Source organism: Pseudarthrobacter phenanthrenivorans Sphe3, assembly GCF_000189535.1.
GTDB classification, from domain to species: Bacteria; Actinomycetota; Actinomycetes; order Actinomycetales; family Micrococcaceae; genus Arthrobacter; species Arthrobacter phenanthrenivorans.
In genome coordinates this window covers 2,268,637-2,323,640 of sequence record NC_015145.1, presented here as the reverse complement: position 1 = coordinate 2,323,640, position 55,004 = coordinate 2,268,637, and the positions used below count along the sequence as shown (strand labels likewise).

At 65.3% G+C, this 55,004-nt stretch carries 56 protein-coding genes and 1 tRNA gene (2 of these 57 only partly in view); 31 read left to right on the top strand and 26 right to left on the bottom strand.

Annotated features, from left to right (window positions below; all coding sequences use genetic code 11):
- A protein-coding gene (locus ASPHE3_RS21460; protein WP_081459839.1) for an ImmA/IrrE family metallo-endopeptidase crosses the window boundary here: on the top strand, positions 1-275 show its 3' end. Its footprint begins 277 nt before the window's first position; only the last 275 of its 552 coding nucleotides appear in the window; the start codon falls outside the window, past its left edge; its stop codon occupies positions 273-275.
- On the opposite strand, the gene ASPHE3_RS10695 is transcribed toward ASPHE3_RS21460, so the two are convergent.
- The gene (locus ASPHE3_RS10695; protein WP_013601247.1) at positions 233-1,264 is read right to left on the bottom strand and encodes a DNA-processing protein DprA; all 1,032 of its coding nucleotides are present in this window, start codon (positions 1,262-1,264) and stop codon (positions 233-235) included. The genes ASPHE3_RS21460 and ASPHE3_RS10695 overlap by 43 nt on opposite strands.
- 202 nt (positions 1,265-1,466) lie before the next feature.
- Between ASPHE3_RS10695 and ASPHE3_RS10690 the strand changes: the two genes are divergently transcribed.
- Complete coding sequence (locus ASPHE3_RS10690) at positions 1,467-1,838, top strand: hypothetical protein (RefSeq protein WP_013601246.1); 372 nt, start codon at positions 1,467-1,469, stop codon at positions 1,836-1,838.
- A gap of 2 nt (positions 1,839-1,840) precedes the next feature.
- Here ASPHE3_RS10690 and ASPHE3_RS10685 read toward each other — a convergent pair whose 3' ends face one another.
- Positions 1,841-2,188 (bottom strand): hypothetical protein, encoded by a 348-nt coding sequence (locus ASPHE3_RS10685; protein ID WP_236021813.1) that lies wholly within the window; start codon positions 2,186-2,188, stop codon positions 1,841-1,843.
- 334 nt (positions 2,189-2,522) lie between these two features.
- Between ASPHE3_RS10685 and ASPHE3_RS10680 the strand changes: the two genes are divergently transcribed.
- Positions 2,523-2,595 (top strand) — tRNA-Ala (locus ASPHE3_RS10680).
- Between the two features lie 106 nt (positions 2,596-2,701).
- Here ASPHE3_RS10680 and ASPHE3_RS10675 read toward each other — a convergent pair.
- On the bottom strand, positions 2,702-4,018 hold the full coding sequence (locus ASPHE3_RS10675) for a class I SAM-dependent methyltransferase (protein ID WP_013601244.1): 1,317 nt from the start codon (positions 4,016-4,018) through the stop codon (positions 2,702-2,704).
- 66 nt (positions 4,019-4,084) lie between these two features.
- On the opposite strand from ASPHE3_RS10675, the gene ASPHE3_RS10670 reads away from it, so the two are divergent.
- The 6 genes from ASPHE3_RS10670 (at position 4,085) to ASPHE3_RS10645 (ending at position 11,063) form a co-directional block, all read left to right on the top strand.
- Positions 4,085-5,170 carry an FAD-dependent oxidoreductase gene (locus ASPHE3_RS10670; protein ID WP_013601243.1) on the top strand — a complete coding sequence of 362 codons (1,086 nt, stop codon included), beginning with the start codon at positions 4,085-4,087 and terminating at the stop codon, positions 5,168-5,170.
- A gap of 64 nt (positions 5,171-5,234) precedes the next feature.
- The gene (locus tag ASPHE3_RS10665) at positions 5,235-6,437 is read left to right on the top strand and encodes a class I SAM-dependent methyltransferase (RefSeq protein ID WP_041652095.1); all 1,203 of its coding nucleotides are present in this window, start codon (positions 5,235-5,237) and stop codon (positions 6,435-6,437) included.
- A 194-nt stretch (positions 6,438-6,631) separates the two neighbouring features.
- Positions 6,632-7,834: an ROK family transcriptional regulator gene (locus ASPHE3_RS10660; protein WP_013601241.1), complete on the top strand. Its 1,203-nt coding sequence runs from the start codon at positions 6,632-6,634 to the stop codon at positions 7,832-7,834.
- A gap of 119 nt (positions 7,835-7,953) precedes the next feature.
- Positions 7,954-9,306, top strand: a complete 1,353-nt coding sequence (locus tag ASPHE3_RS10655) for an extracellular solute-binding protein (RefSeq protein ID WP_041652094.1) — start codon at positions 7,954-7,956, stop codon at positions 9,304-9,306.
- Positions 9,307-9,309: 3 nt separating this feature from the next.
- Positions 9,310-10,191, top strand: coding sequence for a carbohydrate ABC transporter permease (locus ASPHE3_RS10650; RefSeq protein WP_013601239.1), 882 nt, complete (start codon positions 9,310-9,312; stop codon positions 10,189-10,191).
- Positions 10,188-11,063 carry a carbohydrate ABC transporter permease gene (locus ASPHE3_RS10645; protein ID WP_013601238.1) on the top strand — a complete coding sequence of 292 codons (876 nt, stop codon included), beginning with the start codon at positions 10,188-10,190 and terminating at the stop codon, positions 11,061-11,063. The genes ASPHE3_RS10650 and ASPHE3_RS10645 overlap by 4 nt, the downstream gene beginning before the upstream one ends.
- A 34-nt stretch (positions 11,064-11,097) precedes the next feature.
- Here the strand turns inward: ASPHE3_RS10645 and ASPHE3_RS10640 are convergent, their stop codons facing one another.
- Together ASPHE3_RS10640 and ASPHE3_RS10635 are read right to left on the bottom strand one after the other, a co-directional pair.
- Positions 11,098-12,189, bottom strand: coding sequence for a metallophosphoesterase (locus tag ASPHE3_RS10640; protein WP_013601237.1), 1,092 nt, complete (start codon positions 12,187-12,189; stop codon positions 11,098-11,100).
- A 33-nt stretch (positions 12,190-12,222) separates the two neighbouring features.
- Positions 12,223-12,426 carry a hypothetical protein gene (locus tag ASPHE3_RS10635; RefSeq protein ID WP_120692344.1) on the bottom strand — a complete coding sequence of 68 codons (204 nt, stop codon included), beginning with the start codon at positions 12,424-12,426 and terminating at the stop codon, positions 12,223-12,225.
- A 139-nt stretch (positions 12,427-12,565) separates the two neighbouring features.
- Here ASPHE3_RS10635 and ASPHE3_RS10630 point away from each other — a divergent pair, with 139 nt between their 5' ends.
- From ASPHE3_RS10630 to metE, 8 genes are all read left to right on the top strand, one after another.
- A complete protein-coding gene (locus ASPHE3_RS10630; RefSeq protein WP_041652820.1) occupies positions 12,566-13,573 on the top strand; it encodes an AAA family ATPase in 1,008 nt (335 codons plus the stop codon).
- 7 nt (positions 13,574-13,580) lie between these two features.
- Entirely contained in the window at positions 13,581-14,480 is a 900-nt protein-coding gene (locus ASPHE3_RS10625) for a DUF58 domain-containing protein (protein ID WP_013601234.1), read from the top strand.
- A complete protein-coding gene (locus ASPHE3_RS10620) occupies positions 14,470-14,940 on the top strand; it encodes a hypothetical protein (RefSeq protein ID WP_013601233.1) in 471 nt (156 codons plus the stop codon). The genes ASPHE3_RS10625 and ASPHE3_RS10620 overlap by 11 nt, the downstream gene beginning before the upstream one ends.
- A complete protein-coding gene (locus ASPHE3_RS10615) occupies positions 14,931-15,974 on the top strand; it encodes a vWA domain-containing protein (protein ID WP_013601232.1) in 1,044 nt (347 codons plus the stop codon). Before ASPHE3_RS10620 ends, ASPHE3_RS10615 begins: the two co-directional genes overlap by 10 nt.
- Positions 15,971-17,077 (top strand): vWA domain-containing protein, encoded by a 1,107-nt coding sequence (locus tag ASPHE3_RS10610; protein ID WP_254362846.1) that lies wholly within the window; start codon positions 15,971-15,973, stop codon positions 17,075-17,077. Before ASPHE3_RS10615 ends, ASPHE3_RS10610 begins: the two co-directional genes overlap by 4 nt.
- Positions 17,074-17,820, top strand: a complete 747-nt coding sequence (locus ASPHE3_RS10605) for a hypothetical protein (protein ID WP_049786059.1) — start codon at positions 17,074-17,076, stop codon at positions 17,818-17,820. The genes ASPHE3_RS10610 and ASPHE3_RS10605 overlap by 4 nt, the downstream gene beginning before the upstream one ends.
- A 324-nt stretch (positions 17,821-18,144) precedes the next feature.
- On the top strand, positions 18,145-19,107 hold the full coding sequence (locus tag ASPHE3_RS10600) for a methylenetetrahydrofolate reductase (protein ID WP_013601229.1): 963 nt from the start codon (positions 18,145-18,147) through the stop codon (positions 19,105-19,107).
- A 65-nt stretch (positions 19,108-19,172) separates the two neighbouring features.
- Positions 19,173-21,515, top strand: coding sequence for a 5-methyltetrahydropteroyltriglutamate--homocysteine S-methyltransferase (metE, locus tag ASPHE3_RS10595; RefSeq protein WP_013601228.1), 2,343 nt, complete (start codon positions 19,173-19,175; stop codon positions 21,513-21,515).
- A gap of 69 nt (positions 21,516-21,584) precedes the next feature.
- On the opposite strand, the gene ASPHE3_RS10590 is transcribed toward metE, so the two are convergent.
- Together ASPHE3_RS10590 and ASPHE3_RS10585 are read right to left on the bottom strand one after the other, a co-directional pair.
- Positions 21,585-22,091, bottom strand: coding sequence for a DUF2004 domain-containing protein (locus tag ASPHE3_RS10590; RefSeq protein WP_013601227.1), 507 nt, complete (start codon positions 22,089-22,091; stop codon positions 21,585-21,587).
- 39 nt (positions 22,092-22,130) lie between these two features.
- Positions 22,131-23,054 (bottom strand): LysR family transcriptional regulator, encoded by a 924-nt coding sequence (locus tag ASPHE3_RS10585; RefSeq protein ID WP_013601226.1) that lies wholly within the window; start codon positions 23,052-23,054, stop codon positions 22,131-22,133.
- A 129-nt stretch (positions 23,055-23,183) separates the two neighbouring features.
- On the opposite strand from ASPHE3_RS10585, the gene ASPHE3_RS10580 reads away from it, so the two are divergent.
- The 7 genes from ASPHE3_RS10580 (at position 23,184) to nrdF (ending at position 31,046) form a co-directional block, all read left to right on the top strand.
- On the top strand, positions 23,184-24,584 hold the full coding sequence (locus ASPHE3_RS10580) for an NAD(P)/FAD-dependent oxidoreductase (protein WP_254362844.1): 1,401 nt from the start codon (positions 23,184-23,186) through the stop codon (positions 24,582-24,584).
- Positions 24,581-25,312, top strand: a complete 732-nt coding sequence (locus tag ASPHE3_RS10575) for a DUF1365 domain-containing protein (RefSeq protein ID WP_013601224.1) — start codon at positions 24,581-24,583, stop codon at positions 25,310-25,312. The genes ASPHE3_RS10580 and ASPHE3_RS10575 overlap by 4 nt, the downstream gene beginning before the upstream one ends.
- The gene (locus ASPHE3_RS10570) at positions 25,309-26,697 is read left to right on the top strand and encodes a class I SAM-dependent methyltransferase (protein ID WP_013601223.1); all 1,389 of its coding nucleotides are present in this window, start codon (positions 25,309-25,311) and stop codon (positions 26,695-26,697) included. Before ASPHE3_RS10575 ends, ASPHE3_RS10570 begins: the two co-directional genes overlap by 4 nt.
- Positions 26,698-27,042: 345 nt before the next feature.
- Positions 27,043-27,288 (top strand): glutaredoxin-like protein NrdH, encoded by a 246-nt coding sequence (gene nrdH, locus ASPHE3_RS10565; RefSeq protein ID WP_013601222.1) that lies wholly within the window; start codon positions 27,043-27,045, stop codon positions 27,286-27,288.
- A gap of 92 nt (positions 27,289-27,380) precedes the next feature.
- Complete coding sequence (nrdI, locus tag ASPHE3_RS10560) at positions 27,381-27,833, top strand: class Ib ribonucleoside-diphosphate reductase assembly flavoprotein NrdI (RefSeq protein ID WP_013601221.1); 453 nt, start codon at positions 27,381-27,383, stop codon at positions 27,831-27,833.
- A 20-nt stretch (positions 27,834-27,853) separates the two neighbouring features.
- The gene (gene nrdE, locus ASPHE3_RS10555) at positions 27,854-29,974 is read left to right on the top strand and encodes a class 1b ribonucleoside-diphosphate reductase subunit alpha (protein ID WP_013601220.1); all 2,121 of its coding nucleotides are present in this window, start codon (positions 27,854-27,856) and stop codon (positions 29,972-29,974) included.
- 97 nt (positions 29,975-30,071) lie between these two features.
- Positions 30,072-31,046 carry a class 1b ribonucleoside-diphosphate reductase subunit beta gene (nrdF, locus tag ASPHE3_RS10550; RefSeq protein WP_013601219.1) on the top strand — a complete coding sequence of 325 codons (975 nt, stop codon included), beginning with the start codon at positions 30,072-30,074 and terminating at the stop codon, positions 31,044-31,046.
- 137 nt (positions 31,047-31,183) lie between these two features.
- On the opposite strand, the gene ASPHE3_RS10545 is transcribed toward nrdF, so the two are convergent.
- The 4 genes from ASPHE3_RS10545 to ASPHE3_RS10530 all read right to left on the bottom strand — a co-directional run bounded on the left by ASPHE3_RS10545 (position 31,184) and on the right by ASPHE3_RS10530 (position 33,992).
- Positions 31,184-31,738 (bottom strand): DUF3090 domain-containing protein, encoded by a 555-nt coding sequence (locus ASPHE3_RS10545; RefSeq protein ID WP_013601218.1) that lies wholly within the window; start codon positions 31,736-31,738, stop codon positions 31,184-31,186.
- 103 nt (positions 31,739-31,841) lie between these two features.
- Positions 31,842-32,882 carry an AAA family ATPase gene (locus tag ASPHE3_RS10540; protein WP_013601217.1) on the bottom strand — a complete coding sequence of 347 codons (1,041 nt, stop codon included), beginning with the start codon at positions 32,880-32,882 and terminating at the stop codon, positions 31,842-31,844.
- 141 nt (positions 32,883-33,023) lie between these two features.
- The gene (locus ASPHE3_RS10535; protein WP_013601216.1) at positions 33,024-33,440 is read right to left on the bottom strand and encodes a CBS domain-containing protein; all 417 of its coding nucleotides are present in this window, start codon (positions 33,438-33,440) and stop codon (positions 33,024-33,026) included.
- Positions 33,441-33,629: 189 nt separating this feature from the next.
- On the bottom strand, positions 33,630-33,992 hold the full coding sequence (locus ASPHE3_RS10530; RefSeq protein WP_013601215.1) for a UBP-type zinc finger domain-containing protein: 363 nt from the start codon (positions 33,990-33,992) through the stop codon (positions 33,630-33,632).
- A gap of 197 nt (positions 33,993-34,189) precedes the next feature.
- On the opposite strand from ASPHE3_RS10530, the gene ASPHE3_RS10525 reads away from it, so the two are divergent.
- Together ASPHE3_RS10525 and ASPHE3_RS10520 are read left to right on the top strand one after the other, a co-directional pair.
- Complete coding sequence (locus ASPHE3_RS10525) at positions 34,190-35,956, top strand: NAD(P)/FAD-dependent oxidoreductase (RefSeq protein WP_013601214.1); 1,767 nt, start codon at positions 34,190-34,192, stop codon at positions 35,954-35,956.
- Positions 35,940-36,803: a hypothetical protein gene (locus ASPHE3_RS10520; protein ID WP_041652093.1), complete on the top strand. Its 864-nt coding sequence runs from the start codon at positions 35,940-35,942 to the stop codon at positions 36,801-36,803. Before ASPHE3_RS10525 ends, ASPHE3_RS10520 begins: the two co-directional genes overlap by 17 nt.
- Before the next feature lie 34 nt (positions 36,804-36,837).
- Here ASPHE3_RS10520 and ASPHE3_RS10515 read toward each other — a convergent pair whose 3' ends face one another.
- Positions 36,838-37,362, bottom strand: a complete 525-nt coding sequence (locus ASPHE3_RS10515; RefSeq protein ID WP_013601212.1) for a hypothetical protein — start codon at positions 37,360-37,362, stop codon at positions 36,838-36,840.
- A 128-nt stretch (positions 37,363-37,490) separates the two neighbouring features.
- Between ASPHE3_RS10515 and ASPHE3_RS10510 the strand changes: the two genes are divergently transcribed.
- Positions 37,491-37,769 carry a putative quinol monooxygenase gene (locus ASPHE3_RS10510; protein ID WP_013601211.1) on the top strand — a complete coding sequence of 93 codons (279 nt, stop codon included), beginning with the start codon at positions 37,491-37,493 and terminating at the stop codon, positions 37,767-37,769.
- An 82-nt stretch (positions 37,770-37,851) separates the two neighbouring features.
- Positions 37,852-38,745, top strand: coding sequence for a hypothetical protein (locus ASPHE3_RS10505; protein WP_013601210.1), 894 nt, complete (start codon positions 37,852-37,854; stop codon positions 38,743-38,745).
- A gap of 9 nt (positions 38,746-38,754) precedes the next feature.
- Here ASPHE3_RS10505 and ASPHE3_RS10500 read toward each other — a convergent pair whose 3' ends face one another.
- Entirely contained in the window at positions 38,755-40,623 is a 1,869-nt protein-coding gene (locus ASPHE3_RS10500) for a vWA domain-containing protein (protein WP_013601209.1), read from the bottom strand.
- A gap of 303 nt (positions 40,624-40,926) precedes the next feature.
- On the opposite strand from ASPHE3_RS10500, the gene ASPHE3_RS10495 reads away from it, so the two are divergent.
- Positions 40,927-41,349, top strand: coding sequence for a hypothetical protein (locus ASPHE3_RS10495; protein WP_013601208.1), 423 nt, complete (start codon positions 40,927-40,929; stop codon positions 41,347-41,349).
- Between the two features lie 57 nt (positions 41,350-41,406).
- Here ASPHE3_RS10495 and ASPHE3_RS10490 read toward each other — a convergent pair whose 3' ends face one another.
- Positions 41,407-43,098 (bottom strand): HNH endonuclease signature motif containing protein, encoded by a 1,692-nt coding sequence (locus tag ASPHE3_RS10490; RefSeq protein ID WP_081459838.1) that lies wholly within the window; start codon positions 43,096-43,098, stop codon positions 41,407-41,409.
- Positions 43,099-43,180: 82 nt separating this feature from the next.
- On the opposite strand from ASPHE3_RS10490, the gene ASPHE3_RS10485 reads away from it, so the two are divergent.
- Positions 43,181-43,963, top strand: coding sequence for a hypothetical protein (locus ASPHE3_RS10485; protein ID WP_148258096.1), 783 nt, complete (start codon positions 43,181-43,183; stop codon positions 43,961-43,963).
- Between the two features lie 18 nt (positions 43,964-43,981).
- On the opposite strand, the gene ASPHE3_RS10480 is transcribed toward ASPHE3_RS10485, so the two are convergent.
- From ASPHE3_RS10480 to ASPHE3_RS10430, 11 genes are all read right to left on the bottom strand, one after another.
- On the bottom strand, positions 43,982-45,514 hold the full coding sequence (locus tag ASPHE3_RS10480) for a glycoside hydrolase family 32 protein (protein WP_013601205.1): 1,533 nt from the start codon (positions 45,512-45,514) through the stop codon (positions 43,982-43,984).
- Between the two features lie 2 nt (positions 45,515-45,516).
- Complete coding sequence (locus tag ASPHE3_RS10475) at positions 45,517-46,395, bottom strand: carbohydrate ABC transporter permease (RefSeq protein ID WP_013601204.1); 879 nt, start codon at positions 46,393-46,395, stop codon at positions 45,517-45,519.
- A gap of 1 nt (position 46,396) precedes the next feature.
- The gene (locus tag ASPHE3_RS10470) at positions 46,397-47,368 is read right to left on the bottom strand and encodes a carbohydrate ABC transporter permease (protein WP_013601203.1); all 972 of its coding nucleotides are present in this window, start codon (positions 47,366-47,368) and stop codon (positions 46,397-46,399) included.
- A 71-nt stretch (positions 47,369-47,439) separates the two neighbouring features.
- Entirely contained in the window at positions 47,440-48,732 is a 1,293-nt protein-coding gene (locus ASPHE3_RS10465; protein ID WP_013601202.1) for an ABC transporter substrate-binding protein, read from the bottom strand.
- A 149-nt stretch (positions 48,733-48,881) separates the two neighbouring features.
- On the bottom strand, positions 48,882-49,904 hold the full coding sequence (locus ASPHE3_RS10460; protein ID WP_013601201.1) for a LacI family DNA-binding transcriptional regulator: 1,023 nt from the start codon (positions 49,902-49,904) through the stop codon (positions 48,882-48,884).
- Positions 49,905-50,009: 105 nt separating this feature from the next.
- The gene (locus ASPHE3_RS10455) at positions 50,010-50,531 is read right to left on the bottom strand and encodes a DUF2087 domain-containing protein (protein WP_013601200.1); all 522 of its coding nucleotides are present in this window, start codon (positions 50,529-50,531) and stop codon (positions 50,010-50,012) included.
- A 31-nt stretch (positions 50,532-50,562) separates the two neighbouring features.
- On the bottom strand, positions 50,563-51,267 hold the full coding sequence (locus ASPHE3_RS10450; RefSeq protein ID WP_013601199.1) for a hypothetical protein: 705 nt from the start codon (positions 51,265-51,267) through the stop codon (positions 50,563-50,565).
- Positions 51,268-51,450: 183 nt separating this feature from the next.
- Positions 51,451-52,317, bottom strand: a complete 867-nt coding sequence (locus ASPHE3_RS10445; RefSeq protein ID WP_041652090.1) for an HNH endonuclease — start codon at positions 52,315-52,317, stop codon at positions 51,451-51,453.
- 22 nt (positions 52,318-52,339) lie between these two features.
- Positions 52,340-52,534, bottom strand: a complete 195-nt coding sequence (locus ASPHE3_RS10440; RefSeq protein ID WP_013601197.1) for a hypothetical protein — start codon at positions 52,532-52,534, stop codon at positions 52,340-52,342.
- Positions 52,531-53,079, bottom strand: coding sequence for a hypothetical protein (locus ASPHE3_RS10435; protein ID WP_041652088.1), 549 nt, complete (start codon positions 53,077-53,079; stop codon positions 52,531-52,533). The genes ASPHE3_RS10440 and ASPHE3_RS10435 overlap by 4 nt, the downstream gene beginning before the upstream one ends.
- A gap of 60 nt (positions 53,080-53,139) precedes the next feature.
- Positions 53,140-54,195: a zinc-dependent alcohol dehydrogenase family protein gene (locus ASPHE3_RS10430; RefSeq protein ID WP_013601195.1), complete on the bottom strand. Its 1,056-nt coding sequence runs from the start codon at positions 54,193-54,195 to the stop codon at positions 53,140-53,142.
- A gap of 215 nt (positions 54,196-54,410) precedes the next feature.
- Between ASPHE3_RS10430 and ASPHE3_RS10425 the strand changes: the two genes are divergently transcribed.
- Positions 54,411-54,701: a hypothetical protein gene (locus tag ASPHE3_RS10425; RefSeq protein WP_013601194.1), complete on the top strand. Its 291-nt coding sequence runs from the start codon at positions 54,411-54,413 to the stop codon at positions 54,699-54,701.
- A 22-nt stretch (positions 54,702-54,723) separates the two neighbouring features.
- On the opposite strand, the gene ASPHE3_RS10420 is transcribed toward ASPHE3_RS10425, so the two are convergent.
- Positions 54,724-55,004, bottom strand: the 3' portion of a protein-coding gene (locus tag ASPHE3_RS10420) for a universal stress protein (RefSeq protein WP_013601193.1). The gene runs 568 nt beyond the window's last position; only the last 281 of its 849 coding nucleotides appear in the window; its start codon lies off the right edge, out of view — the gene reads right to left on this strand; it ends in the stop codon at positions 54,724-54,726.

Sequence of the window (55,004 nt, the reverse complement as noted above, 5' to 3'; positions counted from 1 at the left end):
ATATTGCGCACGAACTGGCGCACATCATGCTGAAACACGACCTTGCTGAGATTCGTGAACTCAACGGGATGCCCTTCCGGACCTGCAAACCAGAGGAAGAGGAGGAGGCCACGGCCTTCGGGGGCACACTTCTTCTCCCGCGCCCACTGCTTCTCAGTGCAGCGCGTCGACGAACGCCCGTTGACCAAATTGCCGGCCAGTACGACGTGACGGTCGAGATGGCGCGCTTCCGTTACAACACCACCGGTGTCGCCAAGCAGGCTGTGTCCCGATAGGCGGGTCGAGAACGGTCCGCGGTTGGTTGCCGCTGTGAATCTCGGCGACCGATCGCTTGACCTGGGTCGGGACCGTTCTTGTGCGCGACCAACGACTCGATATCGCCGGTGCCGGTGACCAGCCTCGCGAGGCCATCCTGAAGGAGGAGGTGTGGGCCTGCGCTCGTCGCGCTGGTCACTGGACCGGGAACAGCTCCGACGGCGCGGCCGAGTTCGTGCGCGCGCCGGGCGACGGTCATTGATCCAGAGCGAACGCCGGCCTCAACCACGACGGTCACTGCGGAGAATGTGGCCATCAGCCGCGCCCGCGCGAGGAAGCGGTGGCGCGTCGGCACTGCGCCCGGTGGAACCTCGCTGACCATGAGGCCGAGGTCGGCCACTCGCTCAAGCAGTTCACGGTGGCCCATCGGGTAGGGGCGATCAACGCCGTTCGCCATGACCGCGATCGTGTCGCCACCGGATGCAAGGGCTGCTCGGTGGGCCGCTCCTTCGATGCCGTACGTACCGCCGGTCACGACTATCCGTTCAGCGTTGGCGAGGTCGGAGGCCAGCTGCCCGGCCACATGCTCGCCGTAGGAGGTCGCGGCCCTCGCTCCGGTGATCGTGACGAGATCGCCGAGTGGGCGCATGAGGAAGGATGTCGTGCCACGAGTCCACAGGACGTATGGCCGTCGGTCGCCAAGATCGTCGAGTGCGGATGGCCACTCCTTGTCGTCGGGTATCAGCGTGCCGATACCAGCGCGCTCGGCTTCGACGATGTGCTGCGCAAGTGTCCGAGCATCTGAGCGCTCGAACTGGGCACGCCAGACCTGAGCGTCAACGGTGCTGAGGCCCGGCACCACGTCATCACCCTCGGCGAGTCGAAACAGCTCACGCACCCCCAAGTCGCCCAGGAGGCGGCCTGTCACGGCGTCGTCTGGTTCGACGATCATCGACAGCACCATCCGTGCTGTGCGCTCGTCCTGGACTGCCTGGCTCAGGTTCGTCATCCTCGGGTCCTCTCGCTCCTACAGGAGGTGTGCACCGCGAGCCCGAACCCGAAGGGCGAAGGGTTCCGTGAACGCCGACCCCGGCGTACAGTGGGTGGTGAGGCAGGTTCTCCTCATATTGCGGGTCCTTCGGGACGGCCCTCGGGCACTAACACACGTTCTGCCTCCTCGACGGAGTAACACGTGTGACGAGAGGCCCGTCATGTTCCGCCTTATCTGGACGCTCAGCGTTCGCACCCGCGACTATCTGCACCGCTACATGCCGAGCAACCGACTGCTCGCTGCCATCCGCACCCGACGCGGACTCAAGTGGGGGATACCCGCGATGCTGGTCGCGCTTCCGTACATCCTGATCGCCAGCATCTGCTCTGGCGCGGCAGCCGACGACGGCCCCGGCTGGCTCCACCTCATCGTCCTGTGGGCATGCTGGAACGCACTCAAGTTCATCATCATGGGACCCGTGAGCGTCGTTCTGCTCACTCGCGCACGCCTGCGCGAAGCGACGATCCGTCGTCACCAGCGCCACGAAGCGCTCGCGGAGGCGAACACTCGGGTGCCGGTCCTTCGTGCCTAGGCTCAACCGGCGGCGGACGAGGACGCGGTGATCCGCGAACGACGGCCCCCGTCAGGCCGAATCACGACACCGTGCGAAGCGAGCGCTTGCCGGACCGCCTGAGGCCCCGCCCCGACCTTCATGCCGACCTCTACCAGCGTCAACCCGCTGAGGTAGAGGTCGGCTGCTTCATGGATGCGGGAAGGATCGAACCGTCCACGGCGAATCGTCACCTCCCGACGGGCGAGGTGGGTGGCGACCGTGCGGCGGTTCACTCCGAACACGGATGCCAGCTCCACTAGCGTTGCGCCCTCGCGGTACTGCGCCACCAGATCGTCCACCTGCTCCGGTCGAAGGAGGGTTTGAGCCATCCCAAGTGATCGCACCACTCGCCCCCTGGAGTCGGAAACGGTAGGCTCGGAGGAGCGCTGGTTGTGGTTGTAGAAGCCCCGTGACCTGCGCAAGGACAGGGTTTTCAGGTGTGGGCAGGGGTTCTCAAACTCTCTACGGAGGTCCACCGGACAATCCGCCGGAATCACTTTGATTCCGGCGGATTTTTTTGTCTCCGGAGAAACCGGCGGCAAGAGGACATGGCGGACGCCGGCCCGCAGCCACGAGCGATTCGGGCCCGATTGGCGTGCCGGGCAAAAGTGCATTAAGCTGGTCAGGTTGCTCCGGGGGATTTCACCGGTAGCAGCACAGTCCGGGGCTGTGGCGCAGCTGGTAGCGCACCTGCATGGCATGCAGGGGGTCAGGGGTTCGAGTCCCCTCAGCTCCACCGGAGGCACCCTGGGGGTGCAAAAGGGACGGTCCCCACTTGGGGAACGTCCCTTTTTTCGTCCCGCACGATCCCTCTTCGTCCGGTCATATTCCGTGGCGGCCAGCTAAAGCCATTCCGTCCGCCGCAGCGGCGGTTCCCCGCCGCCGGGCCTCTGGACCAGGACCTGGTTGACGCCCGTCAGCCCGTTCTCAAAACCCAGGGCACTGGATGCCATGTACAGCCGCCAGACCCGAGCGCGCCCCAGACCGGCAAGCTTCACCGCATCGTCCCAGTTCGCTTCAAGCCGGTTCACCCAGGCCCGCAAGGTCAACGCATAGTGGCGGCGCAACGCCTCAACGTCCAGGATCTCGAACCCGGCGCCCTCGAGTGCGGTGGCCATCTCGCCCAGGCTGATCATCTCGCCGTCGGGAAAAACGTAGCGGGGAATGAAGGAATCCGGGTCGGGATCGGTCGGGCCTGCATTCCAGGAAATGGCATGGTTCAGCAGCCGCCCGCCAGGCCGGAGGAGGCTGAACAGGGCGGCCGCGTATCCCGGTGTCTGTTCCCGCCCCACATGCTCGGACATCCCGATTGAGCTGATGGCATCGAAAGGACCGTCCCGGACATCCCGGTAATCCTGCACCCGGATGTCCACACGTTCCGTCAGGCCTGCATCCGCAGCGCGCTTTCGCGCAAGGATGGCCTGCTCAGTGGAGAGGGTAACGCCTACAACGCTGGCCCCGTACTTTCCGGCGGCGTGCAGGGCAAAACTTCCCCATCCGCAGCCCACATCAAGGACGCGCATCCCCGGTTTCAGTCCCAGCTTGCGGCAGACGAGGTCAAGCTTGGCTTCCTGCGCGGCGTCCAGTCCGGCGGTAAGCTGCCCCCCGTCGCTCATCCGGGCGTCCGATCCTTCCGGCCATACCGCACACGAATACACCATGGACGGCCCCAGGACCAGGGCATAAAAATCGTTGCCCACGTCGTAGTGGTGGGAGATGGCTGCCGAGTCACGGCGGCGCGAATGCAGCCGCCCCTTCCGCACCACCCTGGCCTCTTCCGGGGGAGGGGCAGGGTTTGGACCCAGGGCTCCCAACCGGACAGCGGTGCGCAGCAGGATCCAGATCTCGCCCGCCGTGAGCGGCCGGAACGGGCCGGGCTCCGCGAACTTCCCTGCCGAGCTGAGGGCCGTGAACGCTGCGAAGATATCCCCGGGGGAGTCAATGTCGCCGGCCACATAGGCCCTGCTGAGTCCAAGTTGGCCGGGGGACCACAGGATCCTCCGCAATGCCCGGCGGGACCGGAACTCCAAAACGGGAGCCCCTTCCGGCCCCGCCTCCGAGCCGTCCCATGCGCGCAGGCGCAGCGGCAGTTCTTCCGTGCCCAGTACAACCGCCAGGGCTTTGGCCAGCCTTCCTGCATTTCCAGTGCTTGTGGTCATGATGCTCCTCCCGTCTCCATGGGCCAAGACTAAGGCCGCAGCCCCCCGCACGACTATCATGGGTGGGTGAGTCCTGCCCAAGCCGACGTCGTTGTCATTGGCGCGGGACAGGCAGGGCTTTCCGCCGCCTACCATCTCCAGCGCCGCGGCGTGGACTACGTGGTGCTCGACGGCGAGGACGGTCCCGGAGGCGCGTGGCGGCACCGGTGGAAGAGCCTGAGGATGGAGACTGTCAACGGCATCAGCGATCTTCCCGGCATCGCCAAGCCCGCGGTGGATCCCCGCGAACCCAGCTCGGAGTTCCTGACCCGCTACTTCGCCGGCTATGAGGAAGAACTGGGCCTGGTTGTCCGGCGGCCGGTGAAGGTGCGTTCTGTCAGCAGGGAAGATTCAAACCCCGTCGGCCGGCTGGGAATCAGCACCACAGCCGCCGGCGAGTGGACAGCGAGGGCTGTCATCAACGCCACGGGCACCTGGACCCGTCCCTTCTGGCCCATCTACCCCGGGCAGTCGTCCTTCCGGGGACGGCAGCTGCACGTGGCGGACTACGTGTCTGCGGAGGAGTTCACCGGCCTCCACGTGATAGTCGTGGGCGGAGGCATCTCGGCCGTGGGGCTCCTTGACGAAATTTCGCGCGTGACCACCACCAGCTGGTTCACCCGCAGGAGCCCTGTATGGCGGGACCAGGAGTTCAACGCCAAGGCAGGGCATGATGCCGTGGCCCTGGTGGAAGAACGCGTCCGCAAGGGCCTGCCCTCGCAAAGCGTAGTATCAGTAACGGGACTGATCTGGACGCCGTCCCTGCGGGCAGCGGAAAAACGGGGCGCCCTTGACCGGTTGCCCATGTTCACCGCCATCCAGCCCAGCGGTGTCCGGCTAGCGGATGGCGGCTTCCTGGAGGCGGACGTCATTCTGTGGGCCACCGGGTTCCGGGCGGAACTTGAACACCTCGCCCCGCTGCACCTCCGGGGACCGGGCGGCGGAATCGTGATGGAAGGAACCCAGGTGGCAGCCGAACCCCGGGTGCACCTGGTGGGCTATGGCCCGTCGTCGTCCACCATTGGCGCCAACCGGGCAGGACGGGCAGCGGTGGCGGCCATTCTCAAACTGCCCGGAATGCAGGTAGCGGCGTCACCCGCACCATGGGGCTGAGTGCCGCTTCCATCCGGCCCGATACGGGCCCCAAGAACAACGCACAGGAAAGCGGCAGGAACCATTGGCATTGAACACTCTTGACGATCTCTTCGGCGCGCTCCGGCGGCGTCCGGACGTGGAGGCACCCAACCTCCAGGCATGGGACGCCACGGACCGGCTCCTGCTGGAAACCGCTGCCGGGATCATGGCCGGCCCAAGCGGTGTGGCCATCATCGGAGACAGGTACGGCGCCCTCACCCTCGGTGCACTCGCTGCCCTTACGCCCGGCCCAGTCCGCGTGCACCAGGACCTGATCACCGGAGAACGCGCCCTGCAGCTCAATGCGGCCGCGCTGCGGCCGGCCGCTGTGCTGCCAGACACCGCGGCCGAAAGTGGCGGCAGCACAACAAGCGGCCAGGGCTTCACCCAGCTTCCCCTGGGTTCCGCCCTCCTGGCCGGCGCGAAGACGGTACTCCTGCAGCTGCCAAAAACGTTGGCTGAACTGGACGAGATCGCGGCGGCGGTGGCAAGGTATGCGGCTGCGGACGTGGTGCTCCTGGCCGGCGGCCGGATCAAGCACATGACGCTCGGCATGAACGCCGTGCTTGAGCGCCACTTCGGTTCAGTCCAGCCCCAGCTCGCCCGGCAGAAATCCCGTGTCATCGTGGCCACGGGGCCGCGGCGGGACGGTGAGCGGGAACAGTACCCGGTGGTGGAGCACCTCGCGGAACTGGACCTTGACGTGGCCGCCCACGGTGCCGTCTTCGCGGGTACCAAACTGGACATTGGCACGCGGTTCCTGCTGACCTTCCTGCCGCAGATGAAGGCAGCCCGGCATGCCGTCGACCTGGGTTGTGGCACCGGGATCCTGGCTGCCATGTATGCCCGCCAGCATCCGGGCTCGGCGGTGACCGCCACGGACCAGTCCGCCGCCGCTGTGGCCTCCGCGCGGGCCACAGCCGGGGCAAACGGGTTATCCGAAAGGATCACGGTGCTCCAGGACGATGCATTGGGCACCATGGCCGCAGCCAGCGCTGACCTGGTCCTGCTTAATCCGCCGTTCCACACGGGTGCGGGAGTGCACGCGGGTGCCGGATTGAAACTGATTGAGGCGGCAGGCCGGGTCCTCACCCCGCACGGTGAACTGTGGACGGTCTTCAACCGCCACCTGCCCTACCTGCCCGCGCTGGAGCGCCATGTGGGGCCCACCGTCGTCAAGGGCCGGAACCCCAAGTTCACCGTGACCGTCAGTACCCGTCGGAGCAGCGGACCGGCGGACGCATAACCACCAAACGCCCGCCTGCAGCCCCGCCGGGGGCCAAGGCAGCCACGCCGCGCCGTCGTCCGGGCGTATGGGTCTGCGCCCACGCGTAACGTACGATTCATGCATCACCATAAGTACGTGGCCGAAGACGTTTAGGGGACGCTGTGACTGAGATCCGCCAATCCTCACCGAGGCGCGGAACCAACCTGCCAAGGATGGGGGACTTCAACCTCACGGTGATCCTCGATGCCATCCGCAGGTCCACCGGAGGGCTGAGCCGGGTGGAGCTCGCCCAGATCGTGGGCCTCTCGCCGCAGACCATCTCCAACATTTCCCGGCGCCTCCTGGACCAGAACCTGATTGTGGAGGCCGGCAAGGAAGGCAGCGGGCCGGGAAAGCCCCGCACCATCCTGCGGCTCAACCCCGGCGGCGTCTTCGCACTCGGAGTCCATCTTGACCCCGCCGTCACCACGTTCGTGGTCCTGGACCTCGTGGGGGCTGTTGTCCGGCATTCGCGGATCAAGACCCCCGGGGGCAACGATCCTTCGGCTGTCATCACCACCATCGCCGATGAGATCGCCCAGCTGGTGGCGGACTCGGGGGTGGACCGGGAAAGGATTGCCGGCCTGGGGCTCGCCGCGCCCGGTCCCATCGACCTGGACAACGGCACCGTGGTGGATCCGCCGCTGCTCCCCGGCTGGGACCGGGTGGAGCTGCGCAGTGCGCTGTCCGAAGCCACGGGATACTCCGTGCTGGTGGACAAGGATGTCACCAGCGCAGCGGTCGCCGAAACATGGGCGGGCGGGCCCAGCGGCTCGGGCAGCTTCATCTTCATGTACATGGGCACCGGCATAGGCTGCGGCATCGTGCTCAATGACGAAGTGATCCGGGGGACGTCCGGCAATGCAGGCGAAATCGGGCACATCGTGGTGGATCCGGACGGTCCGCAGTGCGACTGCGGGCTGCGCGGGTGCGTGAAAGTCACGTGCATTCCCCAGGTACTGGTGGCCGAGGCGGAAGCTGCAGGCATCCTGGACGGTTCACGGTCGGGCAACAGCGGCGCGGAGATCCAGCAGAGCTTTTCCCGGTTGTGCGATCTCGCCGACGAGGGAAACGAACAGGCGCTGGCCATCATCGACAAGTCCGCCGTGCGGGTGGCAAGGGCGGCAGCCGTGGTCACCAACACCCTGGACGTTGAGCGGGTGGTATTCGGCGGGCCGTTCTGGAGCCGCCTCGCTGAACGCTACCTGGAAAAAGTTCCGGCACTCCTGGAAGCCCACAGTGACACCCGGCTGATCCATCCCATCGAGGTGGTAGGCACGGGTGTAGGGGACGACGTCGGCGCCATCGGCGCGGCCTCCCTGGTCCTGGAACACACGCTGGCCCCGCGGGCCCAGCGGCTCCTCCTGGAGAGCTGAAGGTTGCGCGCGGCAGGGGTGCCTTGCCTGCAGCAGGACGCCCATCTAGCATGTGCATAAATGCCGCGGCTGGGGGCCCGCTGCCATAGGGGTCCCAGCCATCAACTGAATGGAGCGCCATGCGTCGCAGGACCCTGAAGGCCATGTCCCTCATTGCTGCGGCGGTGGTCGTCCTTACGGCGTGCAGTCCTGGCGAACCGGGTGATTCTTCAGAAACCCTCAAAGTCGCTTACCAGAAGACGGATTCTTTCACCGCCCTGGACACCATGATGCAAGCCGCCAAGCAGGATTTCGAGGCGGCCCACCAGGGCGTCACGGTGGAGCTGCAGCCCATCCAGGCGAATGACGACGACTACGGGACCAAACTGGCCCTTGCCTTGAGATCACCGTCCACGGCGCCTGACGTCTTCTACGAGGACACGTTCAAGGTCCGCTCCGACGTTGATGCCGGGTACCTGCTGAAGCTTGACAGCCACCTTGAAGGCTGGGAGGAATGGGACAATTTCGACGACGGCGCCAAGGCAGCAGGGCGGGCGGACGACGGCGGTACGTACGCGGTGCCGCTGGGCACCGACACACGCGCCATCTGGTACAACAGGAAGGTCCTTGAGGCCGCCGGCGTCACCCTCCCTTGGGAGCCGCGGAGCTGGCAGGACATCCTGGACACGGCCAGGAAGATCAAAGCCAACGATCCCGCGGTCATCCCGTTCAACCTGTACGCCGGCAAGGGGACCGGTGAAGGCACTGTCATGCAGGGCTTCTACGAACTTCTCTACGGAACCGGATCCAGCCTTTATGACGAAGACGCGGGGAAATGGGTGGTGGGCTCTGCCGGGTTCACGGATTCCCTGGCCTTCCTGAAAACCCTGTACGACGAACAGTTGGCCGTCTCTCCCGCAGAGGCCCTGGATGCCAATGTGTGGAAAAAGGTCTTCGGCGAATGGTTCCCCAACGCCAAGCTGGGCGCCACCGTGGAAGGCTCCTACGCGCCGTCGTTCTGGCAGGACGGCGGAAGCTACGAGTGGCCCGGTTACGAGCAGGAGATGGGCGTTGCCCCGTTTCCCACCCAGAACGGCCAGGCTCCCGGAGCCGTGAGCATGTCCGGCGGCTGGACGCTGGCACTCGGGGCGGGAACCAAGGAGCCTGAGCTGGCCTTCAGTTTCCTCACCACCGCCCTCAATAAGGAAAACTCCCTCGCCTTTACGGTGGAAAGTTCGCAGATTGCCGTGCGCAAGGACGTTGCTGCCGACCAGGGATACCTGGACGCCAACCCGTTCGTGAGGGACGTTTCGGAGCTTGTTTCGGTGACCCGGTACCGCCCCGCCACGTCCGACTACCCGCGGATCTCCGCTGCTGTGCAGGAAGCAACGGAAGCCGTGATCACCGGTACCCGGACCCCTGAACAGGCGGCGGCGGATTACGACGCCGCAGTGACGGACATCGTGGGTGGCGGGAAGACCGTCCGGAAGTAGACCGTGCAGCTTTCCTCCGCGGCCCGGCAGTGGCTTCGCTACTTACCGGTCCTCCCGGCCGTCCTGCTCCTGGTGGTTTTTCTTGCCGGCCCGGTGCTGTGGGCGTTCCAGGCCTCACTCACCAATGCCGGACTGACCGGCCGCAGTGCCCGCAACCCGTCGTGGGTGGGCCTGGAGAACTACCAGCGGCTGCTGGCGGATCCCGTGTTCCCGCTCTCCCTCCTGCTCACCGTGCTGTTCGTGGGCGGTTCGGCGGTGCTGGGGCAGAACCTGCTGGGGCTCGCCCTGGCTGTCCTGATGCAGCGGGCCCGGCCTGTGGTCGCGGCTGCGGTTGGCACCACCGTGGTTGCCGCCTGGGTGCTTCCCGAAATCGTGGCCGCCTTCGCCGCCTACGCCTACTTCAGCGCCGACGGGACCTTGAACCAGCTGCTCGGCGCTGTGGGGCTGGGCCGGACTGACTGGCTCTACGCCTTCCCCATGGTGGCTGTGATGCTGGCCAACGTGTGGCGGGGCACGGCGTTTTCCATGCTGGTGTACCGTGCTGCGCTCAACGAGGTCCCTTCCGAGGTCAGCGAAGCGGCCCAGATGGACGGCGCGCACGGCTGGCAGCGGCTCTTCTTCATCACACTGCCCATGATCCGCGGAAGCATTGCCACCAACCTGATGCTGATAACCCTGCAGACACTTGCCGTGTTCACCCTCGTCTGGGTGATGACTGCGGGCGGGCCGGCCAACGGCAGCACCACCCTGCCGGTCCTCGCGTACCTCGAGGCGTTCAAGTTCGGGGACATCGGATACGGGACGGCTGTGGCATCCGTGCTCATCCTCATCGGTGCCGTGTTTGGCGTGGCCTATATCCGGCTGCTCAGGGATCCCAAGCCATGACGGCCCCCGCCAGGACCTCGCGCAGGCTTCCGGCCGGCACGCACGTGTCCACCCCGCGGCGCAGGAGGAGTACGCCGGCTGACGTGGTGCTGCTCCTGATCGGTGCCTGCTTCCTGCTGCCCCTGCTCTGGCTCATCGTGGCATCCCTCGACGCCGAAGCCGGACACGAGCTTAAGCTTCCGGAAACGGTCGGCCTGGCGAACTTCGCCGCCGTCGCCACACCGGAGCTGCTGCTGCGGCCCCTGTGGAACAGCATGGTGCTCTCCGGGGGGACCGGCGCTGTGACGTTGGCGGCAGCGGTGCTTGCTGCGTACCCGTTGTCGCGCTACCAGTCCAGGTTCAACCGCCCGTTCCTGTACACGGTCCTCTTTGGGACGTGCCTGCCCATCACCGCCATCATGGTGCCGGTGTACGGGCTGTTCGTCCAGTTCGAACTGCTGGACTCGATGCCTGCCACTATCTTCTTCATGGCCACCACCACGTTGCCCATGGCCATTTGGATGACCAAGAATTTCATGGACGGTGTCCCCGTGTCCATGGAGGAAGCCGCGTGGGTGGACGGCGCCACCAGGATGACTGCCCTTCGCACCATCGTGCTGCCGTTGATGAGGCAGGGCCTCGGGGTGGTGTTCATCTTCGTGTTCATCCAGGCATGGGGGAACTTCTTCGTCCCCTTCGTGCTGCTCCTGTCGGAGGCGCGCCAGCCTGCCGCGGTGTCCATTTTCAGCTTCTTCGGGCAGCATGGGGCAGTGGCCTACGGCCAGCTGGCGGCATTCTCTATCCTGTATTCACTACCGGTGCTGGCTCTGTACGTCATCGTTGCCAGGGGCGCAGGCAGTTCCTTCGCACTCTCCGGAGCTGTGCGGGGCTGACGTCCGGTGGGCGTGGGGCGCAGCGGATACCGGCCTAGTTGCCGGAACCGATCTGGAACTGGTCCTGGAAGGCTCCGGTGGTAGCTATGAAACGGGCAGTGAGTGACGTTTCGGTGAGCCGAAGGTCCAGCAGCCCGTGGCTTGGGCTGGCGTTGCGGCCCGAGTACGCAGCGAAGTATGCCGCCTCTGGATCGCCGGTATTTACGTCCCTCAGGTCAGTGCCGCCCGTGCCAACCGTTGCGAACACGGTTCCCGAGCCCTTTTCCAGGGTGTTGTCGCCGTCATTCACGCAGTCTGCGGTGAAGATCCCTGGTTGGATTCCTGGGCAGCCGGGCCCGACGGACAATTGCTTACTGCGCTGGTACAGGTGTTCATGGGCGTTGAGGACCAGATCGACTTTCTTGGTGAGCATCATGGTAGTGATCGCAGTTCCCGCCGGGCAGTCGTAGACGCCCATGGACAGGCACGGAGTGTGCATTCCCACCACAACCCATGGGATGCCGGCGGTCCTGGCATCGTCGATTGCGGCCGCCGTCCATTCATAGTTGGGGCTCCCGGGAGTGTAGTCCCACGTTCCGTCGGCAAAGGGAATGCCGGGCGATACCATGATGAACCTGGCCAGTGGCTCCTGCAGCGGGACGTCCGCGTAATACTGGCGGCCATAGGAGCCCACCAGCCCGGGCAACCGGTTGGGGAGGCATGCGGCAAAGTCGTCGATGTTGCCGTTCAGGCCATTGCTTTCATGGTTGCCGGACACAAGTTCGAACGGCAACCCGGTCCCGGCGTTTGAAGTCACCAGATCGCACCAGCTTTGCTCGCTGCCCTGTACCCCATATGACAGGTCACCCAGGGCGAAATGCAGGTCGGGCTTGATGGCGCCAATCCGTGCCAGGACTGCAGCTGCTGCTGGACGGGCGGAGTAGTCGCCGGCGGCGGTCACGTGCAGTTCGCGGCCGGGAAGGGGGACGGACGTGGGCGGTTCTCCCGGGGCCGCAAACGGCGCGCCCGCGGAAGGCAAAGGCTCCTGCCGGGGAAGCGTGGGGGCCTGCCAAGCTATGAGTCCCAATACGGCCGCGGCGGCGAGAACCACGCCTGCAACGGCGGGCATGGTTCTGCGACCGCGCATTGCGGCTCCCTTCGCCCTGCTTCGCGGGCCGCTTTAGTCGATGTCCTCCATGACCACCCCGAACGGGAGTGTCTCGTCGATGTGGGCCTGGTGGCCGGTGGCTCCGGGGTTGTAGGTGACCCGGACGCCGTGCAGTTTGTCCGCCGCCGATTGCTGCAGGACGGGCTTGACGGTGCTGACGAACATCTCGCTCTTGTCGGCGAGAAACTCCTTGTAACTGGCTGGAAGCTCGCTCATGTCAAAAGAATAGACCTCGCACCCCTTCATGGGGAGGGGTCCCCATTGCCCGGATCACGGCATTGTTCTTGGATAGGATGGCGGCGGAGTGCAGCCGGCCGGCAGCCATGCCCAGTACAGCCACCAGGGGGAACGTCCAGTGCTTTCGACCAGCGCGTCCGCAAGAATCGAGCCGGCGGAACTGGCCCGGGCACAACAGCTGGCGGCCGGCATCGGCCGGAGCTTCGACACGAAGGTGGTAGGCCAGTCCAGGCTGCGGGAATCGCTGCTGGTGGGCCTGCTGACGGGCGGGCACATCCTGCTCGAGAGCGTCCCGGGGCTGGCAAAGACCACGGCGGCGCAAACGCTTGCGGACGCCGTCAGTGGAGATTTCCGGCGCATCCAGTGCACTCCGGACCTGCTGCCCAGCGACATTGTGGGCACCCAGATCTACGATGCCGCCAAAGGCACCTTCGTCACCCAGCTGGGACCGGTCCACGCCAACATCGTGCTCCTGGATGAGATCAACCGTTCCAGCGCCAAGACCCAGAGCGCCATGCTCGAAGCCATGCAGGAACGCCAGACCTCCATCGGGGGGCAGGAATACCGGCTGCCTTCGCCCTTCATGGTGCTCGCCACGCAGAACCCCATCGAGCAGGAGGGCACCTACCAGCTGCCCGAAGCCCAGATGGACCGGTTCATGCTCAAGGACGTGCTGGACTACCCGTCCCCGGCGGAGGAGGCAGAAATCATCCGCCGCATCGACGCCGGGGTGTACACCGCGGACCAGGCGCCCGCTGCCGCTGCCTCCCTGGATGCCCTCACGGCAGTCCAGGAGCTGGTCCGGCGCATCTACCTTGACCCCGCCGTCATCAACTACATCGTGGGACTGGTGTTCGTCACCAGGAATGCGGGCCAGTACATTGATCCGCGGCTGGCCGGATTCATTGAATTCGGCGCCAGCCCCCGGGCAAGCATTGCCTTCAGCCAGGCAGCACGGGCGGTGGCCCTCCTCAACGGCAGGGACCACGTCATCCCGGAGGACGTGAAGTCCCTGGCCCACCGGGTCCTGCGCCACCGCCTGATCCTGAACTTCGACGCCGTGGCTGAGCAGGTCCGGGTGGAAACGGTGATTGACGCCGTCGTCGCTGCGGTCCAAACCCCCTGAGGGCGGCATGACCAGTCTCCTGACCCGGGTGAAGTCGGACATGGCCATCTTCGCGCACCGCAAAGCCCGCGGCATGCTGGACGGCGAATACGGTTCTGTGTTCCGCGGCCGCAGCCTGGACTTTGATGACCTGCGGGCCTATGTGCCGGGGGACGAGGTCCGCGATATCGACTGGAAAGCCACCGCGCGCCACGGGTCGCCGCTCATCCGGCGCTACGTGGCCGTCCGCCGGCAGACTGTCCTGCTGGTCACGGACACCGGCCGCAACATGGCAGCTGTCTCCCGCACCGGGGAGTCCAAGAAGGACGTGGCCGTGATGGCCCTGGGGGTCATGGCATACCTCGCGCACCGGCACGGCGACCTCGTGGGGCTGGTCTGCGGCGATTCCGAACGGACGACGGCGCTGCCCGCCAAAGGCGGTGAGGCGCACCTGGAGCGCCTCCTGAGGCAGGTGGATTCCGCGGCGACACTGGACGCCGCCCCGAGCAGGCTTGAGGACCAGCTGGACCACGTGGCACGAAGCGTCAAAGGACGCCACCTCCTGTTCGTCGTCGCCGACGAGGTGGCAGCGACTGCGGCCATCAGCCGCTTGCTCCGGCGGTTACGCGCCCAGCATGAGATCCTCTGGCTCACCATCCGGGATGCCGAACTGGCCCCGCAGGGCACATTCCTCCCGCCGGGTCCCGGGACGGATTCCTACAGCGTTTCCGGCTCCTACCCTCTTCTTTCACACCTTGCCGGCGTCCCGGAAGTTGCCGCCGCCTACGCGGGCGCCGTCGCCGAACGGGACGCCGGGCGGAAGGACATGCTGCGCCAGGCGGCGGTGACAGCGGGTGAAGTCGCCGGCACGGGGGACGTCATGACCTCGCTCTTCGCGCTCCTGGAAAGGCACCGCCGTGCAGGCTGACCAGGACTTCTACGGCCCGCTCCAGTATGCCCCGGCATGGGGCTGGGCCGGGGTCGCGCTCCTGGTCCTCGTGGCCGCCTGGTACGCCTGGCTCTTCATGGCCACCCGCACGGCACCGGACCTGGACAGCGGCACGCGGACCTCCCGGCTGACGGACCTGCCACGGCTGCAGGCCGCCTACCTGCAAAGGATCAATGATGTGGAGCGGGACGCCGCCGCCGGGAAGCTCAGCGCACGGGAGGCGCACCAGCACATCAGCCTCCTCCTGCGGAAGTTCGTCCGCGACGCCACCGGGGTGGACGCACCACGAATGACCCAGGCGGATCTGGCACGGCACCCCCTGCCGGCGGCAGCGGCCCTGGTGGGGGAGCTGTATCCGGCCGAGTTCGGCCCCGGACCGGTTCCGTCCGTGGCCGGTTCGGCCGCATCGGCCCGGAGGGTGGTGCAGGCATGGAACTGATCTGGTGGTGGCTGCTGCCGCTGGCCGTACTGCCGGCGGGCGCAGCGTTGTGGTGGGCCCTGAGGCCGGACAGGAAGGCCAACGCACGACGACGGCCGGTGGCGCACGCGGACAGGCTCACCCAGCTGCCGGAATACCAGGCGGCATTGCGGCGGCACCGCCGCTGGCTGGCCACCGCCGCGGTGGCCTGCACGTCGCTGCTCCTCTCCACGGCGGTGGCAGCCGCACGGCCCGTGGAAGTGACCACCGTCCGCCCGGAACAGCACAACCGGGACATCATGCTGTGCCTTGATGCGTCAGGTTCCATGAGCAGTGCCGACGCCGCCGTTGTGGACGTCTTCGCCACCCTCGCCAGCGAATTCGAGGGCGAGCGGATCGGCCTGACAATCTTCGACAGCACAGCCATCCAGGTCTTTCCGCTGACCGACGATTACGGCTACGCACAGGAGCAGCTGAAGCTGGCACGGGACGCTTTCACTGGTGTGCCCGGAAGTTCAGGATTCCTTGACGGCACGTGGAGCGGCCGGGGCTCGTCACTCATCGGGGACGGCCTGGCATCCTGCCTGAACAGCTTTCCGCACGGGAAGTTTGAACACCGGAAGCCGGAAAGCAGCGGCGACTCGGGGACCGGCCGGAACCTCACGGAACACCAGCGCTCGCGGACCGTCGTCCTCGCTACGGACAACTTCCTCTCCGGCGAGCCGATCCTGACCCTTGATGAAGCGGCCTCGCTGGCCCGGGACCGGGCCGTTCGTGTGTATGCGCTCAACCCGGGGGACCTCGACTACGGTGCCGGACCGGGCCAGCCCGGCGGGCACCTAAGGGCCGCAGCGGAGTCCACCGGCGGCGCCTACTATGCACTGGACAATCCCGAAGCGGTGCCCGGCGTGGTTCGCGGAGTCGAGGAAACGGAAAAAACAGCCCTGGAGGGTGTCCCGCGGGCCGTCATTTCCGACGAACCGGCGCTGCCTCTGGCCATAGCACTCCTGTCCGGGCTGGTCCTTGCTGTTGCCGGCTGGAGGCTGCGGCCGTGACACTGCAGCCAATCCTGCCGTGGTGGCTCCTGCTTCCCGTCCTCGTTGCGGCCCTGGTACTAACGGGATGGCGGCTCTACCGGGGCCTGCGGCCGGGCGCGGGGCGCGTCCCGGGGCGGGGGATGCATCCCGGCGTGCGGCCATGGCTTCGCCGGACAGCGCTCGTGCTGCTCCTGGCCGGTGCCGCGGTCCGCCCCGGACTGCCCGGCGGTGAAGCACAGGCTGTCACCACCGACCTCAACGTCTTCCTGGTAGTGGACACCACCACCAGCATGGTGGCCGAGGACTATGGCGACGGGCTGCCCCGGATGGAGGGGGTCCGGCGGGATATCGCTGCCATTGCCGGAGAACTGCCCGGAGCCCGCTTTTCCGTCATTACCTTCGACACCAAGGCACATGTCCGGATGCCGCTGACCACCGATACCCTGGCGCTGGACACCATCACCTCCGTCCTGGAACCGCAGGTGACCGCCTACGCCAAAGGCAGCAGCATCACCGCCGCACGCCAGGTGCTTTCCGAACGCCTGGAAGCTGCCCGTGAGAGCCACCCTGAACGGCCGCGCCTCGTCTTCTACCTGGGCGACGGCGAGCAGACCACCGGCCAGGAGCCCGGCCCGATGGACCTGGACGGCCTGGTGGCCGGGGGAGCGGTGCTGGGGTACGGCACTGCCGCCGGTGGAAAGATGCGGGAGAACACCGGGCGGGAGAACATCGGCCGCGAGGACGGCGGCGGCCCCACAGCCGGCGATGACCGTCCCTATGTCAAGGACAGCACCGGCGAGGACGCGGTCTCCAGCATGGACGAAGCCGGGTTGGAGCGGATCGCGGGACAGCTGGGCGTTCCCTACGTCCACCGGTCAGCAGGAGACCCTGTTGCTCCTGTCATGCGGGATGCGCGGGCAGGCGACATTGACGCCGGGTCCGTGGCTGATGGAATGCGGGAACTGGGGGCACGGACCGAGCTTTACGGGCTTCCCGCGGCCGGGGCCTTTGTCCTTGGCCTGGCGGAACTGGTCCAGCTGGTCCGCCAGTCCGCTGAGCTCCGGCCTGCCACCGCGCACCCGGCGAACAGGCGCCGTGTCACCAAGGCGGTGGTGCGATGACCCCGCGCATGGACGCTGGGCCCGGCAGGGCATCACGACGGCGCCTGCTCGCCTGGTCTGCTGTCCCGGTGGTCCTGGTGCTCTGCCTTGCCGCCAAGCTCCTGAGCCTTGGCCTGCTGGCCGGGCGTGCGGCGGGCGCTTTCGAGGCCAGCGACGCAACGTCCGTCAGAACCGCAGCGGAGGGGCTTCAACCGGCCAACATCATTGAGCCGCACAAAGCACTGTTCGCGGCGGGCGACGCCGATGTCCTTGCCGGGGACTTCGGCGCGGCCCGCCACCGGTTCGAGGAAGGGTTGGGCCTGCTCCCGCAGGCACGGTCCGGGTCCAACGAGGACTGCATCATCCGGGTCAACCTGGTCCTGGCAATTGAACACCTGGGCGACCAAAAGGCCGCGTCGGAAGATCCTGCCTCCGCGGCCGGCCTGTTCCAGGAAGCGCTCGCGGCCGTGGCGTCGGCACCGGAAGGCTGCTTCTCCGCAGGACATCCGGCCGGGACGGGAGATAAACTCGCCCGAGCTGAGGCACGGCTGCAGGAAAAACTCGCCGAGGGCACCCAGGAGCCGGCACAGGAAGGCGGGCAGGACGAAAACCCGCAAGAGCCCGGCCCGGACCCAGGGCTGCAGGACAAGCTGGAGCAGCTGGAGGACAGTGCGCGGCAGGCCCAGTGGGAACGCAACGAAGGGCGCGAACGGGAGGAATACCTGGGAGACACCCAGTACAACAGCCCTGCGCGTCCCTGGTAGGAGCCAGGAGGACGAACATTATTCCGTGCAGGAGCGAAAGCAGGCGTAAAAGTGCGTCTTAATTCGGACGCCAACTTGAATGCTCTCCCGGCCCCTCCTAGAGTCTTATACAAGTTACCGAGGTAACGTGTCAGCGATCCTCCTCCGGGAGGGTGTGGGTGCCCCCATGTGGGCCTGACATTTGCTCACGGAAAGCTTCGATCCAGGCGTAACAGTCGCGGCTGCGTCCTGTGGAGTTTTTCCGTGTTCCCCAAACTCAATTCATTGCCGGCTACCCCGCTTCTTGGCGGCGGCAGCCCCAATGGCCCAAAGCCAAGGACGCAAATGTCACCACCAAGCCTTATTGATACACACCCGAATCTCTCCGACGCCGCCCCGGTGGCGCTCTCCTATGAGCTGTTCCCGCCCCGTTCCCCGGCAGCCGCAGAAACGCTGTGGACCACCATCCGGGAACTGGAAACCACTGAGCCGGACTACGTCTCCGTCACCTATGGTGCCAGTGGCTCCAACCGGGACACCGCCGTCGAACTTATCAACCGCCTCCTGCTGGAAACGACGCTCCGGCCGCTGGCCCACCTGACCTGCGTCGGCAACACGCCCCAGGAACTCGCCGGAATCATTGGCGAACTGTTGGATACCGGCGTTCGCGGCATCCTGGCCCTTCGCGGCGACTTGCCCAAGGACGGCGGCGAACCTGCAGCCGGCTCACTGCGCTATGCGCAGGACCTGATCGAGCTCATCCGCCGGGTGGAGCAGCGCAGGTCGGCGCTGCTGTGCGCCGGAAAGATTGCGGTAGGCGTGGCGGCGTACCCCACCCGCCATCCTGAGTCACCCAGTGAAGAGCACGACGTCGAGGTGCTGCTTGCCAAGCAGCGTTCCGGCGCCGATTTCGCCATTACGCAGGTCTTCTTCCATACCGAGCAGTATGCGGACCTGCTGACCAGGGCCCGCCGTGCCGGCGTCACCATCCCGATCATTCCCGGGGTCATGCCGCTCACCAGCCTTCGCCGGCTGAAACGGCTGGGTGAACTGACCGGCGTGGAGCCCGCTGCGGAGCTGCTGGAACGCATGGCCGCCGCGGACAGCGACCTTGAACGCCTCCATATCGGAGTCGACGCCACCGTGGACCTGGCCAATGCGGCCCTGGACGCAGGGGCGCCGGGCATCCACATCTACACCTTCAACGAGCACCAAAGCGCGCTGGAGGTCCTGGACAAGCTGGCCCTTCCGCGGCGCAGCCACGCCAGCCTGCGCCGTCACTCCACGGCACCCCAGCTCGCCAGCTGAACAGCCGCAGAACACACACTTTCACCAGAGCGCCCGTTTGCGCTCCAACTTTCCGGGAGACTCCCATGACTGACTTCAGCACGCCCAAAACCACTCCCTTCCCGTCCGCCTCGCTCTTGGGCTACCCCCGCATCGGCCGCCGCCGCGAACTCAAGAAGGCCGTCGAGGCCTACTGGGCCGGCAAGATCGACGCTGCCGCGCTGGACGCCGCCGCAAAAGACATCCAGCTGACCACCGCAAGGCGCCTGCAGGAGCTCGGCCTGACCGAAGCCGCCGCAGTGCCGGGCACCTTCTCGTACTACGACCAGGTCCTGGACACCACCGCGCACCTTGGTGCTGTACCGGCCCGCTTCGGCAAGCTCCTCAACGCCGGGGGACAGCTGGACATTGACGGCTACTTCACGCTGGCCCGCGGCACCAAGGACCAGCAGCCGCTGGAAATGACCAAGTGGTTCGACACCAACTACCACTACCTGGTGCCGGAAATCGGTCCGGAAACCGAATTCACCCTTGCCTCCACCGCCAAGGTGGACGAGTTCGCCTTCGCCCTGGCCAACGGCATCGAAACCCGCCCGTACATTGTTGGCCCGGTTACCTACCTGCTCCTGTCCAAGGCGTCCGACGGCGCCCCCGCCGGGTTCGCGCCGCTGTCCCGCCTTGAGGACATCCTGCCCGTTTACGTCCAGCTGCTTGAGAAGCTCGCCGCCGCCGGAGCCACCTGGGTCCAGCTCGACGAGCCCGCCCTTGTGGTTGACCAGGACACCCCCGCCGGGGAAGTCGAGGCCGCAGTGGCCCGCGCCTACGAAGTCCTCACGGCTGGGGCCAAGCGCCCGCAGATCCTCGTGTCCACCCCGTACGGCTCACTGGACGGCCAGCTGGGCACCCTCGCTGCCACCAACATCGAAGCCCTCCACATCGACGTTTTCAAGGGCGCTGTTCCCTCTGCGGCCGCCCTCGCAGGCCTGGGCAACAAGACCCTGGTTGCCGGCGTCGTGGACGGCCACAACATCTGGCGCAACGACCTCGCCGGTTCCGCCGCGAAGCTGGACGAACTGAAGGCCGCGGCCGGCAAAGTCACCGTCTGCACCTCCACCTCCACCCAGCATGTTCCGCACGACGTCGCCGAGGAAACCCAGCTGTCCGATCAGCTCCGCAGCTGGCTGGCGTTCTCTGACCAGAAAGCCGTGGAGGTCAAGACCCTCGCGTCCTACCTGGCCGATCCCGCCTCCGCCCAGGCAGCAATCGACGAAGCGACGGCCGTCATCGGATCCCGCGCCACCGCAGAAGGCGTACGGCGCGCTGACGTGCGCGCCCGCACGGAAGCCCTGACCGCCGCCGACTTCGCCCGCTCCGAGTACTCGGTCCGGGAAGCCGCCCAGGAAGAAGCACTGCACCTGCCGCCGCTTCCCACCACCACCATCGGCTCCTTCCCGCAGACCCCGGAAATCCGTTCAGCCCGGGCACGCAACAATAAGGGCGACCTGACTGACGCGCAGTACGAACAGCTCATGAAGGACGAAATCAAGCGCGTCGTTGAGCTGCAGGAAGAGCTCGGCTACGACGTCCTGGTCCACGGCGAGCCCGAGCGCAACGACATGGTCCAGTACTTCGCCGAGAACCTTGAAGGCTTCGACGTCACGGTCCACGGCTGGGTCCAGTCCTACGGCTCCCGGTGCACCCGTCCGTCCATCCTGTGGGGCGACGTCACCCGCAGCGCTCCCATCACCGTTGCCTGGGCCGAGTATGCACAGTCGCTGACCAGCAAGCCGATGAAGGGCATGCTCACCGGTCCGGTCACCATCCTGGCCTGGTCCTTCGTCCGCGACGACCAGCCGCTGCGCGAGACCGCCAACCAGGTGGGCCTGGCACTGCGCGACGAGATCGCAGACCTCGAAGCCGCCGGCATCAAGGTGATCCAGGTGGACGAGCCGGCCCTGCGCGAACTCCTCCCGCTGCGCAAGGCAGACCACGCCGACTACCTCAAGTGGTCCGTGGACTCCTTCCGCCTGGCCACCGCCGGTGCTGCCGACGCCACCCAGATCCACACCCACCTCTGCTATTCCGAGTTCGGGGTGATTATCGACGCGATCGACGGCCTGGACGCTGACGTGACTTCCATCGAGGCCGCCCGTTCCCGCATGGAGGTTGTGCACGACCTCGAATCCCACGGCTTCGGCCGCGGCGTTGGCCCCGGCGTCTACGACATCCACTCGCCGCGCGTACCGGGTGAGGGTGAAGTAACCGAACTGCTGGCCACCGCCGTCAAGCACGTCCCGTCCCGCCAGCTCTGGGTCAACCCGGACTGCGGCCTGAAGACCCGCGGCTACGCCGAGACTGAAGAGTCCCTGCGCAACCTGGTAAAGGCAACCCGGACGGTCCGCGCGGAACTGCTGGCAGCAGCGAAGTAAGCACAAAAGAACGACGTCGGCTGCCCACCTCAGGTGGGCCGCCGACGTCGTGCGTTTAATATTTCCTCTTCAGGACTCCCAGAGGATTTCGTCGTCAACCACGCCGTCCTCGTCGGCCGAGGCCACCAGGACCTCGTCCGTGAAGTGCTCGCCCAGCGTGAAGTCCAGCACGAAGTAGCGCTCCGGCTGGCCCGGATAAATGCCCACGTGGCCCAGTTTTAGTGCCCTGAGGAACACCTCATTGGTGAGCTGGCTGCGGTGGGTCACTCCGAACACCTTCTGCAGCTGCTCGTCCTTGAGGGCATTGCAGTGGAAATGCAGGTACTCCTGCGGGCTGGTGCCTTCCTGCTCCAGCTCCGCGGCGATCATGTCCCGGACCTCGTCCACGAGTTCGGGCAGGAACCGCAACCGGTAGTCGACCTTGCGCAGCGCGGCTTCGTCAAAGTGGTCGTGGGCGGTGATGTTCAGGTCGAGTTCCAGCGGATGGCCCCGCAGCTCATGTTTGGCAGCGATGAAGTGATCCCTGCCGTGGTTGAGCTCAATTTCGCCAAAGTGCCGGCTCGCTACCTTGTTCATAGTTTCAACATAGACCTCAAGGGCGGTGCATTCCAGCGTTCAGGCCGAATTCACGGAGGTGCGCATCCCGGCGAGTGTCTCGGCCAGAAGGTCAACGAAGAGCTGCACCCGCGCGGTTTTCCGGTCATTGATAATGAGGGCGAAGACGTTGCGGGCAAGCCGGATTTCGGGGACATCCAGCACCACCACGCCCGCCGGCTTGTTGCGCAGCGCGAGCTCGGGAACCAGGGCGGCGCCCAGCCCGGCGGCCGCCATTTCCAGGCTGGCATGGAAGTCGTCGCTGTGGGCCACCACCCGCGGGTGCAGGTTGCAGCCGGCGAAGAGCCGCTCGATCACCATCGCGTCGCTGGTTCCCGGGTGGTGCATGATCCACGGCATGTCGGAGAGGTGGTCCGCTGCCACCTTGGCATCGGAGCGGAAGCCCCAGCCGGCCGGCAGCACCACACGGAAGTCGTCGTCCCCGATCCACTGCCGGTTGATGGTGTTGGGCCAGGCGAAGCCGGTCTGCCCCACCTGGAAAACCACGGCAAGGTCCAGTTCGCCGCCGGTCCGCAGCCCCTGGATGGTTTGCCCCGGTTCGGCCACGGACACCCTTAGATCGATGCCCAGGTTCTTCCACGCCGGGTTCTTCAGGATGCGCGGCAGCACGTAGGTTGCCAGGCTGGGGAAGATCCCCAGCCGGAGCTCCTGGTTCGCGGAGTCCTGCGTCCTTGCAGCGGAGGCCATCAGCGCTTCGATGTCCGTCAGCACCTTGGCGGCGTGGCGGGTCATGACGATGGCGGCTTCCGTGGGAACCACGCTGCGGGCCGAACGCTGGAACAGGACAACCCCGGTGTCGCGCTCCAGCGCGGACATCTGCTGGGAGACGGCCGAAGCCGTGTAGCCCAGTGTTGCCGCCGCTGCAGCGAAGGAGCCGAGGCGGGTGACCTCAAGGAGGGTCTTCAGGTGTACCGGGTTTACCACCCGCCCACAGTACTCCGCGGCAGCCGCCGAAAAAACTGCCGCCCATCCCACCCATCCACTGGGGAGATGGTGCCGAATTGCCCTCTGCATACCCAGCCCAGCGGCAAATGTTCAGCAGAGGAGCATAAATTGTCACCTAACCCAGCACCTATCGTCAGCGGGAGACGGCGGGTAGCCGTCATCGGCAGCGGCGTGGCCGGCCTGACCGCCGCCTATGTCCTCAACCGGCAGGATGACGTCACGCTGTTCGAAGCGGATTCCCGGCTGGGCGGGCACGCGCACACGCACGACGTGCCGCAGGCGGACGGGTCCGAAATCGGCGTGGACACCGGCTTCATTGTCCACAATGAGCGGACGTACCCCACGCTGCTGCGGCTGTTTGCTGAACTTGGCGTCGAGACCCAGGACTCCGAGATGAGCATGTCCATCCGCTGCGACGGCTGCGGCCTGGAGTACGCAGGGGCGCGCGACGGCGGCCGCGGAATCATTGCCACGCCCTCCAACCTGCTGCGCGGCCGTTACCTGCTGATGCTCCTGGAAGTCACGCGCTTCTACCGGAAAGCCCGGGAACTGCTGAAGACGGCACCGGTTTCGGCGGTGGATCCCGGCCTCAGCGCCCCCGAGCCCACGCTCGGCGAATTCCTGGCAAATGAAAACTTCAGCCCTTATTTCATCTCGCACTTCATGACGCCGGTGGTAAGCGCGGTGTGGTCCTGCGATCCGACAACCGCGCTGGCCTACCCGGCCCGCTACCTCTTCACGTTCCTGGGCCATCACGGCATGTTGGGCGTGAAGGGTTCGCCGCAATGGCGGACGGTCAGCGGGGGGTCGGCCAGGTACGTCGAGAAGCTCGTGGCTACCCTGCCGGATGTCCGGCTGCAGACGCCGGTGACCGCGGTCCGCCGGCACGCCCTGGGGGTTGAAGTGGTGACGGAAGACGGCGTGGAGGACTTTGCCGCCGTCGTCATTGCCACCCACCCCGCCCAGGCGCTGGGGTTCCTTGCCGACGCAACGCCCGCGGAGAAGGAAGCCCTGGGCGGGATGCCGTACTCGGTGAACCACACCGTCTTCCACCGGGACCCGTCGGTCCTGCCCTCCTCGGACAACGCCAAGGCCTCCTGGAACTACCGGCTGCCATCCTGCGAAGCGAGGCCGGACAAGGTGCTGGTCAGCTACGACCTCACGCGGCTGCAGCGGCTCAGCCCGGCGGACGGGAGGCCGTACCTGGTGAGCCTGGGCGAGTCGGAGCTCATTTCAGACGATGCCGTGCTGGACCGGATGGTCTATGAGCACCCGCAGTACACCCCCGAATCCCTGCGCGCACAGCAGGCCATCGCCGCGCTCAGCGACGGCCGCGTTGCCTACGCCGGCGCGTACCTTGGCTGGGGGTTCCATGAGGACGGTGCGCTGTCCGGCGTCAGGGCCGCGGAAATGTTGGGCAGGTCCTGGCCGGTGGCGCAGGCTGCCGACCGGATGGACTCCAGGGACGGCGAAGACAGTGAGCTGCTTCCTGCGGCGGAGCCTGCATGACCATGGACGCAGCGATCTACCGCACTGCCATCTCCCATGTGCGGCGCACACCACTGAAGAACGCGTTCACCTACCGCAGCTACAGCTGGTTCGTGGACGTGGATAACCTGCCGCGGCTTCCCTTACTGCTCCGGCCGCTGGCTGCCTTCCGGTCCGGCGACCACCTGGGTGATCCGGACGCCTCCCTCCGCAGCAACGTGGAGCGGTTCCTGCGCACCCAGGGAATAGAGCCCGACGGCGGTGCGATCCGGATGCTGACCAGCGCCAGGGTGTTCGGCTACGTTTTCAATCCGCTGACCTTGTTCTGGTGCTACCGCGCCGACGGTGAGCTTGAGTGTGTGGTGGCCGAGGTCCACAACACCTACGGGGAGCGGCACTGCTACCTGCTCCGGACGGACACGGCAGGGCGTGCTTCGGTGCCGAAGGCCTTCTATGTTTCTCCCTTCAACGACGTCAGCGGCCAGTACCGCATGAAGCTGCCGGCGCCGGGGGAGCGGCTCGCGGTGTCCATCGTGCTCGAGCGCGAAGGGCACAAGCCCTTCGTGGCATCGATGGATGGCACCCGGCGCCCCGCCACCCTTCAGAACATCCTGGCTGCGGCGATCGCTGTACCGGCCGCGCCACTGCTGGTTTCCGCACTCATCCGGGTGCAGGGCATTACACTCTGGGCAAGACGCCTGCCCGTCGTCGCCCGACCACACCACCCTTCACAGGAGGCAGTTCAATGACAATGACGGACGACAACCAAGCAACTGCAACTTTCCTCGGCGGCAAAGCGGCGGACCAGGCGGCCGGCAAAGCCGCCGCGCACCCTGCCCCAGCCTGGACCGCAACCGGGGTCCCTGCGTCGCCCGCCACCATCGATGCGGACCTGTGGCCGGAAGTTGCCCAGGCGCCGTCGGGAGCCAAGGCAGTTGTTGCAGGCAAGGCAGCCGGCCTGCTCTTCAAAGGGGCCGTGAAGCGGCTGCCCCTGCGGGTGGAGTACCCGGACGGCACTGTACTGGGCACGGGCGGGCCGGATGCGCCGGTCATGACCATGCTCCGGCCGGACGCGTTCGAAGCGCGGATCGGTGACAACGGGCTGATCGGGCTGGGGGAGTCCTTCATGGCGGGGGACTGGGAGGCCAGTGACCTGGCGGGCGTCCTCGAAGTCTTTGCCGCGTCCGTGGACACACTCATTCCCATGCCGCTGCAGAAGCTGCGTGCGCTGTACCTGCCGCGGACGCCGCAGCAGGAGCGTAATGCCGAGCAGAACACCCGCAGCAACATTTCGCGGCACTACGACCTGTCCAACGACCTTTTCTCCAACTTCCTCGACTCCACCATGAGCTATTCGTCCGCCCTGTTCCCGCTCGACGCCGAACCGCTGGGTTCGGTTGGCTGGGAGGCACTGGCGGGGGCGCAGCGGGCGAAGATCGACAGGCTGCTGGACAAGGCAGGCGTTGGTCCCGGGACCCGCCTCCTGGAAATTGGGACCGGCTGGGGTGAACTGGCTTTGCGGGCAGCGGCCCGCGGGGCCACCGTCTACACCGTCACCCTCTCCAGCGAGCAGCAGGCGCTGGCCCAGGAGCGGATAGCAGCCGCGGGGTATTCGGACCAGGTGACAGTTGCGCTGCAGGACTACCGCGCTGTGGAGGGCGAGTACGACGCCGTGGTGTCCGTGGAGATGATCGAGGCCGTGGGCTACGAGTACTGGCCCATCTACTTCCAGACCATCGACAGGGTCCTCGCGCCCGGCGGGAAGGTGGCCATCCAGGCGATCACCATGCCGCACGGCAGGATGCTGGCCACGCGCAACGCCTACACCTGGGTGCACAAGTACATCTTCCCGGGCGGATTCCTGCCGTCCGTCCGTGCCATTGAGGGAGTGACCCAGCAACACACCACCCTCCGCGTGCGGGAGCGGATGGGCATGGGCGACCACTACGCCGCAACCCTGAGGCTCTGGGAAGAACGGTTCCTGGAGCGGTCCCGCGAGGTGGGGGAGCTGGGTTTCGACGCGGTGTTCCAGCGGATGTGGCTGTTCTACCTGTGCTACTCGCGGGCCGGTTTCCAGTCGGGCTACCTGGATGTGCAGCAGGTGGTGCTGGACCGCCGGGAGGCGCAGTTGTAGTGGCGTGCGTTTGATCACCAGGAGGGGTTCCGAAGGTCACTTCGGGGCCCCTTTTTGGTGGCTGCGGCCCGCCTGCCACCAAGCGCGACACGCCGTCTTTTCCACGACACGCTGGGCGTTAATTGTGGCTAAGTACTCCACAGGATGTGGATTCCGTCCGCGAAAACACCGGAATTCCGGACATTTTGAGGGTACCTGCCTGTGGATTAAAGGTGCATTAAATGACATACTTGTAATACATCATCTTGGGGTTCCGAAGAGGCGTCTGCACTAGATGTAGTATCTAGATACAGCTTGGGCGGGAACACCGGACGAGCAAGTTTTCCAGAAAAGGGGACAGGAACCATGACCGTAACGGTTTACACAAAGCCTGCTTGTGTTCAGTGCAACGCCACCTACCGCGCGCTCGACAAGAAGGGCATCACGTACCAGAGCGTTGACATCTCCCAGGACGCCGAGGCACTTGAGCGCCTGAAGGCCCTGGGCTACATGCAGGCACCCGTTGTGGTCACCGACCAGGACCACTGGTCAGGCTTCCGTCCGGACAAGATCGAGGAACTGGCCCTCTCTGCCGTTTCCTCCGTGGCTTAGGGGTTTCCTCCCTTCCTGCCGGCAACCATCGACAAGCTGAGGTGACACCCACGGCAGCTCCAGCAGTCCAGGATTCCCACGCGGCTCAGCGCGTGGCGGCTCCCGAGCAGGCCGCTGCGGTTTCCACCGGCAGTCAGCTCATCTACTTTTCCTCGACATCCGAGAACACCGGCCGCTTCGTTGCCAAGCTTGGCCGGGACGCGGCCCGGATCCCGCTCTACGCGAAGGACGCACCGCTCCTGGCCACCCGGCCGTTCGTGCTGGTAGTTCCCACCTACGGCGGCACCGGGGGAGAGGGATCAGTTCCCAAGCAGGTCATCCGGTTCCTGAACAACCCGCAGAACAGGCAGCTGCTGCGCGGCGTCATCGGTGCCGGCAACACAAACTTCGGGGACAACTACTGCCTGGCAGCGGACATCATCGCCGCCAAATGCCAGGTGCCCCACCTCTATAGATTCGAACTTATGGGAACGCCGGAAGACGTCACCCGGGTCAACCAAGGATTGGATACGTTTTGGACACGACTGTCGCAGACACAGAAGTAACCAGGGCCCAGAAGCCCGAGATGCCTGCCGCCTACAAGGGGTTGGGTTACCACGAGCTGAACGCCATGCTGAACCTGTACGGTCCCAGCGGCGAGATCCAGTTCGAGGCGGACCGCGAGGCCGCGCACCAGTACTTCCTGCAGCACGTGAACAACAACACCGTGTTCTTCCACGACCTGGAAGAGAAGCTCGAGTACCTGGTCAAGAACGACTACTACGAGCGCGAAACGCTGGACCAGTACACGATGAACTTCATCCGTGAGCTGTTCAACCGTGCCTACAAGAAGAAGTTCCGCTTCGAGACCTTCCTCGGCGCCTTCAAGTTCTACACGTCCTACACGCTGAAGACGTTCGACGGCAAGCGCTTCCTGGAGCGCTACGAGGACCGTGTGTGCATGGTTGCCCTGCACCTGGCCCGAGGCAACGAGCAGCTGGCCACCCAGATGGTGGACGAAATCATCGAGGGCCGCTTCCAGCCGGCCACCCCCACGTTCCTGAACGCGGGCAAAAAGCAGCGCGGCGAGCTGGTCTCCTGCTTCCTGCTCCGCATCGAAGACAACATGGAATCGATCGGCCGCTCCATCAACTCCGCCCTGCAGCTGTCCAAGCGCGGCGGCGGCGTGGCGTTCGCGCTGACCAACATCCGTGAAGTGGGCGCGCCGATCAAGCAGATCGAGAACCAGTCCTCCGGCGTGATCCCCGTGATGAAGCTCCTCGAAGACAGCTTCTCCTACGCCAACCAGCTCGGTGCCCGCCAGGGTGCCGGTGCCGTATACCTGCACGCGCACCACCCGGACATCTACCGCTTCCTTGACACCAAGCGCGAGAACGCGGACGAGAAGATCCGCATCAAGACCCTCTCACTCGGCGTCGTCATCCCGGACATCACGTTCGAGCTGGCCAAGCGGGACGAGGACATGTACCTGTTCTCCCCGTACGACGTCGAACGCGTCTACGGCATGCCGTTCTCCGACGTCTCGGTCACCGAGAAGTACTACGAGATGGTGGACGATTCCCGGATCAAGAAGACCAAGATCAAGGCGCGCGAGTTCTTCCAGACCCTCGCCGAGATCCAGTTCGAGTCCGGCTACCCGTACATCATGTTCGAGGACACCGTGAACCGGGCCAACCCGATTGACGGCAAGATCATCATGTCCAACCTGTGCTCGGAGATCCTCCAGGTTTCCCAGCCCACCACGTACAACGATGACCTCTCCTACGCGGACACCGGCAAGGACATCTCCTGCAACCTGGGCTCGCTGAACATTGCCAAGACCATGGACTCGCCGGACTTCGGCCTGACCATCGAGACGGCCATCCGCTCGCTCTCCGCAGTGTCCGACATGTCCAACATCACCTCGGTGCCGTCCATCGCCAAGGGCAACGACCAGAGCCACGCCATTGGCCTGGGCCAGATGAACCTGCACGGCTACCTGGCACGTGAGCGGGTCCACTACGGGTCCGAAGAGGGCCTGGACTTCACCAACATCTACTTCTACTCGGTGGTGTATCACGCCGTCCGCGCCTCCAACCTGCTGGCCATCGAGACCGGCCAGACCTTCGGCGGCTTTGAGAAGTCCAAGTACGCGTCGGGCGAATACTTCGACAAGTACACGGAGCAGGAGTGGGTGCCGCAGACCGAGAAGGTCCGCGAGCTCTTCAAGAACGTGCACATCCCCACGCAGGCTGACTGGCTGGCGCTGAAGGCTTCGGTCATGGAGCACGGCATCTACAACCAGAACCTGCAGGCTGTTCCGCCCACCGGCTCGATCTCCTACATCAACAACTCCACCTCCTCGATCCACCCGGTGGCGTCCAAGATCGAGATTCGCAAGGAAGGCAAGCTGGGCCGCGTATACTACCCGGCGCCGTACCTCACGAACGACAACCTGGAGTACTACCAGGACGCGTACGAGATCGGCTATGAGAAGGTCATCGACACCTACGCCGCAGCCACCCAGCACGTGGACCAGGGCCTGTCCCTGACGCTGTTCTTCAAGGACACCGCCACCACGCGCGACATCAACAAGGCCCAGATCTACGCCTGGAAGAAGGGCATCAAGACCATCTACTACATCCGTCTCCGCCAGCTCGCGCTGGAAGGGACCGAGGTTGAGGGCTGCGTCAGCTGCATGCTCTAGTTGCAGCTTCAACTGACTTGTGAAGTACGACGGCGGGTGCCCGCCCGCCGTCGTACGCTTTAACTTAGTGAAACCCACCCAACGCTTAGGGGATGACATGACCGAGAAGGTCAAGCTGCTTAGCCACGTCGAGGCCATCAACTGGAACCGAATCCAGGACGACAAGGACGTGGACGTCTGGAACCGCCTGGTCAACAACTTCTGGCTGCCCGAGAAGGTGCCGCTGTCCAATGACGTCCAGTCCTGGAACACGCTGACGCCGGCCGAGCAGCAGCTCACAATGCGAGTGTTCACGGGCCTGACCCTGCTGGACACCATCCAGGGAACTGTTGGCGCAGTTTCCCTGATCCCGGATGCGCTGACTCCCCACGAGGAGGCCGTCTACACGAACATCGCGTTCATGGAGTCCGTGCACGCCAAGAGCTACTCCTCCATCTTCTCCACGCTGGCCTCCACCAAGGAGATCGACGAGGCGTTCCGCTGGTCCACCGAGAACGAGAACCTTCAGAAGAAGGCGCAGATCGTCATGGACTACTACCAGGGCGATGACCCGCTGAAGCGCAAGGTGGCCTCCACCCTGCTGGAGAGCTTCCTGTTCTACTCGGGATTCTACCTCCCCATGTACTGGTCTTCACGCGCCAAGCTCACGAACACGGCTGACCTGATCCGCCTGATCATCCGCGACGAGGCCGTGCACGGCTATTACATCGGCTACAAGTTCCAGCGCGGCCTGGAAGCTGTTTCCCCGGAGCGCCGCCAAGAGATCAAGGACTACACGTTCGAGCTGCTGTTCGAGCTGTACGAGAACGAGGTCCAGTACACTCACGACCTGTACGACGGCGTGGGCCTGGCCGAGGACGTCAAGAAGTTCCTGCACTACAACGCCAACAAGGCCCTGATGAACCTGGGCTACGAGGCTATGTTCCCGGCGTCCGTCACGGACGTGAACCCGGCCATCCTCTCCGCCCTGTCCCCGAACGCGGACGAGAACCACGACTTCTTTAGCGGTTCCGGGTCCTCGTACGTGATCGGCAAGGCCGTCAATACTGAAGACGAGGACTGGGACTTCTAGGTCCGTCCGGCCTCACACGTTCAGCTGAAACGACCCCGCACGCAATTGCATGCGGGGTCGTTTTGCGTCGGCCAGTACAGCAAACCCGATGCGGCCTGTGAGCGTCGGCTCGGCAGTCAGTGGCTCGGGCTCCGGCGTCAGACCTCGGGAAGAGTACAGACGTGTCCGCCCGGGTCCACGGGGTAACCGCAGAGTGGGCATGCGGGACGCCCGGCGCCGACCACCTCACGGGTGCGCTTGGCGAAGGCACGCGCGGTACCGACCGGCATGCGCACCAGCAGCATTTCGGGCGCTTCAGCGCCGTCTTCCTCGAGCGATTCGCCGTTGTCATCGTCATCGACGTCGGTAATCGGGTAAGCCTCGACGACCACCTGGGCCGTCGTCGGATCCCAACCTAATCCCATGGCCCCGGTCCGAAACTGCTCCTCAACGGGCTCGAGCTGGTCGTTGTCCACCAATTCAATGGGAGTGCCTGTGGGGACGCTAAAGGGGTTGCCCTCGAGGGTGATGAGCTGGTCGAGAATCTCGTCAATTTTCTCGGCGAGGAGAGCCGACTGCTGTTTCTCCAGGGCGATACTCACGATTTGCGTGCCCGTGCGCACCTGCAGGTAGAACGTGCGCTCTCCTGGAACGCCGATGGTGCCGATGACAACCCGATCAGGCCAGGCAAACTCGTGAACACGTGTAGGCATGCCAGTATTTTAGGCGTTGGGGGTGCACTTCGGAGGAATAGCCATGCTTTCACCGCTCGGGGGGGCGGTACGTGCTTTCGGCTGACAACAGGCGCGGATCCAGTCAGGCCAGCCAGCGCCACCAACGCGATTGCACCGGTTCCGGCGTCGTTTCCGGTTCCGGCTCTGGCTGCTCACCCAAGGCCAGCGCGGCCTGGACGATGTCGTCCGCGGTGAGCGTCATGACAGCCTCCCGATCGAGCGTGTCGAGACTTTGTTCCTTGTCAAGCGACAGCCGCAGCGCCTGGCGGTTGAGAGCCTGCTCGAACAGCGTGCGGGCGAACCGTGCGTTGCCGGAGTCCTCGCCCGCGTGGAGCCCGGTGAGGATGCGGCGCAGCATCTGGTCCGCACTCGGCTCCAGCGTGTACTCGTGCTGGGCCAGCATCTGGTGGAAGATCGTCTGGAGTGCGTCGACGGAGTAGTCGGGGAACGTGATCTCGCGGGCGAAACGGGAGCGCAGTCCGGGGTTCGAGAGCAGGAAGGACTCCATCAGCCGCGGGTACCCTGCCACAATCACGACCAGGCGGTGGCGGTGGTCCTCCATCCGCTTGAGCAGGACCTCGATCGCTTCCGGCCCGAAGTCCATTCGGCCGTCCTCCGGGGCCAGCGCGTAGGCCTCGTCGATGAACAGGACGCCGTCCAGCGCACGCCGGATCACCCGGTCCGTCTTGATGGCGGTCGCGCCGACGTACTGCCCCACCAGTCCCGAACGGTCGACCTCCACCAGATGGCCTTTCTGCAGCAGTCCGACCGCGCGGTACATCTCGGCCAGGAGCCGCGCCACGGTGGTCTTGCCCGTGCCAGGGTTTCCGAGGAACACCAGGTGCTGTGATGTGGCCACCTCCGGCAGGCCGTGCGCTTTCCGGCGGGCCTGGACCTGGAGCAGTGCCACGAGGGCACGCACCTGTTCCTTCACGGTTTCCAGTCCGACCAATGCATCGAGCTCGGCCTGCAGTTCGGACAGCGGCCGGGCCGGCGCGGGCCTCGTACCGATAAGGTCGCCGACCAAGTCGTCCACGCGCTCTGAACCGGGCAGCTTGAGCTGATCGGCCAGGTGGCCGATGGTTTCGCGCAGATCGTCGAGCGGATGACGGCCGGGAGCCATGTATCCACTGTAGTACTCGATACCCGACCGGGGTGTGCGGGGGCGCCGCACGTCCCGTCAATCGGAGACCGTCATGCTGAGGAGTTGGATGGCCTCCCGTGGGCCACCCAACTCCAGCTGGCCGCGGCCGCGCCCGGTGGCCTAGTAGAACGAGATGAGCTCTACGAGCTCCCCGACCCGATCTTCCGGGTAGTTCCTGGCGATGTCTGCCTGGGTAAGGATGCCGACCAGATCATGACCGTCGATGACCGGCAACCTGCGCACCTGGTGCTCTTCCATTGTCCTGATCGCTTCTTCAATGGAGTCATCGGCACCAATGGTCACCGGCTTGCCCTGGCCAAAATCCCCCGCCTTTGCCGTACGCGGGTCCCCTCCCTCGGCAAAGCATTTGATGACGATGTCCCGGTCAGTGATCATGCCCTTGAGCCTGTTGTCCTCCCCGCAGATGGGCAGTGCGCCGACGTTGAGGTCTTTCATCTTCCGGGCTGCCGCTTCGAGGGTTTCGTTTTCACCAATGCATTCAACGCCGCCGGTCATGATTTCACGTGCTGTGGGCATGACGCTCTCCTTATGTTGGTTGTTCCGCTATTCACGTCGCGGCAGTGTCGCCGCAGTGTCGGTGAGGCACCAAGCGCATCAAGGTCACGAATTAAAGGTAAGTATGCTGAGTGTTAGTGTCCAGACCGGATCGGGAGCTCGGTTCAAGGGGGGTGCCACCAGCACGGCGTCAAAGAAAGTGGAGCCGGATTACCTGTGTAGGCGCTCCCGCCAGTCCGCGGGCACCTTGTCCGCCGGTGCAGGCGCCGGCTGCTCCAACGGTCTGGACTGGGGATCCGGAAGCCGCGGACCGCGGAAGAACTTCTTCGTGGTGTGCTCGTAGAACCAGTCCTCCCCGGGTTCAAAGGACTTCATGACCGGATGGCCTACGGAACGCGCGTGGGCACTGGCATGCTGTGACGGTGATGAATCGCAGCATCCGATGTGGCCGCATTGAGCGCAGCGGCGCAAATGCAGCCACCAGCCGGGTCCATCACCGCTGAGGCATTCCAGGCAGCCGGTTCCACTGGGTACGGCGGTCTGGCTGATTCCTGGAACAGGCCGTTCCTCCATGAGTCCTCCATTTCCTCCACGCCGGCTCATTTCCGGTTCTTCGAAGGCCGTCCCATGGGCCGCCGTCGGGAGTAATTCTGGCAGAACGTCCGTACGCTGGGAATGACGCCGGAAGGCAACGAACACCCCTTGTCCCCAATGTCCCGGCGCGAGTATCGTGATCGCCACCGAACCATTGATCCGGAAAGACGGCGGCCATGGATGACTCGGTTCCGATCATGCTGATTGCCACCACAGATACAACAACCCGGCGCATTCTTGGAGATGAGTTGCGCCGACGGTACGGCGCCGACTACGAGGTGCTGGCCTGCAACGGCCACGCTCACGGGCGCGCGGTGCTTGAGGGGCTCAGGCGCTGGAACCGCGACGTCGCCCTCATCCTCGCGTGTTATGGACCAGCTGATCGCGGTGGACTCGATTTCCTGCGGCGTGCCTATGGCTTTCATCCGGCTGCCAAGCGTGCTGTCGTGGTCACCTGGGGCGACTTCGCCAGCGCCCCCACTGTATTCCAGGCCATAGGGCATGGGTACGCCGAACTGCTGATCATTCGGCCCGAACGATCGCGCGACGAAGAATTCCATGGGGCGATTACCGACGCCCTTGACGACTGGCACCTGGCGCAGGGAGTTGGGTTTGAGGCGGTCCGGCTGATCGGGGAGGTACGCGACGAAAGGACCCATGTTCTGCGTGACTCGTTGAGCCGAAACCACATCCCCGCCGTCTTCCACCCTCTGGCATCCGAGACTGCACAACGGACGCTGGAAAGCCTCGGCCTGCGCAACCCCGCACTGCCGGTCATGGTGCTGCAGTTCACCGCTCCGCCCATTGTCCTGGAGAACCCCACGGACCTGGAGATCGCCCAGGCGATGGGGGTGACGCGGCCCCCACCGGCTGACAAGATCTTCGACGTCGTGGTGGTGGGTGCGGGTCCCTCCGGTCTCGCGACCGCCGTTTATGCCTCCTCCGAGGGCCTCTCCACAATGGTGGTGGAGGGAGAGGCTGTGGGCGGCCAGGCCGGGACCAGTTCGTTGATCCGCAACTACCCTGGCTTTTCCCGGGGTGTCAGCGGCGCCCACCTTGCCTTCCGGTCATTTCACCAAGCGTGGACTCTGGGCACCGACTTCCTCTTCTTGCGGAAGGTGGACGGGCTCCGTTCGGACGGAGGACTGTACGCAGTGTCGATCTCCGACGGGACCGAAGTCCGATGCCGCACAGTCGTGGTGGCCACTGGGGTGGACTACCGCCGCCTCGGTATACCCCAGTTGGAGGACCTGGTGGGCAGAGGCGTCTTCTATGGGGCCACTGTTTCCGAGGCGCCGTCGATGGCCGGAAAGCACGTCTGCGTTGTGGGTGGCGGCAACTCAGCCGGACAGGCGGCTCTGCATCTCGCCAAGTACGCGAAGAAGGTGACGCTGCTGGTGCGCGGACCCACCCTTGCAGTCAGCATGTCGGACTACCTCATCTCCCAACTTGAAGCCACACGGAATGTTGCGATCCGCTACAACACCATGATCGTTGGGGCCCGCGATCAGGACGGATTCCTCGCCGCCGTCAAGGTAGGTACACCGGAAGCGCCAGACGCAATCGCGAACGGGGAGATCGAAGCCGGCGGCCTGTTCGTGCTGATCGGTTCGGTGCCTCGGACGTCCTGGCTGCCCGAAGCCGTAGACCGTGACCCGGCCGGTTTCCTGCTCACAGGCGTCCAGCGCGATGGCAGCAACGGCGGATCCACCAGGACTCACAAGCCGCCGTTAGCTCTGGAAACCAGCATGCCCGGTATTTTCGCGATCGGTGACGTGCGGGCCGGCTCGATCAAGAGAGTGGCGACCGCAGTGGGGGACGGTGCCACTGTTGTCTCGATGCTCCACACCTACCTGGCCGAGCACCCCCTGCATGCCTCGCCTCCTGCCCATGGTGAGGCAGCCGTACCCGGGGAGCAGCCCGGCGATGTCCGCTCCAACTGAACCCACACCGGTGATTGCGCCGATGCGGTGGCTCCTTTACGTCGCTGCATTCCTCGTGTTCCTTGCGGGCCTTGTGCTGTTCGTGTTTCCGCTCCGGACTGCGGAATGGTTCGCCTGGACAGTCAATCCGCCCATGACCGCCGTCTTCCTTGAGGCCGCCTACTGGTCAGCCGCAGGCCTGGAGGTGACCGGCGCCCGCTCAGCGGGTTGGGATTCGGCGAGGCTGGCAGTCTGGCCCGTGTTCGTCTTCACGGCGTTGACCTTCGGGGTCACCCTGCTTCATCTCGATCGTTTCCACCTGTCGCCAGAGGCTGGGATCCTTGCCCAAGTGGCCGCATGGGCATGGCTGGCAATCTATGCCACGGTGCCGGTAGCGATGCTCGTCATCGGCTGGATGCAGATCCGCTCCCGGCCTCCTGGCCAAAGTCCCGCAATAGCGGGACGGCCCGTGCTGCCACGTGCCCTCCGGCTGCTCCTGATGGGAATAGCAGCGGTATTGCTGTTGTATGGCGTGGCGCTCCTGGCGGTACCCGTGCCTGCCGCAACGTTGTGGCCGTGGCCATTGTCCGAGCTCACGGCGAGGGCGGTTGGAGCGTGGCTGGTCGGTCTCGGGTGGGCGGCCGCGCAAGGCCAGGGAAGCGGAGACCCTCGCACCGTCCGACCCGTGGCCCTGACCTCGGTTGCCTTTGTCATTCTGCAGGCGCTTGCCTTGGTGCGGTATGGCGGCGCCCTTGCATGGGCAAGCGCACCCGCGATCGGCTTCGTAACCGTATTACTTGCGATTGGAGTGGCCGGCGGGTGGGCACTCGCACTTTCCCGCCCCGGTGGCCGGGCCTGGAGTTCGTGAGGGGCCTGCCTGCACTCCAAGGGTTACTAGCCTGTCATCCGGTCACACGGACACCGCCGACGGCCCCCGTCCACGGAGTATCGCCCGGGCCGGCCAGGACCAGATGCGCGAAAACGTACCCCTGCTGAAGTGCAATGACCTGCGAAACAGCCCCGTCGCAGTCCAGGTGGAGCTCGACCGGTTGAAACCTGGCCCCGGGATACTCCTGCCCGATGAAGATTTTCGCACCGGACGCACCAACACAGGCCGCGGTGACGGTGTACTGTCCGGGCGCCGGCACCTGCTCGAACTTGCCGAAGCCCCTCACTGGGCCATCCAGTGGTCCCACATCGGAAAGGAGGACCGGACCCGGCGACGCCCGGAGGAGCCGTTCAAGCTCAGCGTAGTTTTCAGCCTCCTGTTCCAGAACCGGGGTGTTGTCGTACGGCTGGAGAGAAGCTGTTGCGGGCGAGGGGACAGCCGTGGGCGTGTCCACCGGCTCCGGGTAGTCATAGGAACATCCCGTTGTTCCCGCAACCGGGACCATCAGGCACAGGCAAAATACAAGACGGTGCCGCACGACCTTCCTTGCCACGCTTCCATGGTGGGTATCAGTATTCTCCAATGCAACTGCCGTTGTTGCCGCCACCCCAGCCAGGCGACAGCTTCCTGGTGAGGGGGGCCGGAAAAATGCGCGAGGATTGCTCCATGGCTCATGTTTATCTCAGCGGGCAGCTGGTATGCAGTACCGACGACGACCTTGCCGCCGTCGTCGGGCATCTTTCCCAGCACGTGGCGCTTACCCGCGCGGAAGCGGGCTGTATCTCATTCTCGGTGACCCAGACCAATGATCCGTTGGTGTGGCAAGTGGACGAAAAGTTCCGTGATGCTGCAGCGTTCAGAATCCACCAAGCCCGGGTAGCGGGGAGTGCATGGGGACGTGCCACCGCGGGGATCGAACGCCGCTACACAGTCCAGGGGCTGTAGGAAAGGGCCGGTAGGACCACTTGCCAGTGCCTTAGACTGTGCCTGCCGAGGGTGGGTCGGATTCGAGTGGGGGCGTACGAACATGGTGCAACACCGGCTGAAGAAGCATGACTGCAGGGTTCATACGAGTGACGTTGTCGAGCGCCTGGGACTCCTGCTGCCAGGCATCCCCGAGGAGGGGAGGCCGGTTCGGCCAGCCGAACTGGCGGACTGGATTACCGTCGAAGCCGAGGATGACCCCGAGATCGTCGGCCACCGGTGGCGGGTGGAGCTCGACGACGGGGTCGGGCTGCTCATTCGCCCTGATCATGACGACCTGGCGGACCTTCTGGGAGAGCAGGCTGGTGTGCACTCTGTCGTCCAGCTTGACCGGGAGGTAATCGCCGTTGACGCGCCAAGATTGTGCGCAGACGGCCTGCGGGCTGCCGTGATGGCGGCTGTTGCCGCTGCCAACCGAAGGGCCCATGATCCGCACACTGCCGGATCGGCCGGCACCCAGGGTGGAGACGCCGTCGCGCCTTCCAGGCAGGTCCCCGCAACCCACGTGACGCAGCCGGTGGAACCTCCCGAAGACGACAACCTGTGCCGGCTGGTCTCCGGTGATGCCGTCACCGGCGGCCGGAAAGTCCAGGTATGGGTCAATATGAACGGCATCCTCATCCTGCCCGCCGGGACCATACCGCACGGACCGCTGGACTTCGGTGAGAACCCGCGTTTCCAGCGAGCCACCGTCACACCCACCCGTGCAGTCAGTCTTGCGAAGGGCCATGCAGGAAGATGGATTCCCTATTCCTCGCTGGGTAAAGTCAGGTTGCGCAGGCCCGGGCTGGTGCGGCGCCGATGGACAGCCACCGTCGTCGACCAGGACGGTGATTCAGTCCCTTTGAGCTGGCGCGGAGCCCGCCCGAATGCTCTGTTGCTCTGGGGGTACGTCGTGGCGCGGCGCGGCCTCGGCGCCGTGGACGGATTGCCTTAAGCAGGAGGCCTAGAAGCTGGTCACCAGTTCCCCGAGCACCTCCTCGAGCCGGTTTGGATCGGTGGCGTCGTAGTAATGCGCCCCGCTTGCCCTGGCAATTTCCCTCAGCGTGGGGACGTCGGCGTCCGGACCGTAAGCGAGCGTAAAAACGAGCACCGGGGTGGAGTGGTTCTGATGGCCCAACTGTTCGGAGAGCCCGCCCAAGTCTCCCGGATGGGTGGTGTCGTTCTTGCCGTCGCTCAGAAGCACGATGGCGTTGATGAAATTGTCTTTGTATTCCTTCGCCTGATCGCCCGCGAAACGGCTCACCGCTTCGAAAAGGGGCGTAGCGTCCACGGCCTTAAGCTCGTTGAGCTTGGCGATGAGGTCTTCCTTGTTCGTCTTGAACGGCGCAACAGGGCTCACGACGCCGGGCGTTAAAGGCCCGTCGCCCACTTGGGAGAAAGCCGCCAGCCCTATCTCATCTTCAGCCGTGAAATGGTCCAGCGCTTTGAGGACGGCGTCCTTGGCCCGTTGCAGCTTGGTCAGTCCGGGTTCCTGCACCATGGACTCGGAGACATCGAGCAGGAACAAGGCCCGGGCCCGCTTTCGGACCTCGGGAAAGCTGTCCTGCAAGCCAGTGAGGGCCGCGGCTTCTGGCAATGGAAGCGGCTGGAGCGTTTCCGCGTAGCCTCCGACTTCCGCCACCCCGGCATCCGGCGTGCCCTGAATAGTGCGGTACCCGGACGTTTTGACCACCTGTTGGCCCTGTTCAGTTACTGCAAACCCGAGGAAGTCCCGGGCTGCCAGACGCTGTTGGTTTCCCACCCAATCTGCCTCAAGGATTACTGCCGGGTTGTCAGCCACATGCACCCCGTCGGTGGGATATATCGGGCGGAGGGGCTCCTGTGGCGCCGGACCATTCTGCTTTGTTTGTCCATCCTCGCTGACCACGCCCCGGTTGTAGTCCCAAACAGATTTTTCATCCACGATCACCGCGGACAGGAATTCCGCGACGTTCCCGGCGTCGTCCGCCTCCCTTGCGTGCCACAGGAAATGCTCGGGCGTCGCCATGTAGTGGCTGGTCCCCAGTTCCACACGGCGCACTTTTCCCAGCAGGGACTGTTCGTCCAGGTCCATGTTGTCCAGGCCGCCAACACTTCTCCCTGCAGCACCGTAAGAAGCCGCAAGTGCCATCAGGCCCGACGTCGAGACGAGCGGACTGGCCTTGCCGAACTTGAACTTCCCCCAGTCGCCGTGGCCGAGACGACCCCAGACGTCCTGATCTTCGGCCATCCTGAAGACCTCCGACCATGACGGCGGTTTGCCGTCCCAGCCGAGGGCAGCAGCCATCGTCTGCGGCATCGCGACGACAATCGCGCTTTGGGCGATGCTGGTGCCCTCCCGGGCGGCTGGGCTTTCACCTTCACCTTCCCCGGCGACACGAAGCCAGGCCGAGGAATCCGGCACCCAGACGGAGGGCTTCTCGCCCCCTGGGACGCCGGGGAACCGGGCAGCAACCTTGCCGGCTGCGACTCCCGACTTTTCCTGTGTCACAGACGGCGTTACGCACTTTCCGTCGACGTTGCGGGGTTTCGCAAGATATTCCGCGGCCAAGGCCCGGACCATGTCGGCGTTCTCCAGCGAGGTGAGGATCTTCAATGGAATGCAGGGAGAGTTTCCGGCGACGGCGGCAGGACTGTCCTGCGGCAAGGGTTCGCCTGCTGAAGGCGGGCTGCCAGTCTCCGCTGAGGTCCCTCCTTCCCCAGGGCTTTCGGGGAAGATCAACGCTCGCAGTGCCAATGCCCCGGCAAGAATTAGAAGTGCCACGGTGGCCGCCGCGGCGAACCAGATCCAGCGCGGATAGACGGGGTCAGTTGCTGCGCGACGACGGCCCATGTTCGTTTCCCTTGAAATCCGCCGGGTCTCCCCAGTGTGAATGCAAACGATGAAACTGCCCCGCGGCAGTCACACCGCGGGTGCGCCTAGCCCCCCGCCCGGATGCCCCAACAACTGGATACGCCCTTTGAGGATAACCCCGGCGGAGGCATTGTGAGCCGATCAATTCGCGCCTTGCGCCATGGCCCACGTACGCGGCTGTTCGGCCGTGACACCCTGAGGACCTTTGACTCTGCCCTAAGGTGCCTGACGCCGGGAAAGCTTGGACTCGGCAACCGCCAGGAAACTGCCTTCGGAGGGACCATGAAGATCAAGGCACCACTCGTCGTTCTCCAACTGCTGGTCGGCGTTTCTGCCGTCACCGGAGGCCTGCTCATGCTGGCCGGGAACATGGAGCTTGAGCAGGCGTGGCTGCAGAAGACTCCCTTCAGTAATTGGACAATCCCAGGAATTGCACTCCTCCTGCTGCCCGGTGTTGGGGAACTGGTGGCGGCCGCCGCTGTGTTGGCCCGGTGGCGCTATGCCCGGTTGCTGGCGATCTTCTCGGGGCTGGGGCTGGTGGCATGGATTCTGGTGCAGCTGCTGTGGATGCAGGTTTTCCATCCGGTGATGCATCCTCTCGTAGGAAGCATCGGAATAGCTATCGCCGTCCTGGGTTGGCTGCTGCCCCAGGAAGCGGGAATCAGCAGTGAAAGGCGCTCCCCGGGCCAGGTCAGGGCCTCGTAGGGTCTCTTGGCCATGCATGAACTGACTCCTGACCGTGCATGGGTCAAGAGGTGTTCCCTAGGAGCTGCCGTAGAGGACGCGGTGGACGGCGCCCTCTCCTGGTGATAGCGCAAACATGTAGTCCACGTTGCCGCCTTGCGGCGACGAAATAGGGTGGTAGGGCCGTAAGGGATTATCTCTTCCAGTTCCTGGGACCGGACCTAGTTCGAGTTGTTGGGGCCAGTGGGGTGGTTCCCAGTCCTGGTGTTCGCTCTTGTAATGGCGGCCGGTCGGTGAGGTCCAGCCGGGTGGTTCGTTCTTGGTGGCGGGGGTGGGTTTCCAGCCGCTGGTGTGCCGGAGTTTGTGGTGTTTCGGGCAGGGTTGTCCCAGGTTGGAGATGCCGGTGGTTCCGCCGTGGTGCCAGGCGAGGAGGTGGTCTGCTTCGTTGTCCAGGGAGTGGTTGCTGCAGCCGGGGAAGGGGCATTTGCCGTCCCGCAGCCGGAGCCAGTTCCGCATGGCCTTGGTCACCCGGTAGCTGGTCCGGCCGATTTCCAGCGGTGCCCCATCACGAGGATCAATGAGGACCCGGTGGAAGGAACCGGCACCATTTGCGACCAGATCCCTTGCCATGGACGGCGGGATCGGGCCGTACCCGTCCAGCATGGCGGGCTCATCGGTCAGTCCCATCAGCGAGAATACCGGCACGGTGACCAGCACTTCGGCCCGGGGCGTGGGGACATCGGCCAGGCCTGTCCCACCACCGACGCCGGTTTCAGTTCCGCTGGCCCCGCTGGTGCTTCCACTGGTTCCGGTACCTCCGGTGGTTCCGGTACCTCCGGTACCTCCAGTACCTCCCGTGGTTCCACCGGTTTCAGCTCTGTTGGTTCCGGTGGTGAGGGCTGCGGTGGCGAAGACGTCGGCGCGTAGTTGGGACAGGGTCCGGTCCTCGCCGGGGCCCTGGAGGCCGCGGGCGATGGCGGTGATGCGGTTCCAGATCGCGTCTGCCTGGTCTGCGGGCAGGTAGGCCGAAAGCTGGGCCATGCCGTCCTGTTCCGGGATGTAGTCCAGGGACCTGTCCTGGACTCCTTTGGCGTGGCGGATCTCCAGCGTGTGGGGGTGGTGGCGTTCGCGCCAGGTACGGGCTTTGGTTTTGAACCGGTACGCGGGCATTTCCCCGGGAGGGCAACCGCGAGCACCGCCGTGCGCGTCAGGGTCCAGGAAGTGGGTCTCCAGCGCTGCCGTACCGGCGGGGCCCAGGCCGGTGGCCTGTTCCACAATGACCCGGGCGTGGCCCCAAGACATGGTCCCGGCACGGAGCGCGGCGAGGGTGCGCGGCAGGGACGTGGTCAGCGCGTGCGCCTGGGCCAGCAGCGCCCCCGCGGCCCTGTCGCCGATGGCCAGCACGCAGCCGACCTCCGCGACCAGGCTCCGGTCCTGCGCCCCTGCCTCGTGCGGGGACGCAGGCGGCCCGTTCAGCGCCTTCGTGGCCTCGCCCAGCGCCGCCGCGGCCACGGCTTTCACGGCGGCCATCTTCGCTTCGCCCCGGGCCACCGCGGCCAGGACATCCACCGCCGTATCAGCAATCCGCTGCAACGGATCATCATCAGAACCACAACCGCCCGCTCCGGCACCCGCCGCACCAGAACCATCAGGACCAGAACCATCAGGACCAGGACAGCCGGCACCCCCGCCAGCAAGGGCGGCCATCAACCCAGCGGCAGCAGCCTCAAAAGCCTGCTCCGCCTGCGCCACCGCCCCGATCGGTTCCATGCCACTATCCTCCAACGAGGGTCTGACATTCCTGCCGGGAAAGGGGCTGCCTCCCGCCCGCATTGGGTGCTACTTTCGGGTTATGGCCAGCAATGCCAATCGGCGGGCCAACGCCGGGCCCAGCGCAGCGAACCGCGTGGGTGTCCCGAATGATGTGCGCGCACGCCCGCGGCGGCCGTGGAGTGCAGCCCGGGATGCTGCAGTGGTGCTGGCTGAATACGCCGCGGAGACAGCCTACGGCTACCTCCATCCGCAATGGCGGGTCAGCGGTGCCACTGACCGTGAAGCATCCGAGGATCTGCCCGGCGATGCAGTGGTCCCGCAGCCCAACTGGCAGGCAACCAGGGCAGTGTCCATCCAGTGCCCGCCAGCCCACCTGTGGCCCTGGCTCGCACAAGCCGGCTATGGCCGCGGAGGCTGGTACGGGGACCTTCCATGGTGGAAAGACCCGGAAGGCGCAACAGGCCGCCATTCCAGCGCTGCCACAATCCTTGCCCAGTACCAATCCGTCCGGGAGGGGGACATACTGCTGGACGGCCCCAACTGCGATGCCACGACCGGGGCATGGCGCGTTGTCCGGGCCGACCCGCCGCGCTCCCTGGTGCTGCACAGCCGGCGGACCCTGAGCGGCCGGGAAGTGCTGCCCGGCGCCAGGACTCCGCGCAGCTACTTTTCCTGCAGCTGGGCCTTTGTCCTTCGCCGCGAGGGGGAAACAGGAACGCGCCTCATCGTCCGGTCGCGCGCGGACTACCATCCCGCCTGGATGGTCCGCGCCGCGGCCGTCATCCGCAGCGGCGACACAGTAATGCAGCGGGCAATGCTGGCCGGCATCAAGCGCCGGGCAGAGAAAGCCTGCAATGCGTAGATCAGCAGAGCATGCAGGTCAGAGTCCGACGACGTCGAACGCCACGAGGCGTGCTCCCTCACCTTCCGCGAATATCGCCATGGCAGTGCCCGCCTCAGACGGGAACACGAGGTCCGTGATGCTGGCGAGCCCGTCCTGCGCGAAAACCTCGGCGGAGCAGCGGTCGAGGTAGATCTGCAGGCGGAGGCGGCCGTCCTTCAGGGGCAAACCTACGGCTTCAACTGAAGCGAAGTCCTTGTGGAAGTCCACGAGCCCCGATTCACGCCGGTCCAGCCGCAGGGTCCCGTCTGCCGTGTCGTAGCGGATGAGCGTGCGCTCAACGTCCCCGGCATGCAGCAGCAGCCCAACGCTGGCTGCAGCGCCCGGCTCAAACTCGGCGTCGATCCGTGCCGCGGCTTCCGCCGCTGGAAGCTCCGTGATGCCGGAACCCAGAGCCTGCGGCCCAAGCCGGAACTGTCCGCACCCAGGCTTTGGCACAGGCCCGACAGCCGCCTGGCGAAGCACTACCTTCCCCTCGACCCGGGTCAGCGAAACCTCCCGGGGCAGTGTCATGGCACTTCGCCAGCTCCCCGTGGGCGTCTCCCGGGCGTAGTCCCAGTTGTTCATCCAGCCGATCATGATCCGGCGGCCGTCCGGCACGTTGCTGAAGGAGACCGCCGCGTAGTAGTCGCGCCCCCAGTCCAGCCACCCGTACTCCCGCATCCGGCTGTCGTCCGGCTGGAGGCCCTCGGTGACGGTGGACCCGGAGCGGAAGGTCACGCCGTCGAACGTCCCCACGAAGTACTGCCCGGCAGAGCCGCCGGCGATGCCGCCAGGGTTGAGGTTCACGATCATGACCCACCTGGTGTCCTCCGGATTCCCGTCCACGGGCAACTCGAACAGGTCCGGGCATTCCCACACGCCACCGGTAGCATTCGCGGGCCCGAAAGTGCTCAGGTAGTCCCAGCTCTTGAGGTCGGCGGACTTGTAGAGAACCACCTGGCGTTCCACGGCCTCGACGGCGACCATCACCCAGTAACTGCCGGCATCGCCGTCGTACCAAAAGACCTTGGGGTCCCGGAAGTCCGCGGAGGCGCGGTCAAGGACGGGATTGCCGTGGTGCTTGGTCCACGTCCTGCCCTCGTCCACGCTGTAGGCCAGCGACTGCGCCTGCCGCCCGGCAAAGGGTGACGGCTCGCTGTAGGCACTGGTGTAGATGGCCACCAGTGGAGGATTCGCAGCCGTGCCGAGGCCGCTGGTGTTGTGTTCGTCGAACACTGCTGAGCCGGAGAAGATGGCCTCCTGTTCGTCGCAGGGGATGGCCACCGGCTGCTCCTCCCAGTGGAGCAGGTCCGTCGAGGTGGCGTGCCCCCAGGACATGTTGCCCCAGTCCGGGCCAAACGGGTTGTGCTGGTAGAAGAGGTGGTAGGTGCCGTCCAGGTACACCAGGCCGTTGGGGTCGTTCAGCCAGTTGTGTTCGGCGGTGTAGTGGAAGGCGGGGCGGAAAGGGTCCGCGCTGAAAGGTGCGGTGGCAACGGAAGGAACGCCCGCCGTCGTCGTCAAGGAATGCATGGTCAGCCCTTCACGCCGCTGGAGGCGATGCTGTTGACGAAGGAACGCTGGAACGCGATGAACAGCACCACCACCGGAACGGTGATCAGGGAAGCGTACGCCATCACCTCGCCCCAGGAAACGTTCAGCTGGAAAAAGTACTGGATGCCGATCATCACGGGCCGCAGTTCCTCGGACTGGACCACCATCAGCGGCCAGAGGTAGGAGTTCCAGGCCGGCAGGAAGGTCAGGATCGCAACTGTAGCCGTGGCGGGGCCGGCCAGCGGCATCACCACCTGCCGGTAGATCTTGAACCAGCCGGCACCATCAATGCGTGCTGCCTCGTCCAGTTCCTTGGGGATGGATTCGAAGTACTGGTGGAACAGGTAGATGGAGAATGCGTTGGCGATGAACGGGATGATCTGCACCTGGTAGGTGTCCAGCCAGCCCTTGGAGAATTCGAGGCTGAAGCCGTTCAGCTCGAAGTAGGGGAGCTGGTTGACCCACCACACCAGGGGCAGCGCAAGCGTCTGGAAGGGCACGATCAGGGTGGCCAGGATGGCCGTGAACACGATTTTCTTGCCTCGGACCTGCATGCGGGACAGGGCGAAGGCGCAGAGGCTGTTGACGAAAATGCCCAGGATGACCGTGATGGCAGAGACGCCCACCGAGTTGAGCAGGAACCGCGCGGCCGGAACGCGGTCAAAAACGGCGGTGTAGTTGTCGAACGAGATGTTGCCCACCGGCAGGAACGCGGCCAGGGAGGACATGTCGCCGAAGATCTGCTGGTCAGGCTTCAGCGAAGACACCAGCATGAAGAGGATGGGGAAGGCAGCGACGACGGCGAAGAGGACGCGCACCAGCATGGTGCCGACGCTGCGCAGGAGCAGTTGGTTTTTCATGTCAGTCTTTCTCCCGGGTGAGGTAGCGCTGCACCGCGGAGACGATCAGGACGAGGACGAAGAATACGAGCGAGATCGCGGAGGCATAGGAGGTCTCCTGCTGCCGGTAGCCGGACTGGACTGCCTCGTAGATGATGGTTGTGGTGGAATCCATTGGACCGCCCTGGGTCATGACGCTGATCTGGTCGAACAGTCCAAGGGCTTGGATGGTGATGGTGACGAGCACCAGGCTGCGGGTGTGGAAGAGGCCCGGCCAGGTGACGTAGCGGAACTGCTGCCAGCGGCTGGTGCCGTCCAGTTGGGACGCCTCGTACAGCTCGCCCGAGATGCCTTGCAGCCCGGCCAGCCAGATGATCATGTGGAAACCGGCCGCCTGCCAGATGGACAGGATGATGATGGCCGGCATGGCGGTGTTGGGGTCGCCCAGCCAGTCCGGCCCGTCAATCAGGCCGAAGCTGACGGCCGCGAGGATCTCGTTGATCAGGCCGTCCTTGCGGTACATGAACAGCCACAGCAGTGAGACCACCACCATGGACGTGACCACAGGCAGGAAGTAGACGGTGCGGAAGAAGTTCACCCCGCGGAATTTCTTGTTGATCAGCAGCGCCATCACCAGGGCCAGGCCGGACTGCACCGGGACAATGACAACGGTGAAGTAGGCGACGTTGAGCAGGGCGCGGTAGAACGTGGGGTCCGTGAACAGACGGGCGAAGTTGTCCAGCCCCACGAACTCCACCGGCCGGGGCGAGATGAGCCGTGCGTTGGTGAAGGCCAGGCCGAAACCAAGGATGGCCGGAATGAAGATGAAGGCCAGCAGGAGCACCGCCGCGGGGGCGATCATGCCCCAGCCGCTGAGCTGGTCGCGGCGGAAGCCGGGCCGGCGTCGTGCGTTGTTGTTAAGGTTCGACGGCGGCGGGGCGGCCTGGGTGCTGGAAGGGACGCGGGGGCGGGTGGGAAGGGGAGCAGTTGCCATGGGGGTCTCCGTAGTTCGGGCTGGCGGGGGACTGCCGCGCCGCTTGGCGCAGCAGTCCTCCGCGGCTCCGGCTAGTTCTTGTAGCCGCCGTTGGACTTGATGTTGGCGTCGATGGCCTTAACTGCGCTGTCCAGGGTGGACTGGGGCTCGGCCCCGTTCAGGATGTCCTGGACTGCCTTGCCGTACTCAGTGGCGATGAAGGGGTAGGCGGGCGTTTCCGGGCGCATCACGGCGTACTCGCGGGAGAAGTCCATGAAGATCCGGTTGGCCCCGCCTTCGGCAAAGGCCGGGATCTGGGCTGCTGCTTCTTCGCTGGCGGGAATGGTTCCGGTGGCTTTGGCAACCGCGGCGATATTCTCCGGCTTCAGGGAGTAGGAGAGGTAGTCCATGGCCGCCTCGGCATTGGTGCAGCCGCTGGTCACGCCCCACTGCCAGGAGGCGCCGCCGATCTTGGGGCCTTCTCCGAGGTCCACGGGCGGCATGACTACGAGGTCGTCGCCGAGGGCTGCCTTGGCCTTGTCCGCAGCCCATGAGCCGGTGTAGACGATGGCGCTCTTGTTGTTCAGGAAGTCCTGGGTTGAGTCCTTGCCGCTCTTCTTGGCCATGAAGCCCTGGTCGGCCAGGCCGCGGAACCAGCCTGCCCACTCCACGGCTTCCTTGCCGTTCAGCTCACCCTCCGCGGTCTGGAAGCCGTCACGGTTCACCAGGTCGCCGCCGAAGGACTGCAGGAGGGGGGAGTAGGCGTAGGGGAGCCATTCACCGGTGCCGGCCGTGCCGAGGTCCAGCGGGTGTTCCCACTTGCCCAGGGCCTTGAGCTTGGTGAGGGCGTCCTGGAACTCCTCCTTGGTCCAGGGCTGCTCCATGGTGGCAACCCGTACTCCGGCAGCTTCCAGGTCCGAGGTGCGTGCCATCATGGCCAGGGCGACGTCGTAGTAGCCCACGGCGTAGGGCTTTCCGTCCCATTCAGCCACGGTGCTGGGGAGGTGCTTTGAGAGGTCCGTGTCCAGCTCGAGGGGTTTGAGGTAACCGGCCCAGGCCCAGTTGGGCACGTTCGGTCCGTCGATGTCCACGATGCAGGGGAGGTTGCCTGCCGCGGCGGCCGAGACAACGGAGTCGTTGTATGAGTCCTGGGGGAAGGCCTGGACCTTGATCTTCACTTTGTCCTGGCTGCCGTTGTAGGAGTCGACGATCTTCTGCACTGCTGCCAGTTCGTCCGGGTTGCCGGCATTGTGGGTCCAGAGGGCAATCTCGCCGGACCCCTCGCTGGAGGAGGAGGCGCTGCCCTTGCCGCAGCCTGCCAGGGTGGCAGTGAGGGCGGCTGCGGCTATGCTGGTCGCCAGGACCTTGGTGAGCTTCTTGTTCATGGGTCAGTCTTTCTGTTTTGGACACGGGGGATTGACGGGGTCCTGCTGGGAACGCGGCCGCTGCAACGGCTGCGTTCCCGTTTCTTGGGGGTAATGCAGGGGGATGGAGCCTGGCCGGGCTGCTGGCGCCGGGTCAGTTCTGCTGCCGTTCAGTTCCTCGGTGGAGCAACAGAGTGCCGCTCCACCAGCGGGCAGGCGATTTTTTCATGCATCCGGGCTGTGCCGGGGTCCTCAAGCTCGTTGAGGAGCTTCAGGACAGCCCAGCGGCCCATTTCATAGTGGGGGAGTGCCATGGTGGACAGCCCTGGCCACAGGGCGTCGGCGATGAGTTCGAGGTTGTCCACGCCCACGATCGAGAGGTCGTCCGGGATTCCCAGGCCAAGGTGGCCGGCCGCCTGGTAGGCGCCCATAGCCATCTGGTCGTTGAAGCAGAACAACGCGGTGGGCCGCTCGCTTCCGGCCAACAACTGCAAAGCGGCCTCCCGTCCCCCGGCAGTGCTCGGGTGTGCGGTCACCAGGCGCCTGTCCGGCAGTTCCAGGCCGTGGCGCGCCAGCCCTTCGCGGAAGCCTGCAAGCCGTTGGTGGGCCGCGGGAATATCGTCCTCATTGTTGATCATGGCGATCCTGCGGTGGCCGGCCGCGACCAGCAGTTCCGCTGCCGACTCCCCGGCGCCGGACTCGTCCGGCACCACGGAGGAGAGTTCGGGGTTGTCCGGGGTGGCGTCCAGCACGATGGTGGGGAATCCCCCCAGCTCGGCCGGTACGGACACGAGCTGGTTGAACATCCGGGCGTAGATTACGCCGTCCACCTGGTGCTGCTGCAGTGCCCGGATTTCCTGGCGTTCGAGTTCGTTGTCGAGGCCGGAGTTGACCACCATCAGCAGGTGCCCATGCTCGGAGGCTGCGTCCTGCGCGCCCTGGATCATGGCGCCGGCAAAAGGGGTGGTGGTGATTTCGTCGCTGACCAGGCCGAGGATCTGGGAGCGCTGGTTGCGCAGTCCACTGGCCAGGCGGTTCGGGGCGTAGCCGAGGTCGCCGGCTACGGCCTTGATGTGTTCCACGGTCCGGGCGTTGACCCTGGAACTGTGCGCTTCGCTTAGGGCATGCGACACAGTGGTCACGGAGACGCCGGCGGCTTTTGCCACGTCCCGGATGTTTACCTTCGTCGCCATTGACCTGTTCCTTTGCAAAACGTTTTGTATGTTGCTTGCATCACTATATGCAAAACGTTTTGCAACCGTCAAGAGGCAGAGGTCAAGAGGCAGCAGGTGCGGGAGTCAGGAGTTCTCCGGCCGGGCGTAGGAGGACCCGGATGGGGTGCGTTCCAAAAGCCCGAAATCCACCAGGTAGCGGCGGAGCAGCACCACGTCGTCCGTGTATTCCAGGAGCCGCTCGTTGACCTGCCTCTCGGAGAGGTCTTCCCCTGGACGGATCGCGTTCCCCGCGATCCAGGCCAGAAGCTCCCGCCGCTCCGCCCTGTTCGCCGGATACCTCTCGATCCTGCCCAGGCGCATGAAGCGTTCCACTCCGGTTTGCGCCTGCCGGGGTTGCCGGGCCAGGAGCTCGCGGAAGACCGTCTCAGGCGCCACCAGATTGCCCGCAGCATCCCGCTCCACAAGCCCGGACTCCAGCAGGCTGTCGATGGCCCGGTTGCGCCGCTGGCCCTTCTGCCCTGTATGCACGTCCGCCGGCAGGGCACCCAGCACGATTTGCGCATACGCAGTCCGGGCATCGCTGTTGGCGAGGGCGGCAACCACCCGCCGCCAGTGGGGACCGCCGTACCTCGTCCCAGCGGCCATGGCGCCCTCCTTTACTGCCGCCGTCGGACGTTCACGCCCTTGGGGTTCCGCGCCTGAACAAAAGCGCAAGGAGGATCCCGGCGGCGATGAGCGTCAGCCAGACGATGCTGATAATGATGATTTCGAAGACATCCTCGCGGTCCATCCCCCGCAGGGCAAGCACTGCCGCCAGTGAGGCAACCGCTGTGGCGAAGCTGCCAAGGAACAACCAACGGATGGCCCGTTCAAGCCTTGTCCCGGACGAAAAGATGGGCGCGAGGCAAAGGAACACGAGGGTCATCAGCAGGTACCCCAGCTCCTCGAGGGCGATGAAGATGCCATGGGGGTTGTATTGCGTGAAGATGGACCAGCCGTCCAGCTGGCCCTTCTGAAGGCTCGTGGGCATCACCACGGCCTGGATGTAGTAGTTGATCAGGAGGACGGCCGCCGCGATCACGGCGATGCACAGGGCCAGCAGGCCGTAGATCTTCCGCAGGTCAGGGGCGTACTCATGCACAGCTGCGACCAAGGCGACGAACAGCAGCATCAGCACCATGGCCGGAAATAGCCAGTAATAGTCACCGGGCCACTGGGCGGCGATGACGTCGTCGGTGAAGGGGTAGGGGACTTTGTCCGGGAGTGCCGTCAGGGCAAGGGCAAACGTCAGCACGGTCAGGACCGTGATGGCTACAGCTACCCTGTATCCGAAGAGGGTGGCTGCCTCGCGCCGCGGATTGGTTCCAGCGCTGTCTCCCATTGACGGGCGTCCCGCCGGACTGGCATTCCGTGGCGTTCGCATGGCAGGTTTCCGCTCGTAGAACCTACAGATTCCTTCAATACGATGCCCCGTGCATGCAGGGAACAGGGCATAAGGTCCCTGCCACCGCCACCGGAAATCCTGCCGGCATCCTCCCGGGACTCCGGCCTGGGACGGCGGCGTTTAGTCCTGGCGTCCTCCCAGGATCCGCTGCGCATCGTCCTGGGCTTGAAGCGCCCTGCTGCTCACCACTTCGCCGGCGAGGAAACCGGAGGTGGCCCGGAGACTGCGCAGTTCTGACACCGTGCGCGGCGAGGCAACATTGTGGTGGGCCATGGCATGGCAGTTGGAACACAGCGGCACCAGGTCCGCAATCGGGTCAAGCTGGTAAGTGCTGCCGAGCAGTGCCGGCGGCACCAGGTGGTGCACCTCGATGAAGCCAGCGCCGATGTCCCCGTACGAGGCCTCGAAGGAAAATCCGCAGGCGGCGCAGGACGTTCCATGGAAAGCCAGGCAGATCCGCCGCGCGTCCTGGTTCCGCTCGTAGCGGTTCACCTCAATCCGGGTGACCGCCTGCGGCGGGTAGGTTCCGGCAGGGAGGAGAGGTGGATCACCGGCGGGTGGCATCCGGTCCCGCCACAGCTGGCGGAGCCCAGGTTCTGCTGCGGCGCCGACCGCTGTGGCTGCGAGGCGCGCTGCCCCGCCCCACGCTACTTCCGGGACGGCCGCCGTGAGGGCATCCTGCGGCACCTGCTCGCCAAGGGGGAGCAGGGCGTCGAAAGCCACGCTGACGTGGCGGCGGGTGGCAGGATCCCCTTGCTGGCCTGCCTCATAGGTTTCCGACACCACCACTCCGTGGCCGATCAGCCCCGTGGAGGCTGCAGTTCCGCCCTGGACCAGGAGCCAGGCTTCCGTTCCGGGCCCAACCTCCAGGTGGCCAACGCCCCAGGGCTGGAGAAACCTGCCGGACTCCGCTACCTGTTCGACGGCGGCGCGATAGTCCCAGCGCTTCCGTCCCCTGGGGTTCCAGCCAAGAATTACTGCAGGCACGCGGTACCTAGACACGCGGTACCTAGATAGGTTCCTTCGCCAGCGCCTTGGTGCGGGCGGGTGTTTCGCGGCCCAAACGCTGATCGAGGGTGACGCGCAGCCTGGCAGCCGCCACCTGGACGCGGTGCTCGGCGGGGGTGGCTTTCCTTGCGGCCGGCTTAACCGGGGTGTTCCGCGGAGTATGGACATACCGTCGTTCAGGCGATGCGGCGCTCATAGTCCAGCCTCCTTGGTTGTGCCTTCATCCGTGATTCCATTCTCGCCTATGTCGCCACCTGCGTCCACGAACGGGAGGTCCGCGGCCGGGTCTTCGTCCGGCGCAAGGTCCTCGTCCGCTGTAAGGTCGTCCCCGTTCTCGTCACCTGCCACGCTTTTCCAGGCGATGTCGAACAGTTCCAGTTCCTCGGTGCGCGCAAGCTCGCTGCGGGCCAGGACGTCCAGGGTGGCCAGGCCCAGGGCTTTTGTTCCTTCGTCCGGGTCCAGCGCCCTGTCCAGCGCCCACTGGGTCCGGCGCCACCACTCGGCCCGGCTGTCCGCTTCGGTTTTCTGCAGCAGCGCCTGGGCATCCGCCTCCCGCTTCTGGTCCAGGGCAGTCTTGTCAGCTGTGGTGCGCTGCTTGAGCGTGCGCCAGTTGATATAGAAGGCAAGCAGGGCAGCGATGAGGACTGCCAGGGGTCCGAGTCCGGCGAGGATCACCCACCAGTCGGCCGGTCCGGAATGCACCACGACATCAAGCGGGCTGGGGGTGGGTGCAGGGGTCACATTGCCAGCATAGGCCGGGCACGGCCGTCAGCCGGGCGGACACCCCTGCACCGGTGCCCGTCAGGCCGAAATCACTACCTTCAGCGCGTTTGTCTCCGCCGCACGGGCGAACGTGTCGTAGGCGTCCATGAACTGGTCGAAGGAGAAATGGTGCGTCGCGAACTTTTCCGCCGGCAGCTTTTTCTGCGCCACAAGCTTCAGCAGCATGGGGGTGGTATTGGCGTTTACCAGGCCCATGCTGATGTTGATGTTCTGGATCCAGAGCTTCTCCAGGTGCAGTTCCACCGCTTTTCCGTGTACGCCGACGTTCGCCACGGTGCCCCCGGGGCGGACAATCTCCGTGCACATCTCGAACGTGGCAGGGATGCCCACGGCCTCGATGGCCACATCCACGCCCTGCCCGTCAGTATGTGAGAGCACCTGGTCCTTCCAGTCGGCGTCGCCGGACAGGACCACCTCGGTGGCACCGAACGCGCGGGATTGCTCCAGGCGGTTGCGGTCCAGGTCAATGGCGATGATGTTGGCGGCCCCGTACAGGCCGGCTGTGGCGATCGCGGCCAGTCCCACCGGGCCTGCTCCCACCACCGCCACGGTATCCCCGGGCTTGACCCTGCCGTACTGGACCCCGATCTCGAAGCCGGTGGGGAAGATATCGGAGAGCATGACAGCCTGCTCATCGCTGACGCCTTCCGGCAGCAGGTGCAGGGAATTTTCGGCGTAGGGGACCCGGACGTACTCGGCCTGCGTCCCATCGATCAGGTGGCCGAAGACCCAGCCGATTCCGGAGGCGCCCTCGTCCCCAAGGCAGTGGGAGTAGAGGCCCGTCTTGCAGTTTGCGCAGTGCCCGCAGGACTTGATGCAGGAGATGATAACCCTGTCGCCGGGCTTCAGCGTGGTCACGGAGGAGCCCACCTCGGTGATAGTGCCCACGCCTTCGTGGCCCAGGATCCTCCCCTCCTGGACCGCCGGGACATCTCCTTTGAGGATGTGCAGGTCCGTTCCGCAGATGGTGGTGGTGTCCACCTTCACGATGGCGTCACTCGGGTTGACGATCGTGGGGTCCGGCACATCGGTCCAGGACTTCTTGCCCGGTCCGCCGTAGACAATGGCTTTCATTACTGCTCCTCGTGGTCAGTGGTCCGGGTGCCGTGCAGCGCCGCGTCACCTCAAGAGTCGTGGACAGGTTTCCGGGCCGAAAGGGCCGTAAGTCCCAGCGGTCTTAATGAAGCGGGTGTTTATGGAGCGCCAGGGGACGAAAGTCTCTGGAAGTCGGAAGGCGCCGGGGCGAGGCTGGGTTCCCGTAAGCCAGCACGGAAGGAGTGGAGGGAGCAATGGCGGACTCCACCAGGATCGTCAACATCGCCGTCTTCATTATCGCCGTCCTTCTCTGGGCGGCGTTCGGGGCAGTGCTGCTGTCCAGGCAGGGAAACCTGGGTGAGCTGTGGTCTGCGTTCCGCGGACAACCGTGGCTGCTGCAAGGGCTGGAGTTCCTCATCCTCCTGCCGTGGGCTGCTGCCCTCTGGCTGTGGAACACATCATGGGATCTCTGGATCAGGGCCCTGCTGCTGCTGGGCCTGGTGTGGACCAGCCTTTACCTGCTCTCCCCGTGGCGGTCAGCGTAGGACCAGCGTCCTCCAGGGGAATTCAGCTGCCGCGCCGGGAGATGAGGACCGGGCCGCGCGCATGGTGGAGGACAGCATGGGCTGTGGACCCGATCGTTTCCCTGACAAAACCTCGCCCTGTGGTTCCCACCACCAGCATCCGCGCGTCGGCAGCTGCCTTGAGGATGGCGTGGGGGACTGAAGTGTCAAGGAGCACGCTGCCTTCCACGGGCACATAGGGTGCAAGGGTGCGGGCGCGGTGCAGGGCGGCTTGGAGGGCATTCCCCGCCGCGGCTTCGGCTTCAATGGTGTTCCGCTGCCCGT

What these genes read in the sequence shown, in the direction of transcription:
- ASPHE3_RS10695 (WP_013601247.1), bottom strand. Translation starts at nt 1,264, where the DNA reads ATGACGAACCTGAGCCAGGCAGTCCAGGACGAGCGCACAGCACGGATG.
- ASPHE3_RS10690 (WP_013601246.1), top strand. Translation starts at nt 1,467, where the DNA reads ATGTTCCGCCTTATCTGGACGCTCAGCGTTCGCACCCGCGACTATCTG.
- ASPHE3_RS10685 (WP_236021813.1), bottom strand. Translation starts at nt 2,188, where the DNA reads ATGGCTCAAACCCTCCTTCGACCGGAGCAGGTGGACGATCTGGTGGCG.
- ASPHE3_RS10675 (WP_013601244.1), bottom strand. Translation starts at nt 4,018, where the DNA reads ATGACCACAAGCACTGGAAATGCAGGAAGGCTGGCCAAAGCCCTGGCG.
- ASPHE3_RS10660 (WP_013601241.1), top strand. Translation starts at nt 6,632, where the DNA reads ATGGGGGACTTCAACCTCACGGTGATCCTCGATGCCATCCGCAGGTCC.
- ASPHE3_RS10655 (WP_041652094.1), top strand. Translation starts at nt 7,954, where the DNA reads ATGCGTCGCAGGACCCTGAAGGCCATGTCCCTCATTGCTGCGGCGGTG.
- ASPHE3_RS10645 (WP_013601238.1), top strand. Translation starts at nt 10,188, where the DNA reads ATGACGGCCCCCGCCAGGACCTCGCGCAGGCTTCCGGCCGGCACGCAC.
- ASPHE3_RS10640 (WP_013601237.1), bottom strand. Translation starts at nt 12,189, where the DNA reads ATGCGCGGTCGCAGAACCATGCCCGCCGTTGCAGGCGTGGTTCTCGCC.
- ASPHE3_RS10635 (WP_120692344.1), bottom strand. Translation starts at nt 12,426, where the DNA reads ATGAGCGAGCTTCCAGCCAGTTACAAGGAGTTTCTCGCCGACAAGAGC.
- ASPHE3_RS10625 (WP_013601234.1), top strand. Translation starts at nt 13,581, where the DNA reads ATGACCAGTCTCCTGACCCGGGTGAAGTCGGACATGGCCATCTTCGCG.
- ASPHE3_RS10615 (WP_013601232.1), top strand. Translation starts at nt 14,931, where the DNA reads ATGGAACTGATCTGGTGGTGGCTGCTGCCGCTGGCCGTACTGCCGGCG.
- ASPHE3_RS10605 (WP_049786059.1), top strand. Translation starts at nt 17,074, where the DNA reads ATGACCCCGCGCATGGACGCTGGGCCCGGCAGGGCATCACGACGGCGC.
- ASPHE3_RS10600 (WP_013601229.1), top strand. Translation starts at nt 18,145, where the DNA reads ATGTCACCACCAAGCCTTATTGATACACACCCGAATCTCTCCGACGCC.
- metE (WP_013601228.1), top strand. Translation starts at nt 19,173, where the DNA reads ATGACTGACTTCAGCACGCCCAAAACCACTCCCTTCCCGTCCGCCTCG.
- ASPHE3_RS10590 (WP_013601227.1), bottom strand. Translation starts at nt 22,091, where the DNA reads ATGAACAAGGTAGCGAGCCGGCACTTTGGCGAAATTGAGCTCAACCAC.
- ASPHE3_RS10575 (WP_013601224.1), top strand. Translation starts at nt 24,581, where the DNA reads ATGACCATGGACGCAGCGATCTACCGCACTGCCATCTCCCATGTGCGG.
- ASPHE3_RS10570 (WP_013601223.1), top strand. Translation starts at nt 25,309, where the DNA reads ATGACAATGACGGACGACAACCAAGCAACTGCAACTTTCCTCGGCGGC.
- nrdH (WP_013601222.1), top strand. Translation starts at nt 27,043, where the DNA reads ATGACCGTAACGGTTTACACAAAGCCTGCTTGTGTTCAGTGCAACGCC.
- nrdE (WP_013601220.1), top strand. Translation starts at nt 27,854, where the DNA reads ATGCCTGCCGCCTACAAGGGGTTGGGTTACCACGAGCTGAACGCCATG.
- nrdF (WP_013601219.1), top strand. Translation starts at nt 30,072, where the DNA reads ATGACCGAGAAGGTCAAGCTGCTTAGCCACGTCGAGGCCATCAACTGG.
- ASPHE3_RS10545 (WP_013601218.1), bottom strand. Translation starts at nt 31,738, where the DNA reads ATGCCTACACGTGTTCACGAGTTTGCCTGGCCTGATCGGGTTGTCATC.
- ASPHE3_RS10540 (WP_013601217.1), bottom strand. Translation starts at nt 32,882, where the DNA reads ATGGCTCCCGGCCGTCATCCGCTCGACGATCTGCGCGAAACCATCGGC.
- ASPHE3_RS10535 (WP_013601216.1), bottom strand. Translation starts at nt 33,440, where the DNA reads ATGCCCACAGCACGTGAAATCATGACCGGCGGCGTTGAATGCATTGGT.
- ASPHE3_RS10530 (WP_013601215.1), bottom strand. Translation starts at nt 33,992, where the DNA reads ATGGAGGAACGGCCTGTTCCAGGAATCAGCCAGACCGCCGTACCCAGT.
- ASPHE3_RS10525 (WP_013601214.1), top strand. Translation starts at nt 34,190, where the DNA reads ATGGATGACTCGGTTCCGATCATGCTGATTGCCACCACAGATACAACA.
- ASPHE3_RS10520 (WP_041652093.1), top strand. Translation starts at nt 35,940, where the DNA reads ATGTCCGCTCCAACTGAACCCACACCGGTGATTGCGCCGATGCGGTGG.
- ASPHE3_RS10510 (WP_013601211.1), top strand. Translation starts at nt 37,491, where the DNA reads ATGGCTCATGTTTATCTCAGCGGGCAGCTGGTATGCAGTACCGACGAC.
- ASPHE3_RS10505 (WP_013601210.1), top strand. Translation starts at nt 37,852, where the DNA reads ATGGTGCAACACCGGCTGAAGAAGCATGACTGCAGGGTTCATACGAGT.
- ASPHE3_RS10500 (WP_013601209.1), bottom strand. Translation starts at nt 40,623, where the DNA reads ATGGGCCGTCGTCGCGCAGCAACTGACCCCGTCTATCCGCGCTGGATC.
- ASPHE3_RS10495 (WP_013601208.1), top strand. Translation starts at nt 40,927, where the DNA reads ATGAAGATCAAGGCACCACTCGTCGTTCTCCAACTGCTGGTCGGCGTT.
- ASPHE3_RS10490 (WP_081459838.1), bottom strand. Translation starts at nt 43,098, where the DNA reads ATGGAACCGATCGGGGCGGTGGCGCAGGCGGAGCAGGCTTTTGAGGCT.
- ASPHE3_RS10485 (WP_148258096.1), top strand. Translation starts at nt 43,181, where the DNA reads ATGGCCAGCAATGCCAATCGGCGGGCCAACGCCGGGCCCAGCGCAGCG.
- ASPHE3_RS10480 (WP_013601205.1), bottom strand. Translation starts at nt 45,514, where the DNA reads ATGCATTCCTTGACGACGACGGCGGGCGTTCCTTCCGTTGCCACCGCA.
- ASPHE3_RS10475 (WP_013601204.1), bottom strand. Translation starts at nt 46,395, where the DNA reads ATGAAAAACCAACTGCTCCTGCGCAGCGTCGGCACCATGCTGGTGCGC.
- ASPHE3_RS10470 (WP_013601203.1), bottom strand. Translation starts at nt 47,368, where the DNA reads ATGGCAACTGCTCCCCTTCCCACCCGCCCCCGCGTCCCTTCCAGCACC.
- ASPHE3_RS10465 (WP_013601202.1), bottom strand. Translation starts at nt 48,732, where the DNA reads ATGAACAAGAAGCTCACCAAGGTCCTGGCGACCAGCATAGCCGCAGCC.
- ASPHE3_RS10460 (WP_013601201.1), bottom strand. Translation starts at nt 49,904, where the DNA reads ATGGCGACGAAGGTAAACATCCGGGACGTGGCAAAAGCCGCCGGCGTC.
- ASPHE3_RS10455 (WP_013601200.1), bottom strand. Translation starts at nt 50,531, where the DNA reads ATGGCCGCTGGGACGAGGTACGGCGGTCCCCACTGGCGGCGGGTGGTT.
- ASPHE3_RS10450 (WP_013601199.1), bottom strand. Translation starts at nt 51,267, where the DNA reads ATGGGAGACAGCGCTGGAACCAATCCGCGGCGCGAGGCAGCCACCCTC.
- ASPHE3_RS10440 (WP_013601197.1), bottom strand. Translation starts at nt 52,534, where the DNA reads ATGAGCGCCGCATCGCCTGAACGACGGTATGTCCATACTCCGCGGAAC.
- ASPHE3_RS10430 (WP_013601195.1), bottom strand. Translation starts at nt 54,195, where the DNA reads ATGAAAGCCATTGTCTACGGCGGACCGGGCAAGAAGTCCTGGACCGAT.
- ASPHE3_RS10425 (WP_013601194.1), top strand. Translation starts at nt 54,411, where the DNA reads ATGGCGGACTCCACCAGGATCGTCAACATCGCCGTCTTCATTATCGCC.